At 71.6% G+C, this 54,930-nt stretch carries 44 protein-coding genes; 30 read left to right on the plus strand and 14 right to left on the minus strand.

Annotation, left to right across the window (positions count from 1 at the left end):
- The first annotated feature begins 302 nt into the window (after positions 1-302).
- The 4 genes from ispG (at position 303) to ACIP5W_RS34160 (ending at position 5,084) form a co-directional block, all read left to right on the plus strand.
- Positions 303-1,460: a flavodoxin-dependent (E)-4-hydroxy-3-methylbut-2-enyl-diphosphate synthase gene (gene ispG / locus ACIP5W_RS34145; RefSeq protein ID WP_401481687.1), complete on the plus strand. Its 1,158-nt coding sequence runs from the start codon at positions 303-305 to the stop codon at positions 1,458-1,460.
- A gap of 311 nt (positions 1,461-1,771) precedes the next feature.
- Positions 1,772-2,620 (plus strand): GNAT family N-acetyltransferase, encoded by an 849-nt coding sequence (locus ACIP5W_RS34150; protein WP_401481689.1) that lies wholly within the window; start codon positions 1,772-1,774, stop codon positions 2,618-2,620.
- Positions 2,621-2,727: 107 nt separating this feature from the next.
- On the plus strand, positions 2,728-3,258 hold the full coding sequence (locus tag ACIP5W_RS34155; RefSeq protein WP_401481691.1) for a GNAT family N-acetyltransferase: 531 nt from the start codon (positions 2,728-2,730) through the stop codon (positions 3,256-3,258).
- Positions 3,259-3,380: 122 nt separating this feature from the next.
- On the plus strand, positions 3,381-5,084 hold the full coding sequence (locus ACIP5W_RS34160; RefSeq protein WP_401481693.1) for a proline--tRNA ligase: 1,704 nt from the start codon (positions 3,381-3,383) through the stop codon (positions 5,082-5,084).
- Between the two features lie 275 nt (positions 5,085-5,359).
- Here ACIP5W_RS34160 and ACIP5W_RS34165 read toward each other — a convergent pair whose 3' ends face one another.
- From ACIP5W_RS34165 to ACIP5W_RS34175, 3 genes are read right to left on the minus strand one after another with little or no spacing between them, the layout of a single operon-like run.
- Positions 5,360-6,253, minus strand: coding sequence for an aminoglycoside phosphotransferase family protein (locus tag ACIP5W_RS34165; protein ID WP_401481695.1), 894 nt, complete (start codon positions 6,251-6,253; stop codon positions 5,360-5,362).
- A 36-nt stretch (positions 6,254-6,289) separates the two neighbouring features.
- A complete protein-coding gene (locus tag ACIP5W_RS34170; protein ID WP_401481697.1) occupies positions 6,290-6,832 on the minus strand; it encodes a ferritin-like domain-containing protein in 543 nt (180 codons plus the stop codon).
- The gene (locus tag ACIP5W_RS34175; RefSeq protein WP_401481699.1) at positions 6,829-7,455 is read right to left on the minus strand and encodes a hypothetical protein; all 627 of its coding nucleotides are present in this window, start codon (positions 7,453-7,455) and stop codon (positions 6,829-6,831) included. The genes ACIP5W_RS34170 and ACIP5W_RS34175 overlap by 4 nt, the downstream gene beginning before the upstream one ends.
- A 259-nt stretch (positions 7,456-7,714) precedes the next feature.
- On the opposite strand from ACIP5W_RS34175, the gene rimP reads away from it, so the two are divergent.
- The 9 genes from rimP (at position 7,715) to ACIP5W_RS34220 (ending at position 19,660) form a co-directional block, all read left to right on the plus strand.
- Complete coding sequence (rimP, locus tag ACIP5W_RS34180) at positions 7,715-8,251, plus strand: ribosome maturation factor RimP (RefSeq protein ID WP_401481701.1); 537 nt, start codon at positions 7,715-7,717, stop codon at positions 8,249-8,251.
- A 2-nt stretch (positions 8,252-8,253) separates the two neighbouring features.
- On the plus strand, positions 8,254-9,240 hold the full coding sequence (nusA, locus tag ACIP5W_RS34185; RefSeq protein ID WP_363092029.1) for a transcription termination factor NusA: 987 nt from the start codon (positions 8,254-8,256) through the stop codon (positions 9,238-9,240).
- A 164-nt stretch (positions 9,241-9,404) separates the two neighbouring features.
- Complete coding sequence (locus tag ACIP5W_RS34190; protein ID WP_401481703.1) at positions 9,405-9,701, plus strand: YlxR family protein; 297 nt, start codon at positions 9,405-9,407, stop codon at positions 9,699-9,701.
- Positions 9,702-9,848: 147 nt separating this feature from the next.
- Entirely contained in the window at positions 9,849-12,947 is a 3,099-nt protein-coding gene (infB, locus tag ACIP5W_RS34195; RefSeq protein WP_401481705.1) for a translation initiation factor IF-2, read from the plus strand.
- A gap of 179 nt (positions 12,948-13,126) precedes the next feature.
- Positions 13,127-13,423, plus strand: a complete 297-nt coding sequence (locus tag ACIP5W_RS34200) for a DUF503 domain-containing protein (RefSeq protein WP_401481707.1) — start codon at positions 13,127-13,129, stop codon at positions 13,421-13,423.
- A 44-nt stretch (positions 13,424-13,467) separates the two neighbouring features.
- Entirely contained in the window at positions 13,468-13,920 is a 453-nt protein-coding gene (rbfA, locus tag ACIP5W_RS34205; protein WP_363092033.1) for a 30S ribosome-binding factor RbfA, read from the plus strand.
- The gene (gene truB, locus ACIP5W_RS34210; protein ID WP_401481710.1) at positions 13,917-14,822 is read left to right on the plus strand and encodes a tRNA pseudouridine(55) synthase TruB; all 906 of its coding nucleotides are present in this window, start codon (positions 13,917-13,919) and stop codon (positions 14,820-14,822) included. Before rbfA ends, truB begins: the two co-directional genes overlap by 4 nt.
- Positions 14,823-15,104: 282 nt before the next feature.
- Positions 15,105-18,539: a trypsin-like peptidase domain-containing protein gene (locus ACIP5W_RS34215; protein ID WP_401481712.1), complete on the plus strand. Its 3,435-nt coding sequence runs from the start codon at positions 15,105-15,107 to the stop codon at positions 18,537-18,539.
- A 170-nt stretch (positions 18,540-18,709) separates the two neighbouring features.
- On the plus strand, positions 18,710-19,660 hold the full coding sequence (locus tag ACIP5W_RS34220) for a bifunctional riboflavin kinase/FAD synthetase (protein ID WP_401481714.1): 951 nt from the start codon (positions 18,710-18,712) through the stop codon (positions 19,658-19,660).
- 73 nt (positions 19,661-19,733) lie between these two features.
- On the opposite strand, the gene ACIP5W_RS34225 is transcribed toward ACIP5W_RS34220, so the two are convergent.
- The 3 genes from ACIP5W_RS34225 to eccE all read right to left on the minus strand — a co-directional run bounded on the left by ACIP5W_RS34225 (position 19,734) and on the right by eccE (position 25,474).
- A complete protein-coding gene (locus ACIP5W_RS34225; RefSeq protein WP_401481716.1) occupies positions 19,734-23,033 on the minus strand; it encodes an SCO5717 family growth-regulating ATPase in 3,300 nt (1,099 codons plus the stop codon).
- 348 nt (positions 23,034-23,381) lie between these two features.
- Positions 23,382-24,143, minus strand: coding sequence for a hypothetical protein (locus tag ACIP5W_RS34230; protein WP_401481718.1), 762 nt, complete (start codon positions 24,141-24,143; stop codon positions 23,382-23,384).
- A complete protein-coding gene (gene eccE / locus ACIP5W_RS34235) occupies positions 24,140-25,474 on the minus strand; it encodes a type VII secretion protein EccE (protein WP_401481720.1) in 1,335 nt (444 codons plus the stop codon). The genes ACIP5W_RS34230 and eccE overlap by 4 nt, the downstream gene beginning before the upstream one ends.
- A 198-nt stretch (positions 25,475-25,672) precedes the next feature.
- Here eccE and eccB point away from each other — a divergent pair, with 198 nt between their 5' ends.
- The 7 genes from eccB to ACIP5W_RS34270 all read left to right on the plus strand — a co-directional run bounded on the left by eccB (position 25,673) and on the right by ACIP5W_RS34270 (position 32,906).
- On the plus strand, positions 25,673-27,199 hold the full coding sequence (eccB, locus tag ACIP5W_RS34240; protein WP_401481722.1) for a type VII secretion protein EccB: 1,527 nt from the start codon (positions 25,673-25,675) through the stop codon (positions 27,197-27,199).
- A gap of 14 nt (positions 27,200-27,213) precedes the next feature.
- Positions 27,214-28,491, plus strand: a complete 1,278-nt coding sequence (gene mycP / locus ACIP5W_RS34245) for a type VII secretion-associated serine protease mycosin (protein WP_401481724.1) — start codon at positions 27,214-27,216, stop codon at positions 28,489-28,491.
- A 163-nt stretch (positions 28,492-28,654) separates the two neighbouring features.
- A complete protein-coding gene (locus ACIP5W_RS34250; RefSeq protein ID WP_401481726.1) occupies positions 28,655-29,089 on the plus strand; it encodes a hypothetical protein in 435 nt (144 codons plus the stop codon).
- Positions 29,089-30,795 (plus strand): hypothetical protein, encoded by a 1,707-nt coding sequence (locus ACIP5W_RS34255; protein ID WP_401481728.1) that lies wholly within the window; start codon positions 29,089-29,091, stop codon positions 30,793-30,795. Before ACIP5W_RS34250 ends, ACIP5W_RS34255 begins: the two co-directional genes overlap by 1 nt.
- 93 nt (positions 30,796-30,888) lie before the next feature.
- Positions 30,889-32,094, plus strand: coding sequence for a S8 family serine peptidase (locus tag ACIP5W_RS34260; RefSeq protein ID WP_401481730.1), 1,206 nt, complete (start codon positions 30,889-30,891; stop codon positions 32,092-32,094).
- Between the two features lie 93 nt (positions 32,095-32,187).
- Positions 32,188-32,526, plus strand: coding sequence for a WXG100 family type VII secretion target (locus ACIP5W_RS34265; protein WP_382782798.1), 339 nt, complete (start codon positions 32,188-32,190; stop codon positions 32,524-32,526).
- A 77-nt stretch (positions 32,527-32,603) separates the two neighbouring features.
- Positions 32,604-32,906, plus strand: coding sequence for a WXG100 family type VII secretion target (locus tag ACIP5W_RS34270; RefSeq protein ID WP_401481733.1), 303 nt, complete (start codon positions 32,604-32,606; stop codon positions 32,904-32,906).
- A 115-nt stretch (positions 32,907-33,021) separates the two neighbouring features.
- On the opposite strand, the gene ACIP5W_RS34275 is transcribed toward ACIP5W_RS34270, so the two are convergent.
- The 5 genes from ACIP5W_RS34275 to eccCa all read right to left on the minus strand — a co-directional run bounded on the left by ACIP5W_RS34275 (position 33,022) and on the right by eccCa (position 40,754).
- The gene (locus ACIP5W_RS34275) at positions 33,022-33,519 is read right to left on the minus strand and encodes a hypothetical protein (RefSeq protein WP_401481735.1); all 498 of its coding nucleotides are present in this window, start codon (positions 33,517-33,519) and stop codon (positions 33,022-33,024) included.
- 82 nt (positions 33,520-33,601) lie between these two features.
- Positions 33,602-35,887 carry a DUF6571 family protein gene (locus tag ACIP5W_RS34280; RefSeq protein ID WP_401481737.1) on the minus strand — a complete coding sequence of 762 codons (2,286 nt, stop codon included), beginning with the start codon at positions 35,885-35,887 and terminating at the stop codon, positions 33,602-33,604.
- The gene (locus ACIP5W_RS34285) at positions 35,887-36,408 is read right to left on the minus strand and encodes a hypothetical protein (protein WP_401481739.1); all 522 of its coding nucleotides are present in this window, start codon (positions 36,406-36,408) and stop codon (positions 35,887-35,889) included. Before ACIP5W_RS34285 ends, ACIP5W_RS34280 begins: the two co-directional genes overlap by 1 nt.
- Positions 36,409-36,474: 66 nt before the next feature.
- A complete protein-coding gene (locus tag ACIP5W_RS34290; RefSeq protein ID WP_401481741.1) occupies positions 36,475-36,705 on the minus strand; it encodes a hypothetical protein in 231 nt (76 codons plus the stop codon).
- Positions 36,706-36,782: 77 nt separating this feature from the next.
- The gene (gene eccCa, locus ACIP5W_RS34295) at positions 36,783-40,754 is read right to left on the minus strand and encodes a type VII secretion protein EccCa (protein ID WP_401481743.1); all 3,972 of its coding nucleotides are present in this window, start codon (positions 40,752-40,754) and stop codon (positions 36,783-36,785) included.
- Between the two features lie 317 nt (positions 40,755-41,071).
- Here eccCa and eccD point away from each other — a divergent pair, with 317 nt between their 5' ends.
- Both eccD and ACIP5W_RS34305 read left to right on the plus strand, forming a co-directional pair.
- Positions 41,072-42,574: a type VII secretion integral membrane protein EccD gene (gene eccD, locus ACIP5W_RS34300; RefSeq protein WP_401481745.1), complete on the plus strand. Its 1,503-nt coding sequence runs from the start codon at positions 41,072-41,074 to the stop codon at positions 42,572-42,574.
- Between the two features lie 111 nt (positions 42,575-42,685).
- Complete coding sequence (locus ACIP5W_RS34305; RefSeq protein ID WP_401481747.1) at positions 42,686-42,958, plus strand: hypothetical protein; 273 nt, start codon at positions 42,686-42,688, stop codon at positions 42,956-42,958.
- Positions 42,959-42,977: 19 nt separating this feature from the next.
- Here ACIP5W_RS34305 and ACIP5W_RS34310 read toward each other — a convergent pair whose 3' ends face one another.
- Positions 42,978-43,271 carry a DUF397 domain-containing protein gene (locus tag ACIP5W_RS34310; RefSeq protein ID WP_401481749.1) on the minus strand — a complete coding sequence of 98 codons (294 nt, stop codon included), beginning with the start codon at positions 43,269-43,271 and terminating at the stop codon, positions 42,978-42,980.
- Positions 43,272-43,592: 321 nt separating this feature from the next.
- On the opposite strand from ACIP5W_RS34310, the gene rpsO reads away from it, so the two are divergent.
- From rpsO to ACIP5W_RS34335, 5 genes are all read left to right on the plus strand, one after another.
- On the plus strand, positions 43,593-43,880 hold the full coding sequence (gene rpsO / locus ACIP5W_RS34315; protein WP_055632174.1) for a 30S ribosomal protein S15: 288 nt from the start codon (positions 43,593-43,595) through the stop codon (positions 43,878-43,880).
- 296 nt (positions 43,881-44,176) lie between these two features.
- A complete protein-coding gene (locus tag ACIP5W_RS34320) occupies positions 44,177-46,396 on the plus strand; it encodes a polyribonucleotide nucleotidyltransferase (protein ID WP_401481751.1) in 2,220 nt (739 codons plus the stop codon).
- Positions 46,393-47,772: a M16 family metallopeptidase gene (locus tag ACIP5W_RS34325; RefSeq protein ID WP_401481753.1), complete on the plus strand. Its 1,380-nt coding sequence runs from the start codon at positions 46,393-46,395 to the stop codon at positions 47,770-47,772. The genes ACIP5W_RS34320 and ACIP5W_RS34325 overlap by 4 nt, the downstream gene beginning before the upstream one ends.
- Before the next feature lie 86 nt (positions 47,773-47,858).
- Entirely contained in the window at positions 47,859-48,611 is a 753-nt protein-coding gene (gene dapB / locus ACIP5W_RS34330; RefSeq protein WP_401481755.1) for a 4-hydroxy-tetrahydrodipicolinate reductase, read from the plus strand.
- Between the two features lie 13 nt (positions 48,612-48,624).
- A complete protein-coding gene (locus ACIP5W_RS34335) occupies positions 48,625-49,083 on the plus strand; it encodes a hypothetical protein (RefSeq protein ID WP_401481757.1) in 459 nt (152 codons plus the stop codon).
- Positions 49,084-49,143: 60 nt separating this feature from the next.
- Here the strand turns inward: ACIP5W_RS34335 and ACIP5W_RS34340 are convergent, their stop codons facing one another.
- Together ACIP5W_RS34340 and ACIP5W_RS34345 are read right to left on the minus strand one after the other, a co-directional pair.
- Entirely contained in the window at positions 49,144-49,698 is a 555-nt protein-coding gene (locus ACIP5W_RS34340; protein WP_401481759.1) for a hypothetical protein, read from the minus strand.
- 89 nt (positions 49,699-49,787) lie between these two features.
- Complete coding sequence (locus ACIP5W_RS34345) at positions 49,788-50,024, minus strand: hypothetical protein (RefSeq protein ID WP_401481767.1); 237 nt, start codon at positions 50,022-50,024, stop codon at positions 49,788-49,790.
- A gap of 187 nt (positions 50,025-50,211) precedes the next feature.
- On the opposite strand from ACIP5W_RS34345, the gene thyX reads away from it, so the two are divergent.
- From thyX to ACIP5W_RS34360, 3 genes are all read left to right on the plus strand, one after another.
- On the plus strand, positions 50,212-51,711 hold the full coding sequence (thyX, locus tag ACIP5W_RS34350; RefSeq protein WP_401481761.1) for an FAD-dependent thymidylate synthase: 1,500 nt from the start codon (positions 50,212-50,214) through the stop codon (positions 51,709-51,711).
- 204 nt (positions 51,712-51,915) lie between these two features.
- A complete protein-coding gene (gene dapA / locus ACIP5W_RS34355; protein ID WP_401481763.1) occupies positions 51,916-52,815 on the plus strand; it encodes a 4-hydroxy-tetrahydrodipicolinate synthase in 900 nt (299 codons plus the stop codon).
- 127 nt (positions 52,816-52,942) lie between these two features.
- Positions 52,943-54,628, plus strand: a complete 1,686-nt coding sequence (locus tag ACIP5W_RS34360; RefSeq protein WP_401481765.1) for a ribonuclease J — start codon at positions 52,943-52,945, stop codon at positions 54,626-54,628.
- Positions 54,629-54,930: the final 302 nt, after the last annotated feature.

Genomic DNA, 54,930 nt, shown 5'->3' on the forward strand with positions numbered 1-54,930 from the left:
ACGTCCACACACCCCGCAAGACGGGCACCACTACGTCCCGGGCCAAGAAGTCGACCACTCCGCGCCCACGCCGCACAGGTTAAAGATCAAGCTAGCCGCACGGCGTTCGAGGCGGCCCGGCACGACTCGTGCCGGGCCGCCTTCCCGTGAGCGGGTCCGACGGCCGGTGGGGGTGGCCCCGTCGGGGTGTTCCGAGAGCGGGGGAGTGCCCGCGCAGCGGCGCCCGTGCCGTAATCTCGAACCCGGGAGCCCGCCACCGACGGGACCTGGACCTTGATCCACGACTTGGGGTTGCACAGCAGATGACTGCGATTTCTCTCGGCATGCCGTCCGTTCCGACCAAGCTCGCCGAGCGCCGCAAGAGCCGGCAGATCCAGGTCGGGTCCGTGGCGGTGGGCGGTGACGCTCCGGTGTCCGTGCAGTCGATGACGACGACGCGCACCTCCGACATCGGGGCGACGTTGCAGCAGATCGCCGAGCTGACCGCGGCCGGCTGCCAGATCGTCCGCGTCGCCTGCCCGACGCAGGACGACGCCGACGCGCTGGCGACGATCGCGCGCAAGTCGCAGCTGCCGGTGATCGCGGACATCCACTTCCAGCCCAAGTACGTGTTCGCCGCGATCGAGGCGGGCTGCGCCGCGGTCCGGGTCAACCCGGGCAACATCAAGCAGTTCGACGACAAGGTCAAGGAGATCGCGAAGGCCGCCAACGAGCACGGCACCCCGATCCGCATCGGGGTGAACGCGGGCTCGCTGGACCGGCGGCTGCTGCAGAAGTACGGCAGGGCCACCCCGGAGGCGCTGGTGGAGTCCGCGCTGTGGGAGGCGTCGCTGTTCGAGGAGCACGACTTCCGCGACATCAAGATCTCCGTCAAGCACAACGACCCGGTCGTCATGATCGAGGCCTACCGCCAGCTCGCCGCCCAGTGCGACTACCCCCTGCACCTCGGCGTCACCGAGGCCGGTCCCGCCTTCCAGGGCACGATCAAGTCGGCCGTGGCCTTCGGCGCGCTGCTCTCGCAGGGCATCGGCGACACCATCCGGGTCTCCCTGTCCGCCCCGCCGGTGGAGGAGGTCAAGGTCGGCAACCAGATCCTGGAGTCCCTGGGCCTCAAGCAGCGCGGCCTGGAGATCGTCTCCTGCCCGTCCTGCGGCCGCGCCCAGGTCGACGTCTACAAGCTGGCCGAGGAGGTCACCGCGGGCCTGGAGGGCATGGAGGTCCCGCTGCGGGTGGCCGTCATGGGCTGTGTGGTCAACGGCCCCGGCGAGGCCCGCGAGGCCGACCTCGGCGTGGCCTCCGGCAACGGCAAGGGCCAGATCTTCGTCAGGGGCGAGGTCATCAAGACCGTCCCCGAGTCCAAGATCGTGGAGACCCTCATCGAAGAGGCCATGAAGATCGCCGAACAGATGGAGTCCGACGGCGTGACCTCCGGCGAACCCCAGGTCTCGGTGGCCGGCTGACCACTGCCGATCGCCGCAGACGTCCAGGGGCGCGGGAAACCGCGCGCCCGGCCGCAACGCCCCCGCACGGGTACGACGGCCTGCGGCACCCGGCGACTCGTCCCCCGCCCTCTCGCGGCACGGCCCGCGCATGCGGGGGCAAGGCCACCCGTGTCGCCCCCGGGTGTCCGGGGGCGACGGGGAACCGTGCGCCCCGGCCCGAAGGCCCCCGCACGGGGCCGCAGCACAGGCCCCCGCACGACGGGCGGCGCCGCGCAATCCCGGCGGGTACAGTGCGGAGATCAGGCAGACCCCAGTGTGAGGCCCCGCACTTGTTGACGCAGACCACCTCCCGGGTCCTCGAACCGAGCGATCTGGACGCCGCCCTCGCCGTCCTCGACCGCGAGCCGGTCACCAACGCCTTCGTGACCTCGCGGGTGCAGGTCGCGGGCCTGGACCCGTGGCGCCTCGGCGGCGAGATGTGGGGCTGGTACGAGGACGGCATGCTGACGTCCCTCTGCTACGCCGGCGCGAACCTGGTCCCCATCTGCGCCACCCCCCGCGCCATACGCGCCTTCGCCGACCGCGCCCGCCGGGCCGGCCGCCGCTGCTCCTCCATCGTGGGCCCCGCCGACGCCACCGCCCTGCTGTGGCGGCTCCTCGAACCGCACTGGGGCCCCGCCCGCGAGGTCCGCGCCCGCCAGCCCCTCATGGTCACCGACCGGATGCCGGACGACGTCACCCCGGACCCGTACGTACGCCGCATCCGCAAGGACGAGATGGACACGATCATGCCGGCGTGCGTGGCGATGTTCACCGAGGAGGTCGGCGTCTCCCCGATGGCCGGCGACGGCGGCCTGCTCTACCAGGCGCGGGTCGCCGAACTCGTCGGCTCCGGCCGCTCGTTCGCCCGCCTCGACGACCGGGGCAGGGTCGTCTTCAAGGCGGAGATCGGCGCGGCCACGCCCCGGGCCTGCCAGGTCCAGGGCGTCTGGGTCGCCCCCGAGTACCGGGGGAGGGGCCTGGCCGCCCCCGGCATGGCGGCCGTACTGCGCTACGCGCTCGCGGACGTCGCCCCGGTGGTCAGTCTCTACGTCAACGACTTCAACACGACGGCGAGGCGGACGTACCGCAGGGTGGGCTTCGAGGAGGTCGGCGCGTTCATGAGCGTCCTGTTCTGAGGGTCCCGGGACCGCTCCCCCCGCACCGCGTCCGGCTCCGCCACAGGGCACGACCTGCCACATCCGCCCGGCACCCACCGACCGAAGCCCCCCTGTAGGCTCCCGTCATGGACCTCGTCATCGGCCCCTTGGACCTTCCCGCCCACGTGGACGAGGCCCTCGCCGTGCAAGCCGTGGCCTTCGGACTGGGCCCGGACGAGGTGGCCGTCCGCCGGCAGATCGTCCTGCGCCACATGACCAGCCCCGGCGCGCGGGCGTACGGCGCGACCGCCGGAGACAGACTCGTCGGCTTCGTCTACGGCATGCCCAACGACCGCGCCCACTGGTGGTCCACCGTCGTCGAGCCCTACCTCCGCGCCAACGGCACCGACTTCTGGCTCGACGACTCCTTCGTCATCACCGAACTCCACGTCCACCCGCACCACCAGAACCGCGGCGCGGGCCGCTCCCTGATCACCACGATCACCGACACCGCGACCCAGCCGCGCTCGATCCTCTCCGCGATCGACGTCGACAGCCCGGCCCGGTCGCTGTACCACTCCCTGGGCTACCAGGACCTGGCCCGCCGCGTCCTCTTCCCCAGCGCCCCCCGCCCGTACGCCGTGATGGGCGCCCCCCTCCCGCTGCGCCGGGCGTAAACGGATTTCCGGCCGCGCGGGGCTCCCGGCTAACCTCCTAGTGCCGCACCAGGCAGCACCCTCCCCATCCTCGGCCCGTTCCGAGCGGGGCGATTATCCCGATCGGCAGGAGTTCGTACACCATGGCCAACGCACCGGTCCAGCGCATGTCCCAGTTGATGGCGAAGACGCTGCGCGACGACCCGGCGGACGCCGAGGTCCTCAGCCACAAGCTCCTCGTCCGCGCCGGCTACGTCCGCCGCACCGCCGCCGGCGTCTGGAGCTGGCTGCCGCTGGGCAAGAAGGTCCTCGCCAACGTGGAGCGGATCGTCCGCGAGGAGATGGACGCGATCGGCGCCCAGGAGGTACTGCTCCCCGCCCTGCTGCCGAAGGAGCCGTACGAGGCGACCGGCCGCTGGGAGGAGTACGGCCCCGAACTCTTCCGCCTGAACGACCGCAAGGGCGGCGACTACCTCCTCGGCCCCACCCACGAGGAGATCTTCACCCTGCTGGTCAAGGACCAGTGCACGTCCTACAAGGACCTGCCGGTCATCCTCTACCAGATCCAGACCAAGTTCCGTGACGAGGCCCGCCCCCGCGCCGGCATCCTGCGCGGCCGCGAGTTCCTGATGAAGGACTCCTACTCCTTCGACACCGAGGACGAGGGCCTGGCCGCGTCCTACGCCCTGCACCGCCAGGCGTACCAGAAGGTGTTCGAGCGTCTCGGCCTGGACTACCGCATCTGCGCGGCGACCGCGGGCGCCATGGGCGGCTCGAAGTCCGAGGAGTTCCTGGCCCCGGCCGAGGCCGGCGAGGACACCTTCGCGGACTGCCCGAACTGCGACTTCGCGGCCAACACCGAGGCGATCACCTACGCGGCGCAGCCGGTCGACCCCTCCGCCGTGCCCGCGGCCGAGGAGATCCCCACCCCGGACACCCCGACCATCGAGACCCTCGCGGCCTCCCTCGGCGTGCCGGCCTCCGCCACGCTGAAGAACCTCCTGGTCAAGGTGGACGGCGAGATCGTCGCCGTCGGCGTGCCCGGTGACCGCGAGGTCGACATGGACAAGGTCGAGGCGCACTTCGCGCCGGCCGCCGTCGAGCTGGTCACCGCCGAGGACTTCACCGGCCGCCCCGACCTGGTCCGCGGCTACGTCGGCCCGCAGGGCCTGGACAAGGTGACCTACATCGCCGACCCGCGCGTGGCGCCGGGCACCGCGTGGATCACGGGCGCCAACAAGGAGCACACGCACGCGAAGAACGTCGTCGCGGGGCGTGACTTCGAGGTCGACGCCTACGTCGACGTCGTGGTCGTCCGGGACGGCGACCCCTGCCCGAAGTGCGGCACCGGCCTCAAGCTGGACCGCGCCATCGAGATCGGCCACATCTTCCAGCTGGGCCGCAAGTACGCCGACGCCCTCAAGCTCGACGTCCTCGGCCAGAACGGCAAGCCGGTCCGCGTCACCATGGGCTCGTACGGCATCGGCGTCTCCCGCGCGGTCGCGGCCCTCGCCGAGCAGAGCGCCGACGACAAGGGCCTGTGCTGGCCCGCCGAGGTCGCCCCGGCCGACGTGCACGTCGTCGCCGCCGGCAAGGCCCTCCAGACCGAACTGGCCCTCGACGTCTCCGAGAAGCTGCGGGCGGCCGGTCTGCGCGTCCTGGTCGACGACCGGGCCGGGGTCTCGCCGGGCGTGAAGTTCACCGACTCCGAGCTGATCGGCGTACCGAAGATCCTGGTCGCGGGCCGCCGGTCCGCCGAGGGCGTCCTGGAGCTGAAGGACCGCAGGACCGGCGAGCGCGAGGAACTGACGGTGGACGAGGCCGTCGCGCGCCTCACGACCGCGTAGGCGCGTCCCGGATCACTCGCGGACCGTTCCCCGACCGCAGGACGCGACAGAACGTCCTGACGGCAGGGGAACGGCCGTGACCACCGGCAGACGCACACTCTCGAACGGACGGCCGCACGACAGCCCCGAGGGCCGCGGGGCTGTCGTGCGGCGGACCACTACGCACCCGCGGCGACGGACGGCCGGCACGATCCCACCGTCCCCCGGGGGCCCAGGGTGTGTTTCGAAAGTAGCGTCGTCTGCACGAAGGGCGGACGGGACTTTCGAAACATGCCCTAGACCCACCCGGCGAACTCCAGCAACAACTCGGCGTCCCTGGGCCGCCCCACGCGCAGGGCCCGCACGCCCGACTCCACCGCCCGGAACAGCGTCCACCCCCGCAGCCGTTCCTGGTCCACCTCCAGCGACTCCGCGAGCCGCTTCACCCGCCGCCGGGTCGTCGCCGCCCCCGACGGGGAGGCGATCAGGTCCTCCACCCGGTCCCGGACCAGCCGCGCCAGGTCGAAGGCGCACTCGCCGACCACCGGGTCCGGCCCCACGGCCAGCCACGGCATCCGCTCACCCGCGAGCACCTTGCTCTGCCGGAACGTCCCGTGCAGCAGCCGGTGCTCGGGCGGCGCGGCCAGCAGCTCCTCGCGGGCCGCGAGCGCCGCGTCGACGAGCCCGGCCACGTCCGCGCCGGCCCGCGCGCGCATCACCGCGGCCTGACGCCCGGTCCGCTCGGCCACCGTCTCGAAGGAGTGCCCGGCGGGCGGTTCCACCCACAGCCGCCGCAGTGTTCCCGCCGCCTCCAGCAGCGCCTTCGCCTCCGGCAACGACCGCACCGACACATCGGGGTGCAGCCGCTCCAGCAGCAGGACCCCCTCACTCTCGGGGCCCGCCACCAGCTGTACGGCGCCCAGACCGTCCCAGTGGGCGAGCGCGGCCCGCTCCGCCTCCGGCCGGAACCGGGGCGGGGCCAGTTTCAGCACGGCCGGTGTCCCGTCGGCACGCCGCACCAGCACCACGAGGCTGCTGCGGCCGCCGGGCACCTGCACCCGCTCGACGGTCAACTCGCGTAGCGCGACGGCCCGGCGGACCGTCTCCGGCAGCTTCTCCAACCAGCCGTCACCGTCCGGCGCGCTCTCACCGAGCGCCCTGACCAGACGCTGCGGCGGTTCGAAAGCCATACGCGAGTCGTCCTCTCCTGCTGCTCCTGCTGCGGTCTACGCCGACGGTGTGGGTGTCGTGGTCGGGGTCGAGGTGGGTGCCGGTGTCGCCGAGCCCGCCCTCGTCGCCGCGGCGCCGGCCCCGGTGGCGGCCGGTTCCGTCTCCGCACCGGTCCGCTCGGCGAGACCAGGGAAGGCTACGCTCCCGCCGCGCCAGCGCGCCGCACGGACCGCGGCCTCCCGCAGCGCCCCGGCCGCCTCACGGCGCCGGGCACCGGTGGCCGCCCGGACCAGGTCCGAGTAGACCCCCGCCACGCGTTCCTCCAGCTCGACGGCGAGCCGGAGCGCCGCGGCGGAGTCCGGCACCGCGAACGGCAGCGCGTACGCGGCGCTCGCGGCGATGGGCTCGGCGCCCAGACCGCGCACCTCGCGTGCGAGGGCGTCCCGCCGCGCCCGATGCGCGTCGTACGCCGCCCGGGCCTCCGTGCGCCGCTCCTCGCGGATCCGGCCGCCGACCACCCCGTAGCCGTACACTGCCGCGTGTTCGGCGGCCAGCGCGGCCTGGAGCGCCGTGACCTCACCGGTGTTCCGCCCGCTCATCGGTCCCCCTCCGTCAGCAGGTACGCGTGCGCCGCCCCGGCCGCCGCCACCGAGGCCAGCAGCCGGGCCAGCTCGCCCGGCACGTCCGCCAGGGCCGCGACCCTGCGGTCCGCCAGGGTCCGCTCCGCGTCGGCCAGGTCGGCGAGCGCGCCCTTGGCGGTCGCGGGGACGACGGCGGCCGACGCGGACGGGACCGTCCCGGAAACCGGTGCCGATGCCGATGCCGACGACGCCGGGGCCGGTACCGACGCCGGACCGGAGGCCGACGCCGACGCGGGCACGGAGGCCGAAGCCGACGGTGACGCCTTGGCGCCCCCCTCCGCGCCGCCGAACGCCGTCACATGCCGCACGACCTCCGCCCGCAGCGGTGCCAGCCGCGCCGCCAGCGCCGGATGGACGGCGAGGACCGCGTCGTAGCGCTCCACCAGTCCCGCACTGTCCGCGGCGGCACGCGCGCGTGCACGCTCCTGCGCCGAGGCCGACGGGTCGTCGCCGGGGGTCTTCTTCCCGGTGGCCCCCTCGCCGGAGGAGCACCCGGCCAGCAGGGCGGCCCCGACGGCCGAGGCGAGCAGAGTTCTTCGGCGCGGCCCAAAGGGGGTGCGCACAGGCGGCGGGAACGGCACGGCAGACGTCCTCGGGGGATCTCGTACGAAAGGAACCGATCACGGGCCGCTCACGCGCGTGCAGGCCCGTGATCACCGTACCCGCGCGTCGGCCCGGCACCACTCACCGGCACCGCCCGTGCCCCGTCGGGCGCCGGCGGGTGTCGCAGGGCGCCGGTGGGCCACTCGGTGGACGGCAACACACCCCGCGACCGGATACCCTTTGATCCAGACACGCGCACCGTCCCACAACAGCACACGCGGCCGAGGAGTCACCCGGATGAGCACCACCCAGAGCGAGAGGCTGCGAGAACTGCTCGAACCGCTCGTCACCTCCCAGGGGCTGGACCTCGAAGAGATCACCGTGGACTCCGTCGGGCGCAAGAGAGTGCTGAGTGTGGTCGTCGACTCCGACACCGGAGCGGACCTGGACCGGATCGCCGATGTGAGCCGCGCGCTCTCGGCGAAGCTCGACGAGACGGACGCGATGGGCGAGGGCGAGTACACCCTCGAGGTCGGCACCCCGGGCGCGGAGCGCGCCCTCACCGAGCACCGCCACTACGTCCGTGCCACGGACCGCCTGGTGAAGTTCCAGCTCCACGAGGGCGGCGAGGTCGTCGCCCGCATCCTCGGCGTGGACGACGACGGCCTCGACGTCGAGGTGCCGGGCGTGAAGGGCCGCAGGGCCACCACGCGCAGGCTCGCCTTCGGCGACATCGACAAGGCCCGCGTCCAGGTCGAGTTCAACCGCAAGGACAAGCAGGACGTGCAGGACGTGCAGGACGAGAAGGACATGAAGGAAGAGGAGGAGGCGTAGCCGTGGACATCGACATGAGCGCCCTGCGGGGCTTGGTGCGGGAGAAGGAGATCTCCTTCGACCTGCTGGTCGAGGCGATCGAGTCGGCCCTCCTCATCGCCTACCACCGCACCGAGGGAAGCCGCCGCCACGCGCGCGTGCGGCTCGACCGGGAATCCGGTCACGTGACCGTGTGGGCGAAGGAGGACCCCGAGGACCTCGAGGAGGGCCAGGAGCCCCGCGAGTTCGACGACACCCCGTCCGACTTCGGCCGTATCGCCGCCAGCACGGCCAAGCAGGTGATCCTCCAGCGTCTGCGCGACGCCGAGGACGACGCGACGCTCGGCGAGTACGCGGGCCGCGAGGGCGACATCGTCACCGGCGTGGTCCAGCAGGGCCGCGACCCGAAGAACGTGCTCGTCGACATCGGCAAGCTCGAGGCCATCCTGCCGGTGCAGGAGCAGGTCCCGGGCGAGACGTACCCGCACGGCATGCGCCTGCGGTCGTACGTCGTCCGGGTGGCGAAGGGTGTGCGCGGTCCGTCCGTGACGCTCTCGCGGACCCACCCCAACCTGGTGAAGAAGCTGTTCGCGCTCGAGGTGCCGGAGATCGCCGACGGATCCGTCGAGATCTCCGCCATCGCCCGCGAGGCCGGCCACCGCACCAAGATCGCCGTACGGTCCACCCGTTCGGGCCTGAACGCCAAGGGCGCCTGCATCGGCCCGATGGGCGGCCGGGTGCGCAACGTCATGGGCGAGCTGAACGGCGAGAAGATCGACATCGTCGACTGGTCGGACGACCCGGCCGAGATGGTGGCGAACGCCCTGTCGCCCGCCCGGGTCTCCAAGGTGGAGGTCGTCGACATGGCGGCCCGCTCCGCGCGCGTGACGGTGCCGGACTACCAGCTCTCGCTGGCGATCGGCAAGGAGGGCCAGAACGCCCGCCTCGCGGCCCGTCTGACCGGCTGGCGCATCGACATCCGGCCGGACACCGAGCAGCCCGGCGAGTGAGCCGGGGGATCACCCTCGCGGACGAACCCGGAGACGACTCCGGTGACGCACCCGGGGAATAGATCCAAGCCGTAGCACGCTCAGATCACGTCAGTTATACGCGCGGCAACCGTTCGACCGCTGCCCCGAAGGGGTGAGGTCGCCGCGGGGAGGTAGACTTAACTGTGTCTGGCCGGACGCACGCCCGAGCACGCCCCGAGCGCACCTGTGTGGGGTGCCGGGAGCGGGCGGCCAAGACGGAACTGCTGCGCATCGTGGCGATCAAGGACGCATGCGTCCCCGATCCTCGCGGTACGCTGCCCGGCCGGGGTGCGTATCTGCATCCCGCCCCGGTCTGTCTCGACCAGGCGGTACGCCGCCGGGCGTTCACGAGGGCGTTGCGAGCCCCGGGAGCGCTCGACACAAAGGTGTTGCGCCAGTACGTCGAGCAGACGACCGTTGCCGAGCAGGCAACACCGTAAGAAGGCGTCGTACGGAACCTCCGTGCGGCTCTGGTACCCCGCGAGTTGGAAGTAGGTCGAGATTGCGATGAGCACTCGATGAGCACGCGATGAGTACGCCCATGAAGTAGCGACGGTCCGGACACACCCGGACCTAAAAGGAGCGAAGTGGCTAAGGTCCGGGTATACGAACTCGCCAAGGAGTTCGGAGTGGAGAGCAAGGTCGTCATGGCCAAGCTCCAGGAACTCGGTGAATTCGTCCGTTCGGCGTCTTCGACCATCGAAGCGCCCGTTGTCCGCAAACTGACTGACGCCTTCCAGGGCGGTGGCAGCGGCAAGTCCGCCAAGCCCGCCCCGCGCAAGGCTGCCCCCAGGCCCGCGGCGCCCTCGCCGGCGCAGGCGGCCCGTCCGGGCCCGGCCGCACCGCGGCCGGCCGCCCCCAAGCCGCCGACGGCGGCGCAGCCCGCGGCGCCCGCCGCGTCCGCGGCTCCGGCCGCCCCGTCGGCCCCCGCGCCCACGGCCTCCGCGCCGTCGGCCTCCGGCCCGCGTCCGGGTCCCCGGCCCGCGCCGCGTCCGGCCCCGGCCGCCCCGGAGTTCACCGCTCCGCCGGCGCCTCCGGCCGCTCCGGCCGCCCAGAAGCCGGCCTCCCAGGCCCCGCGTCCCGGCGCACCCCGTCCCGCCGGCCGTCCGGCCGCCGGTCAGGGTCAGCAGGGCGGTCAGGGCCAGCGCCCGGCCGCCGCGCAGGGCCAGCGCCCCGGTGGCGGCGCTCCGCGTCCGGGCGGTGCCCGTCCGGCCGGTCCGCGTCCCGGCAACAACCCCTTCACCTCCGGCGGCAACGCCGGTATGGCCCGTCCGCAGGCCCCGCGCCCGCAGGGCGGCCCCGGCGGTCCGCGTCCCGGCGGTCCCGGTGCCCCCGGCGCCGGTCCCCGTCCCCAGGCGCCCGGCGCCCAGGGCGGCGGTCCGCGTCCGCAGGCTCCGGGCGGCGCGCGTCCGTCCCCGTCCGGCATGCCCCGCCCGCAGGGCGGCGCTCCGCGTCCGGGCGGCCCGCGTCCCAACCCCGGCATGATGCCGCAGCGTCCGGCTGCCGGCCCCCGCCCCGGCGGCGGTCCCGGCGGTCGCGGTCCCGGCGGCGGCGGTCGTCCCGGCGGTGGCGGCGGTCGTCCCGGTGGCGGCGGCGGTTTCGCCGGTCGTCCCGGTGGCGGCGGCGGTTTCGCCGGTCGTCCCGGTGCTCCCGGTGCCGGCGGCGGCGGCTTCGCCGGTCGTCCCGGCGGTCCGGGCGGTGGCGGCGGTGGCCGTCCCGGCTTCGGTGGCCGTCCCGGCGGTCCCGGTGGCCGCGGTGGCACGCAGGGCGCCTTCGGCCGTCCCGGCGGTCCCGCGCGTCGCGGTCGCAAGTCGAAGCGGCAGAGGCGCCAGGAGTACGAGGCCATGCAGGCCCCGTCGGTCGGCGGCGTGATGCTGCCTCGCGGCAACGGCGAAGCCATTCGCCTGTCGCGCGGTGCGTCGCTCACCGACTTCGCGGAGAAGATCAACGCCAACCCGGCGTCGCTCGTCGCGGTCATGATGAACCTCGGCGAGATGGTCACGGCCACGCAGTCCGTCTCCGACGAGACGCTCCAGCTCCTCGCCGACGAGATGAACTACACGGTTCAGATCGTCAGCCCCGAGGAGGAGGACCGCGAGCTGCTCGAGTCCTTCGACATCGAGTTCGGCGAGGACGAGGGCGACGAGGACGACCTGGTGGTCCGTCCCCCGGTCGTCACCGTCATGGGTCACGTCGACCACGGCAAGACCCGACTGCTCGACGCCATCCGCAAGACGAACGTCATCGCGGGCGAGGCCGGCGGCATCACGCAGCACATCGGTGCCTACCAGGTGTCGACCGAGGTCAACGACGAAGAGCGCAAGATCACCTTCATCGACACCCCGGGTCACGAGGCGTTCACCGCCATGCGTGCCCGTGGTGCCCGGTCGACCGACATCGCGATCCTGGTCGTCGCGGCCAACGACGGCGTCATGCCGCAGACGGTCGAGGCGCTCAACCACGCGAAGGCCGCCGAGGTCCCGATCGTCGTCGCGGTCAACAAGATCGACGTCGAGGGCGCCGACCCGACCAAGGTGCGCGGTCAGCTCACCGAGTTCGGTCTGGTGGCCGAGGAGTACGGCGGCGACACGATGTTCGTCGACATCTCCGCCAAGCAGGGTCTGCACATCGACTCGCTGCTGGAGGCCGTGATCCTCACGGCCGACGCCTCGCTCGACCTGCGGGCCAACCCGAGCCAGGACGCGCAGGGCATCTCGATCGAGTCCCGTCTCGACCGCGGCCGCGGTGCCGTGTCGACGGTCCTCGTCCAGCGAGGCACCCTGCGGGTCGGCGACACGATGGTCGTGGGCGACGCCTACGGCCGCGTGCGCGCCATGCTCGACGACAACGGCAACAACGTCGCCGAGGCGGGTCCGTCGACTCCGGTCCAGGTGCTGGGTCTCACCAACGTCCCGGGCGCCGGCGACAACTTCCTGGTGGTCGACGAGGACCGTACGGCCCGTCAGATCGCCGAGAAGCGTGCGGCCCGCGAGCGCAACGCCGCCTTCGCCAAGCGCACGCGCAGGTTCTCCCTGGAGAACCTGGACGCGGCCCTGAAGGCCGGCGAGGTCCAGCAGCTGAACCTGATCATCAAGGGTGACGCGTCCGGATCGGTCGAGGCCCTCGAGTCCTCGCTGGTCCAGCTGGACGTCGGCGAAGAGGTCGACATCCGCGTCCTGCACCGCGGCGTCGGTGCGGTCACGGAGTCCGACGTGGACCTCGCGATGGGCTCGGACGCCATCGTCATCGGCTTCAACGTCCGCGCGGCGGGCCGCGCGGCGCAGATGGCCGAGCGCGAGGGCGTGGACGTCCGGTACTACTCGGTCATCTACCAGGCGATCGAGGAGATCGAGGCGGCCCTGAAGGGCATGCTGAAGCCGGAGTACGAGGAGTTCGAGCTGGGCACGGCGGAGATCCGCGAGGTCTTCAAGTCGTCCAAGCTCGGCAACATCGCCGGTGTCCTGGTCCGCTCGGGCGAGGTCAAGCGCAACACCAAGGCGCGCCTCATCCGCGACGGCAAGGTCATCGCGGAGAACCTCAACATCGAGGGCCTGCGTCGCTTCAAGGACGACGTCACCGAGATCCGCGAAGGCTACGAGGGCGGTATCAACCTCGGAAACTTCAACGACATCAAGATCGACGACGTCATCGCGACGTACGAGATGCGGGAGAAGCCGCGGGTGTGACACCCCCGGTTCGTGCCGGCCGGCGGGGCGCTGTCCCCGCCGGCCGGTGCGGCGTTGCGGCGGCGGTGAGCGGGGAAAACCCCGTCGAGCCGCGGCCGCGATCGTTGTACCGTTCTTGATGCCCCTGTCCGCTCAGGACAGGGTCGTCGATCCCGTACCGGCGGGTGAACCGGTTGCACATGTACGTGGGGACTCTGTCCTTCGACCTCCTCCTCGGCGACGTACGCTCGCTGAAGGAGAAGCGCTCCGTCGTCCGCCCGATCGTCGCCGAGCTCCAGCGCAAGTACGCGGTGAGCGCGGCCGAGGTGGACCACCAGGACCTGTACCGCCGGGCGGTCATCGGCCTGGCCGTGGTGTCCGGGGACACGGAGCATCTGACCGATGTACTGGACCGGTGCGAACGGCTCGTCGCCGCCCGCCCCGAGGTGGACCTGCTGTCGGTCCGACGCCGTCTCCACGGCGAGGACGACGACTGACCACACCAGAGAACGCAAGAGAAGAAAGAACGGGAGACGGACCAGTGGCCGACAACGCGCGCGCCAAGAGGCTGGCGGACCTCATCCGAGAGGTGGTGGCGCAGAAGCTGCAGCGCGGGATCAAGGACCCGCGGCTCGGCTCCCACGTCACCATCACGGACACCCGCGTCACGGGTGACCTCAGGGAGGCGACCGTCTTCTACACCGTGTACGGGGACGACGAGGAGCGGGCCGCCGCGGCCGCGGGCCTGGAGAGCGCCAAGGGTGTCCTGCGCTCCGAGGTCGGCCGCGCGGCGGGCGTGAAGTTCACGCCCACGCTGAGCTTCGTCGCCGACGCCCTCCCGGAGAACGCCCGCACCATCGACGACCTCCTCGACCGGGCCCGGCAGGCCGACGAGAGGGTGCGCGAGGTGTCCGCGGGCGCCGGGTACGCCGCCGGCGCCGACCCGTACAAGAAGCCCGGTGACGACGACGAGACGGACGACGCCGCCGAATGAACCGGAAGCAGACCCCGCCCGACGGCCTTGTCATCGTCGACAAGCCGTCGGGCTTCACTTCGCACGACGTCGTGGCCAAGATGCGCGGGATCGCCAGGACCCGCCGCGTCGGCCACGCCGGCACCCTCGACCCGATGGCCACGGGCGTCCTCGTCCTCGGCGTCGAGAAGGCCACCAAGCTCCTCGGGCACCTCGCGCTCACCGAGAAGGAGTACCTGGGGACGATCCGGCTGGGCCAGAACACCCTGACGGACGACGCCGAGGGCGAGATCACCTCCGCCACCGACGCCTCCGGGGTCGGCCGGGACGCCATCGACGCCGGGATCGCCGAACTGACCGGCCGGATCATGCAGGTCCCGTCCAAGGTCAGCGCCATCAAGATCGACGGCGTGCGCTCCTACAAGCGGGCCCGCGACGGCGAGGACTTCGAGATCCCCGCCCGCCCGGTGACCATCTCCTCGTTCACCGTGTACGACGTCCGGGACGCCGTCGCCGAGGACGGCACCCCCGTTCTGGACCTGATCGTCTCGGTGGTCTGCTCCTCCGGCACCTACATCCGCGCCCTCGCCCGCGACCTGGGCGCCGGCCTGGGCGTCGGCGGTCACCTCACGGTCCTGCGCCGCACCCGCGTCGGACCGTACAAGCTGGACTCCGCCCGCACCCTCGACCAGCTCCAGGAGGAGCTGACGGTGATGCCGATCGCGGAGGCCGCCGCGGCCGCGTTCCCCCGCTGGGACGTGGACGACCGGCGGGCCCGGCTGCTCCTCAACGGCGTGCGGCTGGAGATGCCCGAGGAGTACGCGGGCGCCGGCGCGGTCGGCGTCTTCGATCCCGAAGGCCGCTTCCTGGCGCTGGTGGAGGAGCAGAAGGGCAAGGCCAAGAGCCTGGCCGTCTTCGGCTGAGGCCTCCCGGGGCCGGTCCGGCGGATCATGCCGGAGACGCTCCGCCCTGCCCGTGGAGCGGCGGCCACGGGGTCCCGCTCCGCCGCCGCTCCACGGGCCCCCCTCGGTTCCCCCACCTCTAGGCTGCGTCCGACGAGCCCCGTTCATTCACCCGTCCGGACGGGCGCTCGGAGTGAACCGAGGGAGTGCACGGGGGCGCGTTCGTGTCGCGGCCTGTCCCGCCGATCACCGCGCGCCTACCGTCGACCGGAGGGCACGCGGGCGTGGCGGGGAGGTACGGCGATGGCGGGACGGGGCCCGCGCACCGGCGACGGCCGCGACACACCGCGGCACGGTCCCCGGGCGGCGCACGAGGACGACCCGCGCGCCTTCCCCGAACCCTCGCCGGTCCGCGTCCAGGACCTCGCCGGCCGCCTCCGCGGCACCGGCTTCCTGGCCGACCACCACGGCACCGTCGTCACCAGCCACGAGGCCGTCGACGGCCTGACCCGCCTCGTCCTGTTCGGCGCCGGCGACCGCGGCTGCGTCGTCACCGCCGACGAGGTCACCCCGCTCCCGGAGCTGGACCTGGCCCTCGTCCGCACCCAGGGCCTCGACGCGACCCCCCTGCCGGTCACCGTGCGCGAGGGCGTCGACAGCGGCACCTACGTCCGGCTGGCCGCCGGCTGCTGGCGCGAGGCGCGGGTGCTGACGGCGACCTCCGTGACGTACACGGCCACGGACCGCTTCCACCGCCTCCCGCACTGCCTGGAGCTGGCCATCGGCACGGCGGGGCGGGACGCGCTGCGGCTCGGCGGGGGCGCGGCCGGCGGGCCCGTGCTCGACGCGGAGACCGGCGCCGTCGTCGCCGTCCTGGGCACCGCCCTGCGCTCCGACCACCACGACACCGGTTTCGCCGTCCCCCTGCGCCCCGGCCCGCCGGGCGGCCCCCTCGCCGACCTGCTCGCCCGCAACGCCGCCACCGTCCCCGCCTACGGCGCCGACCTCAACCTGGCGGGCGTCCTCGAACTCGCGGCCACCTCCGTCGGCTCCGACGGACCGCCCGCCCATCCCCACGCCGCCGTCGAACGCGCCCTGCCCGCGCAGGAGTTCGCCGCATTCACCGAGAGCCGGGCCGCCGTCCTCGCCCTCGTCGGCGCCCCCGGCAGCGGCCGTACGACCGAACTCGCGGCCCTCGCCGGCCGGCGCGCCCGGGGCCCGGAACCGGCGCCCACACTGTGGCTGCGCGGCGCCGACCTGCGGGAGACGGACCGCTCCGTCGCCGACGCGGCCCGTCGCGCGCTGGCCCGCGCCGCCCGGATCGTCGCCGCGTCCCGCCCGGTCCCCGCCCCCGACGACCTGACCCCGCAGCGGCTCGCCGACCTCGCCCGCGCCGCCGGCCGCCCGATGCTGCTCCTCCTCGACGGCCCCGAGGAGATGCCGCCCCTCCTCGCCCACCGCCTCCCCGAGTGGACCGAGGGCACGGTCGGCTGGCTGCGGGAGACCGGAGCCCGGCTGGTGGTGGCGTGCCGGGCGGAGTACTGGGAGCAGGCGGGCCCCCACTTCCCGGCGGGCGTGCTGCACGGCCGCGCGGACCGGGACCTGCCGCCCCGCGTCCCGCTCGGCGGCCTCACCGGGGCCGAGGCCGAGGAGGCCCGTGCCCGGCTCGGCGTCCCGGACACCGCCCTCGCGGGCCCCGACGCCCGGCACCCCCTCACCCTCCGCCTGTACGCGGAGGTCCGCGCCGCCCTCCCCGGCACCGACCACACCACACCCGTCGGACGCGACGACCTCTTCGCCGCCCACCTCGACCTGCTGTGCCTGCGGATCGCGGTCCGGCTGGCCGCGGAGAACGGCGTGCGCGGCACCGCCGTACGCCTGCTCGCCGCGAAGGTGGCCGGACAGGTCCACGAGGCGGCCCGGCGCAGCCTCGGGCCGGGGCAGGGCGAGCTGGACCGGGCCTCGTTCGAGGCGGTGTTCCCGTGGGGGCCCGCGCCCGCCCGGCTCGGTGGCGGAACCGGCTGGGCGTCCGCCGTCCTCGCCGAAGGGCTCCTGGTGCCCGCCGGCGGCGGCTACCGCTTCGCCCACGAGGAACTCGCCGACTGGCTCCAGGGCCTCCACCTCGACCTGGACGAGGCCCTGCGTGTCCTCGTCCACCGCCCGCGCACTGCCGACGGCACCCACCCGCTGCCCGTCCCGCACCACCGCATCGGCCCCGTCGTCCAGGCGCTGCTGCACCTCGGCCGGCAACAGGGAACCCGGCAACTCGGCTTGCGCCTCACGGAGTTGACCCACGCGCTGGAGGCCGACCCGGAGTCCTGGTGGGCCGCCCGGCTGCTCGCCGAGACCCTGCCGCGCGTCCCGGACGCGACCCCGTACGCCGGCGTCCTGCGGCTCCTGGCCGACCTCGTCGTCAGCCGGTCCGGCCGGCCGGACCGGCCGGCCGGGTTCGGCCCGGACTTCTGGGCCGCCCTGCCGCTCCCGGCCGGCCTCCGCCTCGACCTCCTGCGCCGGCTGGTCCTCACGGACCCGGCACCGGACGCCGAGGACGTACCCCGCCACCTCGACGCCGTCGCCCGGCTGCTCGCCGACGACGCCACCGCCGTACAGCCGCTGCTCGCGCTCTGGTTCGACGACGAGCGGCCGCTTCCCGCGACACCGCACGCCACCGTGGCGACGGCCGCGCAGGCCCTGCTGCACACCCACCGGCACCGCGGCCTGGACGACCTCACCGAGGTCCTCGCGGACCGCGCGCACCCGCGCGGCGACGAACTCCTCGCCGTGCTCGCCGAGGAGGAGCCCTCCGCGCTGTGCCGGGCCGTGGACCGGTGGGCGCACGACGAGCGACCGCAGCGGCGGGCCGCGGCGATGGCGTACGGGCAGCACGCGGCGGCACACGCGCGTACCCGCCCCGACCGCGACCTGCTGCGGTACGCCGCCCTAGCCGTCCTCGCCCACCCCGCCGACCGGGACCTCCACGGCGCCGCCCTCGCCCTCCTCGTACGTGACCCCGAGGCCCGCGGCCGGCACCTTCCACGCGCCCTGGAGCGGTTCGCGCGGGAGGATCCGGACCTGCCCCCGAGCGCGCTGCTCACCGCCCTCACCACCCACCCGGAACCGGTCCTCGAGGCCTGCCGCGCCCGGCTGGACCGCCCCGGCACGGACCCCGGACCCCTGCTGCGCGCCCTGGTCGACGCCGCCACGCCCGCCCTGGCCCGCCGGGTGGCCCCGCTCCTGCGCGAGGTCCTGGAGCGGCGCCCGGAGGCCGTCGGCAACCTCGCCGCGTGTCTCGACGAGCGCCTCGACCTCGGACAGCCCGCCCCGGCCGTACTGTTTCCGCTGGTCACCGGGTTGCTGGACGGGGGATCCGAGGCGGTGCGGGCCGCCCTGGCCGGTGTCCTGGCCGGACCCGGCGACCTCCGCCGCGAACTGCTGGACTTCCTGCTCGCCCACGAACACGACGTCGCCGTCCTGGACGCCGTGCTGCACGCGGTCGGCCGGCTCAGCGGCCCGGACCTGCGCGTCCTCGTCCACCGCACCGGCCTCCTGCTGAGTCGCACCCCGGAGGGCGCCGCCCGCCTCGACCGCGGCCTGGTCGACCTGGCCCGCCACGTCCCCGGCTTCGCGGCACAGCTCGTGGACTGGCTCGCCGGACGGCCGGCGCAGTGGGAGGCGCTGGTCGGTCCGGGCGCCCGCCGCACGATCGAGCACCTGGCGGGTGCGCGGGTCACCGTCTGATCAGGGGCCACGCCGACGGTCCGAGGCAGTGGGGCGAGTCACAGCGCCCAAGCCCGATGCGGGCCGGAGACACCCGGCATGGCACCCTTAGAGCTGCGTACGCGGTCAACGGAACACACGAACACACCACCACACGACAAACACGGACACAGGTTCGAGGAGCGGTCACAGTGCAGCGCTGGCGTGGCTTGGAGGACATCCCCCAGGACTGGGGGCGCAGCGTCGTCACCATCGGCTCTTACGACGGCGTCCACCGCGGACACCAGCTGATCATCCGGCACGCCGTGGACCGGGCCCGCGAGCTGGACGTGCCCTGCGTCGTCGTCACCTTCGACCCGCACCCCAGCGAGGTCGTGCGCCCCGGCAGCCACCCGCCGCTGCTCGCCCCGCACCACCGCCGCGCCGAGCTGATGGCGGACCTGGGCGTGGACGCGGTCCTCGTCCTCCCCTTCACCACCGAGTTCTCGAAGCTGTCGCCCGCCGACTTCGTCGTCAAGGTCCTGGTCGACAAGCTGCACGCCAGGGCGGTCGTCGAGGGTCCCAACTTCCGCTTCGGCCACAAGGCCGCGGGCGACGTCGAGTTCCTCACCGAGCAGGGCAAGGTCTACGACTTCGAGGTCGAGGTCGTCGACCTGTTCGTCTGCGGCGACGCGGGCGGCGGCGAGCCGTTCTCCTCGACGCTGACCCGGCGCCTGGTCGCCGAGGGCGACGTCGGGGGCGCCGCGGAGATCCTGGGCCGGCCGCACCGCGTCGAGGGCGTGGTCGTGCGGGGCGCGCAGCGCGGCCGGGAACTCGGCTTCCCCACGGCGAACGTGGAGACCCTCCCGCACACCGCGGTCCCGGCCGACGGCGTCTACGCCGGCTGGCTGCACGTGGGCGACGAGGCGATGCCGGCCGCCATCTCCGTCGGGACCAACCCGCAGTTCGACGGCACCGAGCGCACGGTGGAGGCGTACGCCATCGACCGCGTCGGCCTCGACCTGTACGGCCTTCACGTGGCCGTCGACTTCCTGGCCTTCGTCCGCGGCCAGGCGAAGTTCGAGTCCCTGGAAGGGCTGCTCGAGCAGATGGCGGTGGACGTGAAGCGCTGCCGGGAGCTGGTGGCGGAGGCGGGCCGGTAGCCCGCCCGCTCCCACGACGGCGAAGGGCGGCCGGTGTCATCGGACACCGGCCGCCCTTCTTCCGCTGCTACCGCTACTGCTGCGGGGGCGGGGGCGGGGTCTGGCCGTCCGGGCCCTGGGGGTGGGGCGGGTAGGCGGGCTGCTGCTGGTACTGCTGGTACTGCTGGTCGTGGTTCAGATAGGGCCGGCCGGGCTGCGGCGCCTGCGGGTACGGCTGTTGGGGCAGGCCGTGCGGCGGCTGGGGCTGCGGCTGGCCCTGCGGAGGGTAGGGCCCGCCCGGCTGCTGGGGCGCGGCGGGGTAGGGCTGGCCGGGCTGCGGCTGCGGCTGGGCCTGGTACTGGTACGGCTGGGGCTGGGGCTGACCCGGCAGGGGCGGGGCGGCGACCGGCGGCGGGTTGCCGTCGCTGGTCCACAGGCCGTGCATCTGCTGGTGCCGGACGAAGTCCTCCGCGACCATCGCCGCGAGGTTGAAGTACGACTCCCGCACCTTCGGCCGCATCATGTCGAGGTCGACCTCGGCACCGGCGGCGAGGTGCTCGTCGAACGGCACCACGACGACACCCCGGCACCGCGTCTCGAAGTGGCTGACGATGTCCTCCACCTTGATCATCTTGCCGGTCTCGCGGACGCCGGAGATGACGGTGATGGAGCGCGAGACCAGCTCGGCGTACCCGTGCGCGGACAGCCAGTCCAGCGTCGTGCTGGCGCTGCTCGCGCCGTCCACCGACGGCGTCGAGATGATGATGAGCTGGTCCGCGAGGTCGAGCACCCCGCGCATGGCGCTGTAGAGCAGACCGGTGCCCGAGTCGGTGAGGATGATCGGGTACTGCTTGCCCAGCACGTCGATCGCGCGCCGGTAGTCCTCGTCGTTGAACGTCGTGGAGACGGCCGGGTCGACGTCGTTGGCGATGATCTCCAGGCCGGAGGCGGCCTGCGAGGTGAACCGCCGGATGTCCATGTAGGAGTTGAGGTACGGGATCGCCTGGACGAGGTCACGGATCGTGGCCCCGGTCTCGCGCCGCACCCGGCGGCCGAGCGTGCCGGCGTCGGGGTTCGCGTCGATCGCGAGGATCTTGTCCTGCCGCTCGGTGGCGAGGGTCGAGCCGAGCGCGGTGGTCGTGGTCGTCTTGCCGACGCCGCCCTTGAGGCTGATGACCGCGATGCGGTAGCAGGACAGCACCGGGGTCCGGATCAGCTCCAGCTTCCGCTGCCGCTCGGCCTCCTCCTTCTTGCCGCCGATCCTGAACCGGCCGCCGCCGGCGGTCGGACGGCTGCTCTTCGCCTTCTGCTTCTTGTTGTTGAGCAGTCGGTCGGAGGACAGCTCGACGGCCGCGGTGTAACCCAGCGGTGCGGCACCGGGGTTGACCGGCTGCCGCTGATCGTGCTGGATCGGCTGCGGCCAGGCGGCCCCGGCCCGGGGGTCGACTGGGGCCTGGGGAGGCTGGGGCGCGGGAGCTCCCTGCGACGGCTGTGCCACCTGTGCCGCGTGCGGCGGCTGTCCGGGGAAACCCTGGGCCGAGCCCTGCGGGAATCCCTGGGGCGGGGCGGACTGTGGGTGGCCGTCCGCCTGGTGGGGGGTACCGGGCTGGGCCTGAGGGGGCTGGGGGCCCTGCGGTGCTTGCGGTGCGTCCGTGGCCGGGGTTGGGGGCGGAGGCGAGGGCTGCGGGAAGCCGTAGCCGGCGGGGGCGGTCGGCGCCGGCGAGGCAGGAGGGGCCGCGGCCTGGTGGGGGCCGGGCGCGGGCGGCTCCGGGGCGGTCCGGGCCTGCTGGGGGAAGCCGTAACCCCCGGGGGCGGCGGGAGGCGTGGGCGCCGGGGGCTGCGGGAAGCCCTGGCCCGGCTGGGAGTTGGGCACCGAGGGCTGGGGGAAGCCGTAGCCCGGCTGGGAGTTGGGTGCGGGCGGGGGGCCCGGCTGCTGCTGCACGGCAGGGGCGGGAGGTTGGGGGAAGCCGTACCCGGCCGGAGGGGTGGTCGCGGGGGCCGGGGGCTGCGGGAAGCCGTAACCGGTCTGCGCGCCGGGCACGGGCTGGTGGCCCGGCTGCTGGGTGGCAGGGGGCTGCGGGAAGCCGTACGCCGGCTGGGGCGCGGGCTCCGCCGTCGGCGTGGCGGGCGGCGCAGGGGTCCAGGCCGCCGGCGCGGGCGGTTGAGCCTGCGGCTGGGCGGGTGGCTGCGGAGCCGCCGCGGCCGGTGCGGGGGCGGGCGGCTGCGGTTGCTGCTGAGCCGGCCACTCGGCCGCCGGCGCGGGCGCGGCGGGCTGGTACGACGGCGGCAGCGGCGGCAGCCCGCTCTGCGGGGCCGGCGGGGGAGCCCAGGCGGGCGGAGCGTCCTGCGGAGCGGCCGCGTCCGCGGGGCCGGCGTCCGACTCGGCGGCGGGCACGCCGTCCGAGGGGTCCTCGTCGGCCGACTCCTCGTCCGCCGAATCCTCGTCGGCGGACTCGGCGACGGAATCCCCGGTGACGGCGGACACGGCCGCAGGAGTCGCGTCGTCCCCGGCGGTCGGTCCGGCGTCCTGCCGGACCCCGTCCGCCGCGTCGGAGGCGGCGCCCTCGGGCGCCGCTTCGCCGGACCCTGCCTCGGCGTCCGTCCCTTCGGCGTCCGTCCCCTCGGTGCCCGTCCCCTCGGCCTCCGCCTCGGAGGGAGAAGTCTCGCGGACCTCGTCGCTCGCGGCCTCGGCGCCGTCCGCCGGGGCCGTGGCGTCGGCCTCGGTCCCGCTGCCGGCCGTCGGGTGCGCCGTCTCGGCCCGCTCCGCGATCTGCCGCTTCAGGGCGACCGCCGAGAAGCGCATGGTCGCGCCGCTCTCGAGATCGCCGTTCCCGGAACCGCCCTCTTCCCCGGCGACGGGCACCGCGGGTTGAGGCTGCGGCTGCTGTGGCTGCGGCTGCTGCGGCTCGAACCCGGCGTCCGCCGGCAGCCGGGGCACGGCGACCGGCTCACCGACGGGAGCCGGCGAGGCCACGGGCGGCGCGGGCGGAGCGAACGGCGCTTGCGGAGCGGGAGCCACGGGCGGCGGGTACGGCGCTCCGGGCCCGGCCGCCGGTTCGGACGCGGGCGCCGGTGCGGGCGCAGGCGGTGTGACCGGTGCGGGCGCAGGCGGTGTGAAGGGAGCCCCGGACGCCGGAGGGCCCGGAGGCGCGTACGGCGCTCCGGGCGTCACGTTCGGGTGGGCCGGCGGAGCCGACCCACCGGCACCCGTGGCCGATCCGGCGCCCGACCCGGTCGTCGGCCCCGAGTCGCCCGCCGCGTTCTGCGTGTACCAAGCGGGCGGCGCGTAGTCGATGGTGAACTCGCCCGTCGTCTCGATGGCGGACTCCGCGTCGGTCTGGTCATCGCCGGGTGTGGCCCAGCCCCCGCGGATCCCGTCCCGATCGCTGCTCACAGTTCCTCCTGGTGTGGTCGAGCACCCTCAAGCCGTGCCGGGGCGACCGTTTCTCGTCGTACGCGGTGGTCCGAGGCCGTCTGGGGTCGTCTGAGGTCGTCCGAAGTACCGGCTTCCCCCCGGGACGCCGACGCCCACCCCACGGTTTCCGGCATCGCGCCCGGCACCAGCCTAATCATCGGATGCCCCGCCCAGGCAGGCCCGCCCACCCTCGGCACCAGTCCATCACGTCACCGGCCTCCCGACGAGTGAGCTCGCATGCGTCACGCCCCGGCAAAACGGCCATAACATCACAACTGCCTTACGGGGCAGCCGGAAAGAGGGAAACCGGGGAAGCCGCGGAGCTGCTCAGTCCATACGACGGGGTGTGCCCAGCAGCCCGATCTCCGCGTCCGTCGGCTGCGTCATCACGTACTGCCGGTCGCGGTCGGCGCACCACAGGGTGAAGCCGTCGGCGAGCGTCGGCAGGGCCTCCACGTCCGCGCGCGGCAGCGCCAACGCGCGGCCCAGCTCCGCCGACTCGTCCGGCGAGATCCGCTGCACGCCGACGAGCCTGGCCTGCCGCAGCAGCCGGGGGGCGACCGGGGAGAGGTACGGCAGCAGGGTGAGCACGGACTGCCAGGGCCCGGAGGCGACGCGTCCGCGCGGCGGGCGCATCCCGCAGTCCCGCACCACCAGCACCGGGGTGCCCGCCGACGCGCCCTGCGGGGGCACCCGGCCGACCTCGTACACCGCCAGGCCGTTCTGCCCGCCGCCCATGGCGTGCACCATCTGCGCCCACGCCTGCGGCCGGCCCGTCTCCACGGCCACCCGCGCCCCGGTGGCCGCCGCCCTGAGCGCGAGCACCTGGGCGGTCCACAGACCTCCGATCAGGACGACGTCGTACGGCGTGGGCCGGTTGATGCCCAGGACGGCGGGCCGGCCCTCGGCGTCCACGCCGATGACGACGCCGTCGTCCCCGATCGGCAGCGCCAGCGCGCCCAGTTGATCCATGGACACCGAGTGCCGCCCGTGCCGCGGACCGATCAGCCCGAAGCCGGCGCGCGGCAACCGGTGTCCCGGGACGCCGGAAGAGGGCTCGGGCCCGCCGGTCCGTGCCGTCGTCGTCATCGGACACCTCCGAGGGGCAGTGTGGCCAGGATGCCGGGCACCTGTTCGCGGTCGAGGCGGGCGAGCCCCGCGCCGGTGTGCCGGGCCGCGCCCTGCACCGCGCGCCTGGCCGCCACGAGTTCGTCGTCACTGCGTCCCGTCACCCGGACGTGTCCGCTCAGGGACACCTCCTGCCGCTCGCCGCGCGCGAGGGTGAGACTGAAGGTCGTCGCCAGCGCCGGGACGGCGGTGACCAGGGCGACGAACTGCGGCAGCGACGGACCGCCGTCACCGCCCAGCGCGGGCCACCGGCGCACCCAGTACGTCGTGTGCCGCCGGTTGTCGCACCGCCAGCTCCGGCCGGACTCCTCGGTGCGCCGGTCCACCGCCCCGGTCCGCCCGGCCTCCGCCGTCACCAGCGGGTTGGCACACACCGAGGTGGCGAGGGCGGCCGTCAGCCCCTCCTCGTCGAGCACGGTCGCCCGGAACCCGGCGCCGGTCAGCCGGCTCGCCAGATGGTCGGCCGCCCGCACGACGCACTTCTGCGCGCCGACGAGACCACCGCCGCGTGCGGCGACGGCCTCCGGGCACAGCTCCGGGTCCAGCTTCAACGCGATCCACGTGATGCGCACCGCCGGGGCGCCGGTCTGCTCCTGCAGCGGCGCGTAGTTGGCGACGGCCACGGACTGGCGCGGCAGGTGCAGCGCGGGCGCGGGCTGGGTGTGCAGCACGATCTGCGCGGACTCCAGACGGATGCCGTCCACGTCGAGCGCGTCGTGCACCAGGGCGAGCGGCAGCGGCTGCCGGCTGCGCTCGGCCCGCAGCGCGGTCGCGTCCGCCTCGACCTGGAGCACGGCGGTGACGAACGTGCCGTCGCCGACGATCCCGACGGGCCGCCGGTCACGGCTGCCGTACTCGTAGGTGCGCAGGCTCGGGTCGCACTCCAGGGCCGGGGCGAACCCCGGCTCGGTCCCGGGCGGTATCTCCAGCTTGGCGGCCTGCCGGCGGCGTGCCTTCAGCGCCCGCGCGGTGGCCAGCCACTCCGGGAGGGAACGGCCCCGGCGGCGCGCCACCGAGAGCACCACCAGCACCGCCGCGACGACACCGGCCGCGCCCAGGGCCACCGGGCCGATCACCCAGCCGACCAGCAGGACGGCGGCCGCGGTCTCCCACAGGACGAGGCGTTGCAGCCGGAACGCCCCGGCGGCCCCCGAACGCACCTTGAGATGGAGCGCCCCCGGGGCCCCCGACGTCGCCGACCGCTGCGACACCCGCGGCGGCTGCGGTCCGGACGCCGAGGAGCCCCGCGTCCGCGACCGGCCACCGGAGCGCACGCGCGTTCCCGAAGCCATCACTCCATCTCCCCGTTCTGCTCACGACTCGCCCGCAAATCAGCACCCCACAGGGCACTTGACGGCCCGGGAACCCTACCCGCTCCCCAAGTCCCCGCAGATACCAGGCATAGTAGGGGGCCGCTCCGACATCGGGGGCGGGGGACCGCGTCACCCGCGCGTGCGGCCCGGACGGAAAACGGGGAGAGACACAGACAGATGGCATCCCGGCGCGATCAGCTCAATGCCTACACCTTCGCGAAGCGCCGCATGCTCGCGGCCTTCCTGCAGTCGTCGCCCGACGGTTCGGAGGAGGGAGCGCCACGACCCCTGCGGTCCGTCCTGCCGGGCATCGTCGTCGGAGTGATCGTCATGGCGGTCTTCGGCGCGTGGGGCATGTTCAAGCCGACCGCGCCCAAGGGCTGGGACGAGCCCAACGCCAAGGTGATCGTGGCCAGCAAGTCCACGACGCGGTACGTCGTCCTGAAGACCGACGGCCAGGTCCAGCTCCACCCCGTCCTCAACATGGCCTCCGCCAGACTGCTCCTCGCCGACGGCCGCGGCGACGTCGTGACCGTCGCCGAGTCCGTCCTCGACAACGGCAAGATCCCGCACGGCGTCACCATCGGCATCCCGTACGCGCCGGACCGGCTGCCCCCGGCGTCCGAGGCGGGCACCGGCAAACGCTGGGTGGTCTGCGAACGTCCGGGCGCGGGCGACGACGGCTCCGTCCAGAAGGCCGCGCTGGTGCTCTCCTCGCGCGACATGAAGCTCACCGACGGCAAGGGCCGCCTGCACGGCGGCCAACTGCTCTACATCGCCGACCCGGACGGCAAGCGGTACGTCGTGGACGCGGGCGGCGCCTTCTACCCCGTCGACAAGAGCGACGAACTGCTGCTGCGCGCCGTGGTCGGCTCCGGCCGGGAGCCCCAGCGGGTCTCCGCGGAGTGGCTGGCCACCCTGCACCCGGGCGACGCGATCACCTTCCCGGCGGTCACCGGGCAGCCGGGCGCGGCGGCCGGGGCACCGGGGCAGCTGGACGCGTCGGTCAACAAGGTCGGCATGGTCCTCAAGGCGTTCGACAACAACGCGGAGCAGTACTACGTGGTACTGCCCGGCCGCGTCGCCCCGATCTCCGCCTTCATCGCCCAACTGCTGCTGTTCAGCGAGGAACTGGCCCCTCTCGGCCAGGCCGGGCAGGCCCACGAGGTCAGCCCCGGCGCGATCGTGCCGGGCCAGGCGTTCGGCACCGGGCACAACTGGCCGACCGGGGACCCGGTGCCCGTCAACGAGGCGTCGGCCGCCTCCGGCAGCCGCAGCACGATCTGCAACGTCCTGCGCGACGTGGACGCGGGCTCGGGCGCCACCACCCTCAGCACCTGGGTGGGCACGGACTACCCGGCCAAGCTGCCCACCGGAGCCTCCAGCGCCTACGTCACCCCCGGCTCCGGCCAGCTCTACCGCCAGTTCCAGGGCGAACAGACCAAGACCGGACCGGTGTTCCTCGTCACCGACACGGGCCTGCGCTACGTCCTCCAGTCCAACGCCGACAGCGCCACGGACGACGCCGGGATCGGCACCACGGCCAAGGAACGCGAGCAGCTCCAGCGCGAGGCGCAGCAGGCCCAGAACCGGCTCGGCTACAAGGACGTGGACCCGGCGCCGATCCCCGCCGCCTGGTCGGAGTTCCTGCCCACGGGCCCGCGCCTGTCGACGGCCGCGGCACGCCAGCCGCAGGGATCGTGAGGAGGCGGACGGCAGTGCTTCGTACGACACTGGCGGCGGCCGCGACGCTGCTGACGACGGCCACGGTCCTCGCGCCCCCCGCCGAGGCGGCCGGCAAACTGCCCTACTCGGACCAGTGCAGCTTCCCCAACGGCCTGTATCCGGGCCGCCCCTGGTCCCTCCAGCGCGTCCTCCTGGACGAACTGTGGAGCCAGTCCAAGGGCCAAGGCGTGCGGGTGGCGGTCGTCGACACCGGCGTGGACGTCAAGAACCCGCAGCTCACCGGCGCGGTCGATGCCAAGAGCGGCCGCAACCTCCTGCCGAGGAACCTCAAGGACGAGAACGGCGACCCGATCGAGCGGGGCGCGGAGAACGGCACGACCGACACCGTCGGGCACGGCACCAAGGTCGCCGGCATCATCGCGGCCCGCCCCGCCGACGGCACCGGCTTCGTGGGCCTCGCGCCCGAGGCGACGATCATCCCGATCCAGCAGAACGACGCCGAGGGCCACGGCGACACGGGCACCCTGGCCGACGCGATCCGCTACGCCGTCCAGGCCAAGGCCCAGGTCATCAACATCTCCCAGGACACCTCCCAGGCGGCCCGGCCCGACTCCGACCTGGAGAAGGCGATCGACGAGGCGCTGGCCCGGCAGATCGTGGTCGTGGCCTCGGCCGGCAACGACGGCGTCGGCGGCAACACCAAGAAGACCTACCCGGCGTCCTACGAGGGCGTCCTCGCGGTCGCCGCCTCGGACCGCAACAACGAACGCGCCTCGTTCTCGCAGTCCGGCGACTTCGTCGGCGTGGCGGCCCCCGGCGTCGACATGATCTCCACGGTCCCGCAGGGCGGCCACTGCTCCGACAACGGTACGAGCTTCTCGGCGCCGTACGTCGCGGGCGTGGCGGCCCTGATCAAGGCCAAGCACCCCGACTGGACCGCCGGCCAGGTCGTCGCCCAGATCGAACAGACCGCCGAGCGCACGATCGCCGGCCACGACCGCCTGGTCGGCTGGGGCGTCGTCGACCCGGTCCGCGCCCTGACGGAGGACGACCACCCGATCGAGTCCCCCAGCCCCCAGGACGGCCTCGCCCGGGCCAAGGCCCCGACGGCCGCGAAGTTCCAGGTGGGCGAGACCCCCGACGAACGCAACGCCCGCCTCGCCACCTACGTGGCCGTGGCCGCGGCGGTTCTCGTCGCAGGCCTCGGCGGCACGGCGGTGGCGATCCGCGACGCACGGCGCCGGGCCCGGAGGATCGCGGGGACGGAGCAGGGACAGCGCCGGTTGCCGGCCGCCGATTGCCCCCCGTGAAGAATCCGTGGAGCCCCGGCGGGTAGTAGCAGACCTGTTTCGTATGACAGTTGGGGCTGTCGGAGGAAGTCATTACAGTGGAGATGTTGCGGTCATGAACACCTGAGGAGCGTGGGCTGCTCAGCACGGTCGCCGACAACGGGGAACGGGGAGGGAAGGCTTCGTGCTTCCTGCAGACATGGGCGGTGGTGCCGCCGACGTACGGCGTGGCCTGATGGCGCTTTCGACGTTCAAGAAGCGCGTGGACGACCTGCTGACCGCCTTCGAGGACTCGGCGGGCGGCTCGTCCAAGGTCGCGGCGCACAGCCTGTCGGAGACCGCTTTCGGGACGGGCGACTTCCCGGAAGCGAAGACACTTCACCTGGAGTACGAGCGCGTCCACGAGCGCATCACGACGCTCTCCAAGTCGCTCGGCCTCCAGCTCGAGGCGATGCAGATCGCCGTCCACGGCGTGGACGTCACCTTCGACAATCTCGAGGACGACCTGCGCTACCGGTTCCACGAGATCCGGACCGAGGTCAACCGGGACCGCACCGAGATGCTCAACGAGCACCTCAAGCGCGACAACAAGGCCGACCACACGGACGCGGGGTACTGATGAGCGGCGGCAGCAAGAAGCCCGACCACTACCAGGCCGAACGCCAGGACGCGGCCCAGCAGAACTCCACCGTGGACAACGTCAGGAACGTGGCCGCCGCGGTCAGCCCCTTCTCCGGCGGCAGTCCCGTCAACTTCGGCACGAGCAACTTCGAGGGCCACGACCTCAACGAGATGATCGACATCGTGGAGTCGGCGAGCCCGGAAACGCTGGAGAGCGCGGCCAAGGCCCTCGTCGACGCCCGGGACGCCATCAACGAGGCCGCCAACGAACTCAGCCGCAACCTCGGCGCCGTCGACTGGGAGGGCGAGGCCCACACCGCCTTCTACAACTGGGGCATGGACCTGACCACCACGGCACTGGCGCTGGCCGGTTACGCCGACGAGGTGGGCACCCAGATCCTGGCGGCGGGCTCCGGCCTCGCCTCCGTACGCAAGTCCATGCCACCGCGCGACACCCGCACCGACCGCAAGACGGTCGACGACTTCCCGGTGCCCGCGCAGGTCGACTCCAACAAGGACTACACGGCAGCGCTCAAGGCCGAGAAGGACCGCCAAGAGGCGATCAACCAGATGTACCGACTGGCCTCGTTCTACACGGTGTCGAGCGGGATGATGCAACTGGCCGAGGAACCGGTGTTTCCGAAGATGCCGGATGTGGGGGTACCGACGCCGACAAGTGTCAGGGGGGAGCAGCCTCCCGGGGAGCAGAAGGCCAGCCTCCGCCCTCGCTCGAGTGGCGTGGAACAAGGAGTGCATCACTCCGTGAATGCCACGACCGAGCGATCGCGGCCCGAATCTTCCCTGCCGCCCACAGGAGGGGTGGCCGATCCTCTAACACGGCCCGAGAGCCACGTCGGTACGCAGATCGACAGCGTCGGCACACTGCCGCCACAGGATGCAGCGAAGCCGACGACCGTAGGCCCCTCGTCGACGGCTGTTCCCAATGGAACTCCGTTGGGAACAACTCCACCTATTGCCCCTGTAGGCGTTCCTCCAACCTTTCGAGGACAGTCGGGGCGTACCTCAGGGTTTGGAGGTGTGCCGGCAAGCAAGCTTCCTACCTCGGCTCAGGGACGGGTCGGTGGTATGCCGGGTGGCGCTGCGGCAGGGCGTACGGGAACGGGACCGACGGGACGTGTGTCCGTGCCAGGTCAGGCAGGCGGACGTGGCGCGGGTCCTATGGGGCGTGGCGTTGTCGGTGGGGTACCAAAAGCTGGAGGGCAGGTGGCTGGACGTACCGGGGGCGTCCCCCGAGGCCCGGTCACCGGCATGGGTGCGATTAATCCCGGACGCACAGGCGCCGGACGTTCCGGGACCGGGCGTACCAGTGATGGGGTCGTTGGCGGGAGGCCTGTCACTGGCGGCGCCTCCGGTACCAACCGCTCCAGACTGCCGCGCGGCACGGTCGTCGGTGGTGAGGGTGCGCCGACCTCGCGGGCTATGGGCGAGAGGCCCGGCCAGCGCGGGGTGATCGGGAAGTCTGGCCCGACGACGGGCGCGGGCTCGGGACGAACGGTTCGCCGCCCGGTCGGCAGCACTGAAGGCGTGGTCGGAACGCCGAAGGGTCGAACTCCCGGAAACAGGAACGGTGGAAACACGTCAGGTGATCCGGGCGTGCCCCGTGGTGCCGCACGCAGTCAGCGTTCCGACAAGAAACGTTCGCGCCGGGACGAACAGCGCGATGACGTGTCGTCGACCGACTGACCGACAAGAGCGAGGACAGGCAGAGGCATGGTGGCAGGGATCAGCCGACGCGGTGGGCGGAGCACGTCTTTCGCGGGGCGAAACGGGAGACGGGTGTCCGCCGTCTGTTCAGCGCTCGGCGTCTTGGCAATCCTCTCGGCAGGTCTGGCTCCGAGCGCTTCGGCCGCCGACGTTCAGTCGCAGCAGTGGTATTTGTCGGCGATGAAAGCCGAGGAGATGTGGAAGGTGAGCACCGGTAAGGGTGTGAAGGTCGCCGTCATTGACAGCGGGGTCAACCCTGACACCCCATCTCTTAAGGGACAGGTACTCGCCAATGAGGTGTCTCCTGCCGTTGGGTACGGCGCAACACAGGACTACTTGGGCCACGGAACCACCATGGCTGAATTGATCGCTGGTACCGGTGCTGGTGAGGGACTTAAGGGCCTTGCCCCCGAAGCCAAGATTGTCCCTTACCGCATCAAGACCGACGACCTGAAGGGTGCGGCAGAGCGGAAGAAGACTGCAACCTCTGCCCAGGCAATCAGAGCCGCCGCTGAAAGCGACGTCAAAATCATCAGCATGTCCTACGGCAGTCCTGGTGACAATCCGGAGGAGGCGGCGGCCGTCAAATATGCTCAGTCCAAGGGCAAGTTGATGTTTGCGGCCGTGGGAAATGATGCGGATCGGAAGGCCCCTATCGGGTATCCGGCTGCGTACCCCTATGTCGTGGGAGTTGCCGCATCGGACGAGAATGGAAAAGCCGGAGACTTCTCGGAGTACGGGAACTATGTTGACCTGGCCTCCCCTGGACTGAACGTCCCCACATGGTGCGACAACACCCTCCGCTCGTACTGCACAGGCCAAGGCACCAGCCAAGCCACCGCCATCGCCTCCGCCTCCGCCGCCCTCATCTGGTCCGCCCATCCCGACTGGACGGCGAACCAGGTCCTCGCCAGCCTGATCGACACCGCCGGCCGTGACTGGGCGAAGGACGATCCGAGCACGTATCTCGGATACGGCCTGATCCGCCCCCGCAAGGTGCTGGAGAACAAGAACTTCGATCCCGGCGCGGCCGACACCGATCCGCTGGCCAAGGAGAACTCTGCGGGCGTCACGGGTGACACGCCGACCTCCCCTTCCGCATCAACCTCGTCACAGCCCTCGAAAAACCCTTCAGGCGGCCAGACTTCGGCGGCAGGATCAAGCTCGGATTCTTCCGACGACAACACCACGATGTGGGTCACCCTCGGAGCCGCGGCGGCCGTGTTGGTGATCGGCGGTGGCGCCTTCGCGGTGGTGCGTTCACGGCGCGGCGCATGACGAGCGACGTACCACGGCCAGCCGCACACAACCGTTCTGGTGCGGAAACGCACGCAGAAACGAACCACAGCTCATACGAAAAGGGGTGCCGAAATGGTCGACCGCAAGCTTAATGACGGCGACGTACAGAAGCTCCAGACGGAAGTCATCGACCGGTACGACAACATCCGGGCCTCGCTGGCGAAGCTGCAGGGCACGATCGACATGATCGAGAAGGCCTGGACGGGTCAGGGCGCCAACGCGTTCAACGTCAAGCAGACGGAGATCAACGGCCACATGGTCGCGATCGGCAAGATGCTCGACGACTTCCTCGAGGGCATCCACATGAACAAGACCGACAAGCGCAACCTCGAGGACCAGATCGAGGCCGACCTCAAGCAGATCTCGGTCGAGGACCTGGGCGGGAAGACGTCGGCGCTGAACAGCTACTGACGGGTCGGTGGCGGTACTGAGCCACACCGTTTTCCGGGCTGCGCAGTCCGGCTGAACCTTCAAGGAAACGAGGAAACATGACCGGAGCCCACTACGACGACCTCGCCGTCACGTACGGCACCATGGACGCGCTCGCCACCGAACTCGGCGACCAGGCCAAGAAGCTCGAGGAGGACCTCGAAGCCCTGAGGCAGGCCGTGCTCAACGTGTCCGCGGGCTGGGGCGGCGAGGCGTTCCAGGCGTTCCAGGGCAAGAGCGAGGAGTGGAACAAGCACGCGCGGGGCATTCACGCGGCGCTGGTCCAGATCTCGCAGAAGGTCCACACCGCCGGCGGCGACTACCGCGGCGGCGACCTGAAGGGCGCGAGCTACTTCCAGTAGGCGAGAGCGTAGACGCGAAACCGGGGTGGGCACGCACGGGAGGTGCCCACCCCGTCACTTCAGGTCGGCATACGCTCTGGCCGCGCATTGCGGTGGGAGGTGGTCCAGAGAGCGATCAGCCGCACTCGCTGGAGTCTTCGAGTGCCTTCGTATAGGCCATGATCAGTTTCTTCATCGCGCCCGAGTCGGATCGATCGGGGGTGAACACCTGGATCACGGCATACAGGTTCTGATCGGGATGATCCGAGGACCTGCACGATGTCGCGGTCTTGCCCACGGCACCCGTACCCGAATAAAGATAGCGATTGTCGTCGGTCACTTGGCCGTCGTCCATCTTGTCGTACGCGGCGGCGACAGTGGATGCGCTCTCCCCGTTGCTCCACCACGTCTGGGTCTGCCGAACTGAGACATTGCCGTCGATGACGAGGTCACAGCGTTTCGTGCCCCCGTTGGGAGACGAGGGCTTCACGGAGACGGAGTCACCCTCTGGAAGGAAACCGTCGAGCAGTTCGGGGTCCAGTGAAATGCCGCAGAGAGCGCTGGGCGTCGTGTAGTTCTTCTCTTCTTCTCCGCCTGAGCAAGCGGAGAGTGCCAGTGATCCGGCCAGCGCCATGACGGCGGAGACCGAGACTCGGACGGATCGTGCGGGGTGATTGGGTCGCAGCCGGAACAAGAAGAGTCCCTCTCGCATGAGGTCAGATGTCGGTCTTGAGGTGCGGTGCCATGTACGCGGTGTTCGTGCCCGCGTCCCTGAAGCCCCTCTGCGTTGCTGCGCGCGCCTTCTCGTCGATGCTGTCATCCAGCAGGTCGGTGCGGTCGTGGGCCTTGGCCGCGAGTTCGGCAGCCCGCTCGGTGTACGCCGAGTTCGTTTCGAGGCCGCTCTCCCATTTCTCCCCCATGACGGCTCCGGCGTCATCCTGCGCATGGCCCTTCGCGTTCTGGAACAATTCCTCGAGGATCATGCTGCTGACAGTGCTGGCCGCCCCGCCGGCCACGGCACCGCCGACTGGACTCGCGATGAACGTGACACCGACGCCGATACCTGTTCCGATGCCGCCGGAGATGGCGTTTTTCCACTGTGAGACGGATTCGTCGTATGCGTCGTCGGATTCCTTGGCGGGACCGGCGACTGCTTCTTGACGTCCGATGGCGAGGGTCCCCGAAATCTCGCCCGAACCATGGGCAAGTTGCTCGATGGCGAACTGTGTGTCCTTGGAGTACCGTTCGCCCGCCGCCAGATTCGGGTTCATGTGGTAGTCCATCAGGTTTGCCATATAGGCCTTGTTCCCTACCTCGACGGCCGCGTAGCCCTCAGGGTTCTGCCCGACGGATACGAGGAGTGCCGTCACGTCCCGATGATTGAGTGAGGCGGCGGCTCCGGCCGCGGGGAACAGCCTGTTCGTGTCTTCATCGGCGTCGTCCGTCATCGCCCGATTGATGTCCGGGAGATACTCCGACGTGATCTGACCGATGCTGTCGGACATATAGCTGTGATCGGTGAGGCGTCCGGTGTCCTCTGAGATCGAAGCCACGATGTTCTCGAACAGCTTCGCCTGCCCCGCATTGTGCGCAGGCGTGTCCACCGTGGGCTGTTCCCCGGCCGGATGCCCCGTAGTGGCCGCCTCCAGTGCCGCGGCCAGGTAGTTCCGCCCGGCGATGCTGTCCTCGCCCTTGTCGTCCTGGTCCTGGGGCCAGTCGCGCTCTTCGAAGAGGTAGTCGAAGTTGCTCAGGGTCCGCCGGCCCTGCTTGCCGTCGCCGTCGGTGTCGTGGGTGAAGTCGTGGTCCTCGTCCTTGGTGACGAAGGCGTCGTTGAAGAACTCCGTGGCCGCGTCGGGGCTGTTGGAGAGGGCCTTGAGGTAACCCGTCATCGGGTCCCAGCCCGAGTCGGTGCCGGTGCGGTTGAGGAGTGGGTCGCCGCCCGTGCGCTGCCAGGCGCCGTGACGGCCGTTGCCCGTGAACTTCTTCTCCGTCTCGATCAGCTTGTCGCCGTAGTCGACGAGGAACCGGTCGTCGTAGTCGCCCCACCGCATGAGGTTGGACATGACCTGGCCGCCGAGCGGGAAGCCGCCGCTGCGGCCGACCGGCTTGTCGACGAGGTCGATCATGTTCGACTTCCACGTCGTCATGGCGGCGTTGTCGCTCTGCGTGGCCGTGGCGAGCGTGAGGCTCAGGTTCTTCTGGAGGTCGTCGTACTGGTCGACCCGCGCCTGTCCGACCTTCCAGGCGCTGTGCGGGTCGTTGAGGCCGGTCCAGAGGTCCAGGGTCCCCCGCGCTCCCAGGCGGTCGGCGAAGCGTTCCGCGAACAGTTCGTCGCCGGCGTGGTCCTTGAGGCCCTTGTCGAGCCGGTCGAACTCCTCGGGTGACAGGTCCTCGGGTTTCTGTTTCGCCAGGTCCGCCAGTTCCTCGGCGTCCTTGAGCGCCTTGGCCGCGGAGTCCCGGTCGGAGTAGTCGACGTCCGAGAAACCCAGCCTGCTCCGGTCGGCGATGGCCGTAAGGACGCTGCCGGCCGTGGTGTCGCTCTCGGTGGCCTTGTCCAGGATGCCCTGGATCTCGTCGCGCAGCGCGGTGATGTCGCCCTTGTTGTCCCGGTCTTCCTGGGAGCGGCCCTCCGGCGGGACGTTCGTGGTGACGGTGAAGCCGCCCTCGTAGCCGATCACCGTGAGGTTCTTCCGCCGACCCCGTTCGATGGCGTCGGTCAGCTGCCCCTTGTAGAGCTTCAGTTCGTCGCGGGTGTCCGCGAGGATCTTGTGGATGGACGATGCCTGGCTGTGCGCGTCGGCGAACTCACCGGCGGTCTTGCCGATGAACTCCCTGGACACGGTGGCGTTGTACCCCGCCCAGTTGGCCTTGTTCGCGGCGACGTGCAGGCCCTTCTCGGCGGAGTCCATCAGCGTTTCCAGGTCGCCGACCATCGTCGACCAGTCGCCGACGGCGTCGTCGAGCAGAGTGAAGTCGGCTGTGCGCAGGGCGTCGAGGTCCATCAGTCCTTCTTGCCCTTCTCGTCGTCCTTCTCGCCGTACACCGGGTTCGGTTCGCCCGGTTCACCGACGCGCTCGTCGAACCCCGCGTCCAACAGGTCGATGCTGCTCATCTGACGGCGGATGTAGTGGTCGTCGTCTGCGTGCAGTTTCTTCGTGACGGTCATGTGGTTCGAGATGTGCGCGCACGCGTCCCGGAGGGACCCCAGCTGCTCGTCCCAGCGGAGCGCGACATGCCGGAGCGCGCTGCCCAGGGCGAAGCCGCCCCCGGTGAGCTTGCCGGCGGCGCTCTCGCTGGTGGGAACCGCTCGACGTCCCTTGTCCCAGAGGTCGTTGTACAGGTCGAACGCATGGCTGCCGATGTTCGCCAGGTCGCTCTGGCCCGCCCTCAGCTCGCCGTACTGACCGGGATCCGGCGCGGGGCGCACCGGGCCGCTGCCGGGGTCCAGCTGGTTCAGCTGCATGTGGGGCGTGCCGCCCGCGGCAGCCTCCGCCTTCAGCTGTTCCCATTCTTCCCACGCCATGCGTGTACACCTTTCGTGGTGGTTCCCGACGGGACACGGGCGGCCCGTGGCGGTACCGGCCTCGTCTCACATCTCAGCGGCCAGCGAGAACGTCCAGACGGCCAGACCCACCATGAACGCCGCGCACAGGAAGGCCGCGACCCGCTGCGACCGGTACGCCGAGTCCGACGGCTCGTTCGCCGCCGGGTCCCGGAACCGCTTCGCCTGGAAGCGCCACCACAGCGCCCGCTGGTCGGCCGAGCCGAGCCCGGCCATCACCAGAGCCAACAGGAGCAGGAAAACCCCCACACCGGCCATCGGTACGTCCCTCCCGACGTCGGGCACGACACCCCGGTCGTGTCCGGTACGTCAACCCGGCTCTCCGTCAGGGCACTTCATTCGGTCTCGTCCGGCACCAGCCCCACCTGAACCAACGGCTTCCCCCGCCGCCGGGACACGAAGATCCCCCGGCCCGCGGGCATCGGACGCGGCCGCACCCCGCCGAGGAGGTCGCCCTCTCCGGGGTCGCCGGCCAGCACCACGCCCTGGGCGCCGAGTTCCTTGATGCGCTGCATGAACGCCTCGTACGAGGCACGGCCGGCGCCGGCCGTCGAGCGGGCGACGATGAAGCGGACGCCGACGTCCCGGGCGAAGGGGAGCAGCTCCGTCAGCCCCGCCAGCGGGTTGCCGCTGGACGTGGCGACGAGGTCGTAGTCGTCGATGACGACGAACACGGTCGGTCCGCGCCACCAGCTGCGGTCCCGGAGCTGCTGTGCCGTCACGTCGGCCGTCGGGGAGCGGCGCTTCATCAGGTCGGCCAGCGCGGACATGTGGTGGTCCATGGCGTTGGACATGGGGATGTACTCGGCCAGGTGCGAGGACGGCGTCGCGTCCAGCAGGGAGCGCCGGTTGTCGACCACGAAGAACTTGCACTCGTCGCCCGCGTACCGCTGCGAGAGCTGTTTGATCAGCAGGCGCAGCAGGTTCGACTTGCCCGACTCGCTCTCGCCGAAGACGAGGAAGAAGGGGTCCTGCTCGAAGTCGAGGTACACCGGTTCGAGGTTGTCCTCGTCGAGGGCGAAGGCGACCCCGCGCCGCGGGAACCGGTCGCCGGCGGGCAGCTGCCCGGCCGGGAACTCGCGCGGCAGCAGCCGTACGTCCGGAGCGCCGGGCGCCTCCCAGTGGCGGGACACCTCGGCGGACAGCGCCTGGGTCGCGTCGGCGAGGTCGGTGTCGGAGGCGAGGCCGTCGATGCGCGGCACCGCCGCCATGAAGTGCAGTTTCTGCGGGGACAGACCCCGGCCGGGAACGCCCGTCGGGACGTTCGCGGCGGCCTTGCGGTCCAGTTCGGAGTCCATCGTGTCGCCGAGCCGCAGCTCCAGGCGGTTCATCAGGTGGTCCTTGAGGGCGGCCCTGACCTCCATCGAGCGGGAGGCGGTCAGGACCAGGTGGATGCCGTAGCCGAGACCGCGCGCGGCGATCTCGTGGATCACCTGGTCGAGCGCCTCGTAGTCGGAGCGGAAGTTGCCCCAGCCGTCGATGACGAGGAAGACGTCGCCCCACGGCTGGTCGGTGACCGAGATCTCGCCCCTGGCCCGCCGGTTGCGGAAGTCGGCGATCGAGGGGATGCCCGCGGAGCGGAAGTACTCCTCGCGGCGGATCAGCACGCCGTACACCTCGGCCACCGTGCGCCGCACCCGCTCCGGGTCCAGCCGCGAGGCCACCCCGCCCACGTGCGGCAGCCCGGCCAGCGAGGCCATGCCGCCGCCGCCGAAGTCGAGGCCGTAGAACTGGACCTCGTGCGGTGTGTGGGTGAGGGCGAAGGAACAGATCAGCGAGCGCAGCAGCGTCGACTTGCCGGACTGCGGGCCGCCGAGGATCTGCATGTGGCCCGCGGCGCCGGAGAAGTCCACCCAGAGGGCGTCACGGCGCTGCTCGAACGGCTTGTCCACCAGACCGACCGGGACGACGAGGCGGCCCGCACCCTCGTAGCCGGGCTGGGTGAGCCCGCGGTCCGGTACGGCGGTGAGGCCCGGCAGCAGCGCGTCGAGCGAGGGCGGGCTGTCCAGCGGCGGCAGCCACACCTGGTGCGCTGCCGGGCCCTGTGCCTCCAGGCGGCGCACGATGACGTCGAGGACGGTGTCGGCGAGGGCCTCGTCGACCTCGGGACCGTCCCCGGAGGGGCGCTGCTGGGGCACGGGCGCGTACCGCACCGGCACCTCGGCCGCGGTGAACAGCACCGGCTGCCGGTCCACCGGCAGCTGACCTCCGCCCAGCGCCGCCCGCTGCGGGCCGGAGCGGTAGACGCCGGAGACGTACGCCGCCTTGAACCGCAGCATCTCGTCCGTGCCGAACTTCAGGAAGCCGGAACCCGGCACGTTGGGCAGCGAGTACGCGTCGGGCACGCCCAGCGCCGCCCTCGACTCGGCCGCCGAGAAGGTGCGCAGACCGATGCGGTACGACAGATATGTCTCCAGGCCGCGCAGCCGGCCCTCCTCCAGGCGCTGCGAGGCCAGCAGCAGGTGCACGCCGAGCGAACGGCCGATGCGGCCGATCTGCACGAACATTTCGATGAAGTCCGGCTTGGCGGTGAGCAGTTCGCTGAACTCGTCGATCACCAGGACGAGGGAGGGGATCGGCTGGAGCGGGGCGCCGGCCGCGCGCGCCTTCTCGTAGTCGTGGATGTTGGCGTAGTTGCCCGCGTCGCGCAGCATCTCCTGGCGGCGGTTCAGCTCGCCGCGGATGGAGTCGCCCATGCGGTCGACCAGCGTCAGGTCGTCCGCCAGGTTGGTGATCACGGCCGCGACGTGCGGCATCTGCGCCATGCCCGCGAAGGTCGCGCCGCCCTTGAAGTCGGCGAGGACGAAGTTCAGGGTCTCCGAGGAGTGGGTGACGGCGAGGCCCAGCACCAGGGTGCGCAGCAGTTCGGACTTGCCGGAGCCGGTGGCGCCGACGCACAGACCGTGCGGGCCCATGCCCTCCTGCGCCGCCTCCTTGAGGTCCAGCATCACCGGACGGCCGTCCTCGCCGACGCCGATCGGCACCCGCAGCCGCTCGGCCAGCGAACGCGGCCGCCAGGTGCGCTTCGGGTCGACGGACGCCGCGTCACCGAGGTTCAGCAGATCGGTGAACTCCAGGTTGGCCAGCAGCGGTTCGTCGTCGTCACCGCCGGAGGCCATCCGCAGCGGAGCCAACTGCCGGGCGAGCACCTCGGCGGACTCGTACGACAGCGCGTCGGGCGTGCCCTCGTAGACCGCCCCGTCCGCCGACTCCAGGTGCAGCACCCCGGGTTCCACGACGATGGACAACTCGCCTCCGGGGCCGGTCAGTTCGCCGGGGACGACCTCGAGGACCGTGACGCCCTGGAGCCCCTCGGGGTTGGCCAGGAACGAGTCGGGCGGCAGCGAGACGCCGTCGAGGACGACGACGACGTGCGGCTCCTCCGGCAGCGGGGCCGCGTCCGGGTGGAACCGCGGCCGGCCGCTGAGCCGGGAGGCGATCAGGTTCTCCAGTTCGCGCGTGTCACCGCCGATCAGCCTGCGGCTGCCCGCGCCGTCCACCGTGCCCGGAGCCTGCACGTGCGGCAGCCACTTGGCCCACTCCCAGTGCGCGAGTTCGTCCCGGCCCGCCGCGACCACCAGGACGAGGTCCTCGGGCGAGTGCAGCGCGGCCAGCGAACCGGCCATGGCGCGGGCGGAGGACCGTACCGACTGCGGATCGCCGCTGACCGTGACGTGGTAGAAGGCGCGCAGCGACACCGCCATCGGCAGGGCGTCCAGGGTGCTGTGGACGGCGAGGAAGCGCTGGAACGCGCCCGCGGTCAGCGGCTCCAACTGCTCCACGGGGCCGGTCTCGGGGCTGACGAGCGGGGTGGCCAGAGACTGGGCGCCGAGACCGACGCGGACCTGGGCGAAGTCCTCGTCGCCGGGACGCCGTTCCCACACCCGGCTGCCCTCGGCGACCAGGGCCCACAGCTGCTCGGGGGAGGGGTGCAGGTAGTACTGGGCGTCCCGCTGCGCCTTCGCGGTGGCGATCGTCGTCAGCCGGGTCTGCGCCAGATAGCTCAGGTAGTCGCGACGCAGGTCCGCCAACTGCCCCTGCGTGCCACGGCGGAAACGGACCACCATCGCGATGGACATCGCCACCGTCGAGGCGATCATGACCATGCCCATGATGCGCATGAACGGCTGGCCGCTCGTGAAGAAGAAGACGACCGAACCGCCCATGCCCAGGGTGGGCAGCAGTTGCATCAGCACGCTCTCCTGATGCCCCCGCGGCAGCTCGGGCGGGGGCTGCACGGCGATCTCGCCCGTGGGCACCTCGGACGGCAGGGCCCGGGGAGGGCGCTTCACGACGATGTGGCTCACTGCTCACCAATTCCCTTGCCGGCCCCGGGTAAGTACCGTCCGCCACCCCGTGTCAGGCGGACGCAGGCCGCCGCGTGATCCTACTGACTTCCCGTGCGACGAGGGGGCGGTAGGGTGCCGGATGTTCGCGTGAGCACATGCGAGTCGGTCCGGTTGAGCCGGGACATTCCGTGAGAACGGGAACGGTTCGACGCTCTCCGGCCGCCCGACGGCGTCCGTTTCGCCGCCCGGTCGGACCCACCGGTCCCACGCGGCACGGCACGGTCCAGAAATTTTCACACCGCCGACGCGGAACCATCACTGAGGGGGAGCAGCAGGTGAGCATCACGGCCTCCGCGGCAGCCACTGGAGGAGGGCAGGGGTCGGGCGCCGCCTCCGGGACGGGCCTCGGCTTCTGCCGGGTCACGATCGTCGCGCCCGACAGCCGGATCGACGTGGCGCTGCCCGACGACATCCCGGTCGTCGACCTCTACCCGGAGATCCTCCGGCTCTCCCGGCAGAGCCCCGCCGAGGGCGCCCCGGTCGGCTACCACCTCGTACGCCGGGACGGCACCGTCCTCGACGGCTCCCGCTCGTTCGCCGCGCAGCACATCCTCGACGGCGAACTCCTCACGCTGCGCCCCTTCTCGGAGTCGCTGCCGCCCGCCGTCTTCGACGACGTCTCCGAGGCGGTCGCCGCGGCCGTGACCCGCGAACACGCCCTGTGGGGCGGCGACCTGACCCGGGCCGCGGGCCTGGTCGGGGGAGGCGTCCTGCCGGTCCTGCTCGCCTTCGTGGCCTGGACGGGCGACCCGCGCCACGACATGCACTCCCTGCCCGGCATCCTCGCCGCGGTCGTCGGCGTCCTGCTGGTCGCCCTCGCCTGCGTCCGCGCCCGCGTCTACGACGACCGGCCCTCGGCCGTCGCCCTCGGGCTCGGCGCGCTGCCCAACGTCGGCGTGGCCGGCTCGGGGCTCCTCCCGCTCGCCGACGGCCAGGGCATCGGCAAACTCCAGTTCCTCCTGGCCTGCGCGGCGGTGCTGCTGGCCGCGGTGCTCCTCACCCTGTGCTCGCCGGGCGGGGACGGCCCGTTCGTCGCCTTCGTCGTGGCGTCCGGCGCCGGCCTCGCGGCGGTGTTCGCGGCGATCCTCGCGCACTGGACGCCGTCCGAGACCGCCGCCCTGTGCGCGCCCGTCGCCGTGGGCGCCCTCGCCTTCCTGCCCGGTCTCTCCATGCGCTTCGCCCGGCTGCCGATCGGCTTCGACACCCCCGACACCCGGCGCAGCGCGTACGGCGCCGATCCCGCTCCCCAGGAGCCGGTCGACGTCGAGCGGATCACCGCCCAGGCCCGCCGCGGCCACGAACTGCTCGTCGGGCTGGTCGGCGGCTGCGCCCTGATCGCGGTCGGCGCCTGCTCGGTCCTCGGCTTCTCCGACGACATCTGGGCCCAACTGCTCGCCCTGGCCGTGGGCATCGCCCTGCTGATGCGCGCCCACCTCTTCCGTTACACCGCGCAGGTCGCCCCCGTCCTCGCCGCCGGCCTCGCCTCCCTCGTGCTGCTCGGCCTCGGGCTGGCGCTCAACCCGCCCGTGTCGGTGTTCCGCGACGCCCTGGCGGGCGACCGCACCGACCTGGACGTGCGGACGATCTGGCTGGTCGCCGCGATCGCGGCGGCGTCCGCGCTCGTCACCGCGATCGGCCTGATCGGCTCGCGCGGCGGTCTCACGCCGTTCTGGGGACGGTTCACGGAGATCGCCGAAGGCTTCGTCCTGCTGACCCTGGTGCCCCTGGCGCTGGCCGTCTTCGACGTCTACGCCGCCGCCCGGGCGATGACGAGCTGACCGGCCGGCAGCCGGCCGGCCGCCGCCCCGCCGGGGCGCCGCAGGGCGGTGGGGCGTCACAAGGCGGCGCAGGCTAGGAGCGTCGAGGCCGGCCGGCCCCTCGCCGTACGCGTGAGCGACGACCGCATCGCGCCCGGCGAGCCGGTCGCGCCGGACCCGGAGACCGGCCGCGAGACGCCCTACTTCTCCTTCGGGCTGCCGGCCGAGGCCGAGCCGACGACGATGGTCACGCCGACGCCGACGCCGACGAGCGACCACAACCACGTCGTCGTCCGGAGCGGCCGCCCCTTCTCCGGCGTCAAGAAGGCCGAGAGCCCCGCCGCCGGCCGGCCGAAGCGGACCTGCCCGGTCCTCGGCCGCCGGAGCGCGGCGGCGGGGAGGTGACGGCGCGGACGCGAGCCGCCTACTGCGCCGCCCGTCCGCCGTTGTGCGGGGCCGGCTCCAGGTCGAACTCGCCGTCCCGCGCACCCAGCACGAAGGCACGCCACTCCGCCTCCGTGTAGCGCAGCACGGTGCCGGGGTCGAGCGACGACCGCATCGCCACGGCACCGGCGGGGAGGTGGGCGATCTCCACCCGCTCCTCGTGCTCCTCCGTGCCGGGCGCGCTGTGCCACTCGACGCCGGAGATGTCGAGGGCGTACAGCTCGTCCCTCTCCCGCTCCTTGCGCGCCTTGGTCTCCTCTGCCGTCTCCGTCATGTCGCAGCGACCCCTTCCCGACGTACGGACGAACAACGTTGCTTCCGTCAAAGAACGATCCGAGCGCCACCCTAGTGGCCGCCCCGGCGTCTCCTCAGGGGTTCGCGGACCGCGGCCGGGGCGCCCGCCACCTCCTGGTACGCTGATGGACGGCCGTTTGTGTACGCACCCCCGGATCGCCCTCAGGAGACCCTGCCCCGGCAGACCCCGATGGTCCTGGAGGCCGCGCCCAGCGGATCCCCGCCTCCCGAGTAACGGAAGCTCCCCCGAGACACAGACCGGGGGCACTCGGTGGCCCACCACAGACTACGAGGAGTACGCGTGTCGCTCGACGCCGCTACGAAGAAGCAGATCATCGCCGAGTTCGGCCAGAAGGAGGGCGACACCGGCTCCCCCGAGGTCCAGGTCGCCATGCTCTCCCGTCGGATCTCCGACCTGACCGAGCACCTCAAGACCCACAAGCACGACCACCACTCCCGCCGTGGTCTGCTCATCCTGGTCGGTCAGCGCCGCCGGCTGCTGCAGTACCTGGCCAAGAAGGACATCCAGCGCTTCCGCGCCCTGGTCGACCGCCTCGGCATCCGCCGCGGTGCGGCCGGCGCCAAGTAAGACGCCGTGAAGGGAGCGGTTCCCGTCGTCATGCGGGGACCGCTCCCTTTGCCGTACGTAAGCAAACGTGCGGAGTGTCACCCACGCTTTGTAGTGTGGTAGCAGAACGCAACACGCACGAGACAGACGAGGAGAGGCGCACGTAGCCGCCGCCGGTCCTCGGTAGTGGCCCCCGGGGGGAAGCGAACCCCGGGTGCTTCGATCGAAGACCGGCCCGCACCGTACGGAGCGCCTCTCCGCCACCGTCCCCCTGCCACACGGGCAGCCCAGGGGACGAAGACGAGGAGAAAACGCTAGTGGAGAACGAGACCCACTACGCCGAAGCCGTCATCGACAACGGCACCTTCGGCACCCGCACCATCCGCTTCGAGACGGGCCGTCTGGCCCGCCAGGCCGCCGGCTCGGCCGTGGCCTACCTGGACGACGACACCATGGTGCTGTCGGCCACCTCCGCCTCCAAGAACCCCAAGGACCAGCTCGACTTCTTCCCCCTCACGGTGGACGTCGAGGAGCGGATGTACGCCGCCGGCAAGATCCCCGGCAGCTTCTTCCGCCGTGAGGGCCGCCCCTCCGAGGACGCCGTCCTCACCTGCCGCCTGATCGACCGCCCGCTGCGCCCGTCCTTCAAGAAGGGCCTGCGCAACGAGATCCAGGTCGTCGCCACGATCATGGCCCTCAACCCCGACCACCTGTACGACGTCGTGGCGATCAACGCCGCGTCCGCGTCCACGCAGCTGGCCGGCCTGCCCTTCTCCGGCCCGATCGGCGGCGTCCGCGTCGCGCTGATCCGCGGCCAGTGGGTCGCGTTCCCGACGCACACCGAGCTGGAGGACGCCGTCTTCGACATGGTCGTCGCCGGCCGTGTCCTGGAGGACGGCGACGTCGCGATCATGATGGTCGAGGCCGAGGCCACCGAGAAGACCATCAAGCTCGTCGAGGGCGGCGCCGAGGCGCCGACCGAGGAGGTCGTCGCCGCCGGTCTGGACGCCGCGAAGCCCTTCATCAAGGTGCTCTGCCGGGCCCAGGCCGACCTCGCCGCCAAGGCCGCCAAGCCGACCGGCGAGTTCCCGATCTTCCTCGACTACCAGGACGACGTCCTGGAGGCGCTGTCCGCCGCCGTCCGCCCGGAGCTCTCCGCCGCGCTGACCATCGCGGGCAAGCAGGAGCGCGAGGCCGAGCTGGACCGCGTCAAGGCGCTCGCCGCCGAGAAGCTCCTGCCGGAGTTCGAGGGGCGCGAGAAGGAGATCTCCGCCGCGTACCGCTCGCTCACCAAGCAGCTGGTCCGCGAGCGCGTGATCAAGGAGAAGAAGCGCATCGACGGCCGCGGCGTCACGGACATCCGTACGCTCGCCGCCGAGGTCGAGGCCATCCCGCGCGTGCACGGCTCCGCGCTGTTCGAGCGTGGCGAGACCCAGATCCTGGGCGTCACCACCCTCAACATGCTCCGCATGGAGCAGCAGCTGGACACCCTCTCCCCGGTGACCCGCAAGCGCTACATGCACAACTACAACTTCCCGCCGTACTCCGTCGGCGAGACCGGCCGCGTCGGCTCCCCGAAGCGCCGCGAGATCGGCCACGGCGCCCTCGCCGAGCGCGCCATCGTGCCGGTGCTGCCGACGCGCGAGGAGTTCCCCTACGCGATCCGCCAGGTGTCCGAGGCCCTCGGCTCCAACGGCTCGACGTCCATGGGCTCCGTCTGCGCCTCCACCATGTCGCTGCTGAACGCCGGTGTGCCCCTGAAGGCCCCCGTCGCCGGTATCGCCATGGGCCTGATCTCGCAGGAGATCAACGGCGAGACGCACTACGTCGCCCTCACCGACATCCTCGGTGCGGAGGACGCCTTCGGCGACATGGACTTCAAGGTCGCCGGCACCAAGGAGTTCGTCACCGCCCTCCAGCTCGACACCAAGCTGGACGGCATCCCCGCCTCCGTCCTGGCCGCCGCCCTCAAGCAGGCCCGTGACGCCCGCCTCCACATCCTCGACGTGATGATGGAAGCGATCGACACGCCGGACGAGATGTCCCCCAACGCCCCGCGGATCATCACCGTCAAGATCCCCGTGGACAAGATCGGTGAGGTCATCGGCCCCAAGGGCAAGATGATCAACCAGATCCAGGAGGACACCGGCGCCGACATCACGATCGAGGACGACGGCACCATCTACATCGGCGCCGTCGACGGCCCGTCCGCCGAGGCCGCCCGTGCCACGATCAACGGCATCGCCAACCCGACGATGCCCGAGGTCGGCGAGCGCTACCTGGGCACGGTCGTGAAGACGACCACCTTCGGCGCGTTCGTGTCGCTGCTGCCCGGCAAGGACGGACTGCTGCACATCTCGCAGATCCGCAAGCTCGCCGGCGGCAAGCGCGTGGAGAACGTCGAGGACGTCCTCGGCGTGGGCTCCAAGGTCCAGGTCGAGATCGCCGAGATCGACTCCCGCGGCAAGCTCTCCCTCATCCCCGTGATCGAGGGCGAAGCGTCCGACGACGACAAGAAGGACGACGCCGAGCAGTGACGTCCCGTAGCCCCAAGGTGACGGCCCGCCCCTCTTCGGAGGCGCGGGCCGTCGCCCGTACCCAAACCCTCATCAAGGGCGAGAACGGCATCGGCACGGTCCGCAAGACCACCCTCCCGGGCGGCCTGCGCATCGTCACCGAGACCCTCCCCTCGGTCCGCTCCGCGACCTTCGGCATCTGGGCACACGTCGGCTCCCGCGACGAGACCCCCGCGCTGAACGGCGCCACCCACTACCTCGAGCACCTGCTCTTCAAGGGCACCCGGCGCAGGTCCGCGCTGGACATCTCCTCCGCCCTCGACGCGGTCGGCGGCGAGATGAACGCCTTCACGGCGAAGGAGTACACGTGCTACTACGCGCGCGTGCTCGACACCGACCTGCCGCTCGCCATCGACGTCGTCAGCGACATGCTGACCGGCTCCCTGATCCGGGAGGAGGACGTCAATGTCGAGCGCGGCGCGATCCTCGAGGAGATCGCGATGACGGAGGACGACCCGGGCGACTGCGTGCACGACCTGTTCGCGCACACGATGTTCGGCGACAACGCCCTCGGCCGCCCCGTCCTCGGCACGGTCGACACCGTCAACGCCCTCACCGCGGACCGCATCCGCCGCTTCTACAAGAAGCACTACGACCCCACCCACCTGGTGGTCGCCGCCGCGGGCAACATCGACCACAACAAGGTCGTACGGCAGGTCCGCGCCGCCTTCGAGAAGGCCGGCGCGCTCAAGGAGAGCGACGCCACCCCCATCGCCCCGCGCGACGGCCGGCGCACCATCCGCACCGCGGGCCGCGTCGAACTCCTCGGCCGCAAGACCGAACAGGCGCACGTCGTCCTCGGCATGCCCGGCCTGCCCCGCACCGACGAGCGCCGCTGGGCCCTCGGCGTGCTGAACACCGCTCTCGGCGGCGGCATGTCCTCACGCCTGTTCCAGGAGGTCCGCGAGAAGCGCGGCCTGGCCTACAGCGTCTACTCCTACACCTCCGGCTTCGCCGACTGCGGACTGTTCGGCGTGTACGCCGGCTGCCGGCCCAGCCAGGTGCACGACGTGCTGAAGATCTGCCGCGACGAACTCGACACCGTCGCCGAGCACGGCCTCTCCGACGAGGAGATCGGCCGCGCCATCGGCCAGCTGCGCGGCTCCACGGTCCTCGGCCTGGAGGACACCGGCGCGCTCATGAACCGCATCGGCAAGAGCGAGCTGTGCTGGGGCGAGCAGATGTCCGTCGACGACATGCTGACCCGGATCGAGGCCGTGACCCCGGACGAGGTCCGCGAGGTGGCCCGCGACATCCTGGGACAGCGCCCGTCGCTGTCGGTCATCGGCCCCCTCAAGGACAAGCAGGCGTCCCGACTGCACGAGGCCGTCGCCTAGGGTCTGTCCCACGGATCATGCCGGACCCCGCGTCTCCGGCGTGATCCGCCGGACAGGCCCCAACCCCTCCCGTAAGGAAGCAACAGATGAGCAAGCTGCGCGTGGCGGTCCTCGGCGCCAAGGGCCGCATCGGCGCCGAAGCGGTCCGGGCGGTCGAGGCTGCCGAGGACATGGAGCTGGTGGCCGCCCTCGGCCGGGGCGACGAGCTGGAGACGCTGGCCGGGACCGGCGTCCAGGTCGCGGTGGAACTGACCACCCCGGCCTCGGTCATGGACAACCTCGACTACTGCGTACGGCACGGCATCCACGCCGTCGTCGGCACCACCGGCTGGACCGGGGAACGCCTCGCGCAGCTGACCGGCTGGCTGGAGCGGTCCCCGGGGACGGGCGTGCTCATCGCGCCGAACTTCTCCATCGGGGCCGTGCTGACCATGAAGTTCGCGCAGATCGCGGCGCCGTACTTCGAGTCGGTCGAGGTCGTCGAGCTGCACCACCCGAACAAGGTGGACGCCCCCTCCGGCACCGCAACGCGCACCGCCCAGCTCATCGCCGAGGCCCGCCGCGCCGCCGGCTGCGCCCCCGCGCCGGACGCCACGGCGACGGCCCTGGAGGGGGCCCGCGGCGCGGACGTCGACGGCGTCCCCGTCCACGCCGTCCGCCTGCGCGGCCTGCTGGCCCACCAGGAGGTCCTGCTGGGCGGCGAGGGCGAGACCCTCACCATCCGCCACGACTCCCTGCACCACAGCAGCTTCATGCCGGGCATCCTGCTGGGCGCCCGCCGCGTGGTGACGACTCCGGGTCTGACCTTCGGCCTGGAACACTTCCTGGACCTGAACTGAGCCCCTGACTGCCATGCGCGCGAAGCTCTCCTACGCCCTCACGGCCGCCGTCCTGGTCTTCTACTTCGTCCTGGCCGGCAGCCGCGGCGTCATGCTCATCCGGTCCGGCACGCTCCTCACCGTCACCTTCGGCGTGGCGGTACTGATCCTGCCGGTCATCGGCGTCTGGTTCCTGTGGAAGAACACCCAGTTCGTCCGCCGGGCCAACCAGCTCGCCGCCGAACTCGACGCCGAGGGCGGCCTGCCCGTCGACGAGCTGAAGCGCACCCCCAGCGGCCGCGTCGACCGCGACTCGGCCGACGCGGTGTTCGCCCGGCGCAAGGCCGAGACGGAAGCGGCTCCCGACGACTGGCGCACCTGGTTCCGCCTCGCCGTCGCCTACCACGACGCCCGGGACACCCCGCGCGCCCGCAAGGCCATGCAGCACGCCATCAGCCTGCACAGCACCACACGGCACCCGGCCTCGTCCTGAGGCCACGCATGAGGAGGCCCGGTCCGCACACACCCGGACCGGGCCTCCTCACGCGTGCCCTCAAGGCCGGCGGTACTCGTCCGCCCACGCCTCGACGGAGTCCGCGGCCCGGTCGAACGCCTCCGGCCGCGCCATGAAGTCGGCCCCGTGCGAGGTGAGCAGCGGTACGGCGCCCTCCGCGGCCCGGTCCCGCCGTACGAGGGTCAGCGCCTGGCCCTGCACGGTGCGGGGCAGACCCATCCAGCGCACGGGCTGCTGCACGGTCCGCACGGCCACGACGCGGTTCCACGTCACCGTCCGCGTGGCGAGGAAGTTCACCTGGCGCACCCCGCGCGCACTCACCCACACCCCCATCCGCAGCAGCCGCAGCGCGCCGCCGATCACCAGCAGTGACACACCGAAGACGACCCCGGCCTCGGACACCGAGCCGGTCAACGCGATGATCACCGCCGCGAACAGCACGTACGAGGCGAGCAGCAGGCACAGCGCGGCCGCCGCGACCCGCCACGGGCCGGGCCGGTAGGGGCGCCGCCAGTGCTCACGGTCGTCGAAGGGCAGCGCAACCTCGTCCGCTGCCTCGAATGCGCGGTCGGCCGTCAGGAAGGGCAGGGGCACGGCTGGTCCTCACTCGTCCATACGTGGGCTGTGCCGGTGAGGCTATCCGGCTGTGTCCCCGCTCACCACCTTCGGGGGTCCGGATGGGGTCAGCGGTCCCGGGAGGCCTGTGGCTGCTGGTCGGTGACGGAATGATCCGCGGACAGCGCCGGCATCCCGATGACCAGCGAGCCCACCAGGGCGGCCACGATGGTGAGCCCCAGCAGCCAGCGCCCGGCCAGCTGCCCGAAGGAGGACCGCTCCGGGGGCGGGGGAGTGACATTGCTACGGAACCTGTCGGCCTCGGCGAGGAAGGCGAAGGGTACGGGCTCGCGCCGGCGGAACATGGCGGTTACTTCCTCCTGCTGGACATCACGTGACGTCGTCACCGGTACAGACGAGCGAGTGCCCGAAAACGTGCCCCATATCGGCAGACGTCACTCAGGAAGCCCGTGGCACGCCCGTGACCGTCGGGCGCGGCGGGCCCCGTAAAGTTGGCGCCGCTAAAGACGCGATGGGAAGGACCCCCGAACCGTGACCACCACCCCCGACGACGAGTCCGGCATCAACCTCCGCAGCGACGTCACCGTCGAACTGGTCAAGCACACCGCGTCCGACGCCGACGTCCTGTTCGCCGCCCGCGTCTCGACCGTCGGAGAGCAGTCCCTGGGCGAGCTGGGCAAAGACCCCGAGCGCTCCAAGGGCCTGATCAACTACCTGATGCGGGACCGCCACGGCAGCCCCTTCGAGCACAACTCGATGACCTTCTTCGTCAGCGCGCCGATCTTCGTCTTTCGTGAGTTCATGCGGCACCGAGTCGGATGGTGCCTGCCGGGTGATGCCATGATCCGTGTCGGCACCAGCAAGAACGGCAAGGCCAAACGCATCGCCGACATCTATCGGGACTGGAAGATCGGTGTGCCCGATTCCATGGGGCGTACGCGCAGGCTGAAGTCCTGCCAGAACCTCCTGGCCGACACCATCGACCTGGAGACGGGGCTGGCGGAGAAGGCGCGCATGGTCGACGTCTTCGAGTCCGGCGTGAAGCCGATCCTCAAGGTGTCGACCACGAACGGCAAGGCTCTGCGGTGCACCGCTGACCACCGGGTGTGGACACCTGACGGCTGGGTCCGCGCCGGCGACCTGCGTGTCGGCGACCGGGTCGGGCGGCTGGGCCGCGTGGGGGTCGGCGAGCGGGTGGGCATCCCGAAGCGCCTGCGTGAGGGGATCCAGATCTGGACCACGGAGCAGCGAGCCGTCCTCGTCGCGCCCGTGGACCTCTGCTACATCTGCGACGAGAAGTTCGAGGCCGGGGACCTGGAACTGGATCACGTCATCCCGGTGGACGCCGACCTGGCCAAGGCACTCGACGTCTCCAACCTGCGACCGGCCTGCAAGTCCTGTCACCAGCGGAAGACCAACGGCGAAGGAGTGCCGATCGGGGTGCGCCGCCGCGCCCTCCAGAACGGTGTGCGTTGGGAGGGTGTCCTCTCCGTCGTCCCCGACGGAGAGGAGATGACCTACGACATCTCCATGCCGCCACCGCACCACAACTTCATTGCGGACGGTTTTGTCGTACACAATTCGTACAATGAGGAGTCTGGACGCTACCGCGAGCTCCAGCCGGTCTTCTACGTACCCGGCGAGGACCGCAAGCTCGTCCAGCAGGGCCGCCCCGGCAAGTACGAGTTCGTCCACGGCAGCCCTGAACAGTACAAAGCCGTCACCGATGCCATGGAGGAGTCCTACCGGCAGTCGTACGCGGCGTACCAGGAGATGCTGGCGGCCGGCGTTGCCCGCGAGGTCGCCCGCGCCACCCTTCCGGTCGGCCTGTTCTCCTCGATGTACGCCACCTGCAACGCCCGCTCCCTGATGCACTTCCTCGGCCTGCGCACCCAGCACGAACTGGCCAAGGTCCCGTCCTTCCCGCAGCGGGAGATCGAGATGGTCGGCGAGAAGATGGAGTCCGAGTGGGCGAAGCTCATGCCCCTCACCTACGCGGCCTTCAACGCCAACGGCAGGGTCGCCCCGTAAGTCGCCCCGCAACGGAGACGTATGTACGGATCATCCGTGCGAAGTGTCCGTATTGCGGCATTTGGAGAAGTTCATCTAGCCTGATCAAACGGACCCGGCACTGCTTGAACCCCCGAGCAGGCAGTGCCGGGCTCCGCATTTGTCACCACTTGTCGTCCGCCCCGAGGGCAGACCCCGCCCCGAGCAACGAGTAGCGTGTTCCCCATGGCTCCGACCTCCACTCCGCAGACCCCCTTCGGGCGGGTCCTCACCGCCATGGTCACGCCCTTCACGGCGGACGGCGCACTCGACCTCGACGGCGCACAGCGGCTCGCCACCCACCTGGTGGACGCAGGCAACGACGGCCTGATCGTCAACGGCACCACCGGTGAGTCGCCCACCACCAGTGACGCGGAGAAATCGGACCTGGTACGAGCCGTCCTGGAGGCCGTCGGAGACCGTGCCCACGTCGTGGCCGGAGTCGGCACCAACGACACCCACCACAGCATCGAGCTGGCGCGCGCGGCGCAGCGGACCGGCGCACACGGCCTGCTCGTCGTGACGCCCTACTACAACAAGCCCCCGCAGGAGGGCCTCCACCGGCACTTCACGGCCGTCGCCGACGCCACCGAGCTGCCGGTCATGCTCTACGACATTCCCGGCCGCAGCGGAGTTCCGATCAGCACCGAGACGCTGGTCCGCCTGGCCGAGCACCCCCGGATCGTCGCCAACAAGGACGCCAAGGGCGACCTCGGCCGCGCGAGCTGGGCCATCGCCCGCTCGCGCCTGGCCTGGTACTCCGGCGACGACATGCTGAACCTGCCGCTGCTCTCCGTGGGCGCGGTGGGCTTCGTCTCCGTCGTCGGTCACGTCGTCACCCCGGACCTGCGCGCCCTCGTGGACGCGTTCACCTCGGGTGACGTCCAGAAGGCCACGGAGATCCACCAGAAGCTGCTCCCGGTCTACACGGGCATGTTCCGCACCCAGGGCGTCATGACCACGAAGGCCGCACTCACCCTCCAGGGACTGCCCGCCGGCCCGCTGCGGCCGCCCATGGTGGAACTCACCGCGGAAGAGACCGCCCAGCTCAAGATCGATCTTGCCGCCGGCGGGGTACAGCTCTGACACCAGACTTCACAACTGAATACGGCAGGCCACCGGTGCCTGCGCACATCGACAGCTGCTTCTGCACGAACGTCACGCGCGCCACGTGCCCGACCGGTACGTGGCGCGTGTGTTTGAGGAGAGTCTTTTGAGTCATCCGCACCCCGAACTGGGCCCGCCCCCGCCGCTCCCCGAGGGAGGCCTGCGGGTCACCCCGCTCGGCGGCCTCGGCGAGATCGGCCGCAACATGACGGTCTTCGAGTACGGCGGTCGCCTGCTGATCGTCGACTGCGGAGTGCTCTTCCCCGAGGAGGAGCAGCCGGGAATCGACCTGATCCTGCCGGACTTCACGTCCATCCGGGACCGCCTCGACGACATCGAGGGCATCGTCCTCACCCATGGCCACGAGGACCACATCGGCGGCGTCCCCTACCTCCTCCGGGAGAAGCCGGACATCCCGCTGATCGGCTCCAAGCTGACCCTCGCCCTGATCGAGGCCAAGCTCCAGGAGCACCGCATCCGCCCGTACACCCTTGAGGTGGCGGAGGGGAACCGCGAACGCATCGGTCCGTTCGACTGCGAGTTCGTCGCGGTCAACCACTCCATCCCGGACGCTCTCGCGGTCGCCATCCGTACCCCGGCCGGCATGGCGGTCCACACGGGCGACTTCAAGATGGACCAGCTCCCGCTGGACAACCGCCTCACGGACCTCCACGCGTTCGCCCGGCTCAGCGAGGAAGGCATCGACCTCCTCCTCTCCGACTCGACGAACGCGGAGGTCCCGGGATTCGTCCCGCCCGAGCGCGACATCTCCAACGTCCTGCGCACGGTCTTCGCGAACGCCGGCAAGCGGATCATCGTGGCGAGCTTCGCCAGCCACGTCCACCGCATCCAGCAGATCCTGGACGCGGCCCACGAATACGGCCGCAGGGTCGCCTTCGTCGGCCGATCGATGGTCCGCAACATGGGCATCGCCCGCGATCTGGGCTACCTGAAGGTCCCGCCGGGCCTGGTGGTGGACGTCCGTACCCTGGACGACCTTCCGGATCACGAGGTGGTCCTGGTCTGCACGGGCTCGCAGGGCGAACCGATGGCCGCCCTGTCCCGCATGGCCAACCGCGACCACCAGATCCGCATCGTCGACGGCGACACCGTGATCCTGGCGTCGTCGCTCATCCCCGGCAACGAGAACGCGGTCTACCGCGTGATCAACGGCCTGACCCGCTGGGGTGCCAACGTCGTCCACAAGGGCAACGCCAAGGTGCACGTCTCGGGTCACGCGTCCGCGGGCGAGCTGTTGTACTTCTACAACATCTGCCGGCCGAAGAACCTGATGCCGGTCCACGGCGAATGGCGTCACCTGCGCGCCAACGCCGAGCTGGGCGCCCTCACCGGCGTCCCGCACGACCGCATCGTCATCGCCGAGGACGGCATCGCCGTCGACCTCGTCCAGGGCAAGGCCAGGATCTCCGGCAAGGTCCAGGCGGGTTACGTGTACGTCGACGGCCTCTCGGTCGGCGATGTGGGCGAGCCGGCGCTGAAGGACCGGAAGATCCTGGGAGACGAGGGCATCATCTCGGTCTTCCTGGTCGTGGACTCCTCGACGGGCAAGATCACCGCGGGTCCGCACATCCAGGCCCGCGGGTCCGGTATCGACGATTCCGCCTTCGGAGCCGTCGTACCGAAGATCAACGAGGTCCTGGAACGTTCGGCCCAGGACGGGGTCGTCGAGCCCCACCAGTTGCAGCAACTCATCCGCCGCACCCTGGGCAAGTGGGTCTCCGACACCTACCGGCGCAGGCCGATGATCCTCCCGGTCGTCGTGGAGGTCTGACGGACTGACGACTCCTCACAGGCGTCAACCTGGGGCGGGGCACCTCGATTTGCATCGGGGCGCCCCGCTCCAGTACGTTTACGGCTCCGCCTGAACGGGAAGCCCCCGACGCCTCGTGCGTCGGACTGGTCACCGGGAGGGGCCGGAAAAACCGACTCAGAACTTCTGATAAAGTCGGAACCGCCGGAAAGGAAACCGCGAAACAAAAGCGGGAGCCTGGAAAGCACCGAGGAAATCGGACCGGGAAACGGTCTGATAGAGTCGGAAACGCAAGACCGAAGGGAAGCGCCCGGAGGAAAGCC

The sequence above is a fragment of the Streptomyces sp. NPDC088766 genome, from assembly GCF_044750845.1.
Classification (GTDB): domain Bacteria; phylum Actinomycetota; class Actinomycetes; order Streptomycetales; family Streptomycetaceae; genus Streptomyces.

Bases quoted from the DNA above. Each gene is read 5' to 3' on its own strand.
- ACIP5W_RS34230 (WP_401481718.1), bottom strand. From the start codon at position 24,143: ATGACGACGACGGCACGGACCGGCGGGCCCGAGCCCTCTTCCGGCGTC.
- dapA (WP_401481763.1), top strand. From the start codon at position 51,916: ATGGCTCCGACCTCCACTCCGCAGACCCCCTTCGGGCGGGTCCTCACC.
- ACIP5W_RS34345 (WP_401481767.1), bottom strand. From the start codon at position 50,024: ATGTTCCGCCGGCGCGAGCCCGTACCCTTCGCCTTCCTCGCCGAGGCC.
- ACIP5W_RS34285 (WP_401481739.1), bottom strand. From the start codon at position 36,408: ATGGCGTGGGAAGAATGGGAACAGCTGAAGGCGGAGGCTGCCGCGGGC.
- dapB (WP_401481755.1), top strand. From the start codon at position 47,859: ATGAGCAAGCTGCGCGTGGCGGTCCTCGGCGCCAAGGGCCGCATCGGC.
- ACIP5W_RS34200 (WP_401481707.1), top strand. From the start codon at position 13,127: ATGTACGTGGGGACTCTGTCCTTCGACCTCCTCCTCGGCGACGTACGC.
- ACIP5W_RS34160 (WP_401481693.1), top strand. From the start codon at position 3,381: ATGGCCAACGCACCGGTCCAGCGCATGTCCCAGTTGATGGCGAAGACG.
- ACIP5W_RS34280 (WP_401481737.1), bottom strand. From the start codon at position 35,887: ATGGACCTCGACGCCCTGCGCACAGCCGACTTCACTCTGCTCGACGAC.
- ACIP5W_RS34290 (WP_401481741.1), bottom strand. From the start codon at position 36,705: ATGGCCGGTGTGGGGGTTTTCCTGCTCCTGTTGGCTCTGGTGATGGCC.
- ACIP5W_RS34310 (WP_401481749.1), bottom strand. From the start codon at position 43,271: ATGACGGAGACGGCAGAGGAGACCAAGGCGCGCAAGGAGCGGGAGAGG.
- ACIP5W_RS34155 (WP_401481691.1), top strand. From the start codon at position 2,728: ATGGACCTCGTCATCGGCCCCTTGGACCTTCCCGCCCACGTGGACGAG.
- ACIP5W_RS34335 (WP_401481757.1), top strand. From the start codon at position 48,625: ATGCGCGCGAAGCTCTCCTACGCCCTCACGGCCGCCGTCCTGGTCTTC.
- ACIP5W_RS34265 (WP_382782798.1), top strand. From the start codon at position 32,188: ATGGTCGACCGCAAGCTTAATGACGGCGACGTACAGAAGCTCCAGACG.
- ACIP5W_RS34270 (WP_401481733.1), top strand. From the start codon at position 32,604: ATGACCGGAGCCCACTACGACGACCTCGCCGTCACGTACGGCACCATG.
- eccB (WP_401481722.1), top strand. From the start codon at position 25,673: ATGGCATCCCGGCGCGATCAGCTCAATGCCTACACCTTCGCGAAGCGC.
- ACIP5W_RS34255 (WP_401481728.1), top strand. From the start codon at position 29,089: ATGAGCGGCGGCAGCAAGAAGCCCGACCACTACCAGGCCGAACGCCAG.
- ACIP5W_RS34170 (WP_401481697.1), bottom strand. From the start codon at position 6,832: ATGAGCGGGCGGAACACCGGTGAGGTCACGGCGCTCCAGGCCGCGCTG.
- rimP (WP_401481701.1), top strand. From the start codon at position 7,715: ATGAGCACCACCCAGAGCGAGAGGCTGCGAGAACTGCTCGAACCGCTC.
- ACIP5W_RS34215 (WP_401481712.1), top strand. From the start codon at position 15,105: ATGGCGGGACGGGGCCCGCGCACCGGCGACGGCCGCGACACACCGCGG.
- ACIP5W_RS34165 (WP_401481695.1), bottom strand. From the start codon at position 6,253: ATGGCTTTCGAACCGCCGCAGCGTCTGGTCAGGGCGCTCGGTGAGAGC.
- ACIP5W_RS34275 (WP_401481735.1), bottom strand. From the start codon at position 33,519: ATGGCGCTGGCCGGATCACTGGCACTCTCCGCTTGCTCAGGCGGAGAA.
- ispG (WP_401481687.1), top strand. From the start codon at position 303: ATGACTGCGATTTCTCTCGGCATGCCGTCCGTTCCGACCAAGCTCGCC.
- eccE (WP_401481720.1), bottom strand. From the start codon at position 25,474: ATGGCTTCGGGAACGCGCGTGCGCTCCGGTGGCCGGTCGCGGACGCGG.
- truB (WP_401481710.1), top strand. From the start codon at position 13,917: ATGAACCGGAAGCAGACCCCGCCCGACGGCCTTGTCATCGTCGACAAG.